The 42,313-nt window shown below is 70.9% G+C and carries 45 protein-coding genes and 2 tRNA genes; 17 read left to right on the top strand and 30 right to left on the bottom strand.

Features of this window, described 5'->3' with window-relative positions:
- From E1J50_RS12785 to eno, 4 genes are all read right to left on the bottom strand, one after another.
- Positions 1–1,424 (bottom strand): pyruvate dehydrogenase complex E1 component subunit beta (locus E1J50_RS12785; RefSeq protein ID WP_132254195.1); only part of this gene is annotated, 1,424 nt, incomplete at its 3' end.
- 63 nt (positions 1,425–1,487) lie between these two features.
- A complete protein-coding gene (gene pdhA / locus E1J50_RS12790; protein ID WP_132254197.1) occupies positions 1,488–2,573 on the bottom strand; it encodes a pyruvate dehydrogenase (acetyl-transferring) E1 component subunit alpha in 1,086 nt (361 codons plus the stop codon).
- A 182-nt stretch (positions 2,574–2,755) separates the two neighbouring features.
- Entirely contained in the window at positions 2,756–3,067 is a 312-nt protein-coding gene (locus E1J50_RS12795) for an FtsB family cell division protein (protein WP_132254199.1), read from the bottom strand.
- Between the two features lie 73 nt (positions 3,068–3,140).
- Positions 3,141–4,430 carry a phosphopyruvate hydratase gene (gene eno, locus E1J50_RS12800; RefSeq protein WP_132254201.1) on the bottom strand — a complete coding sequence of 430 codons (1,290 nt, stop codon included), beginning with the start codon at positions 4,428–4,430 and terminating at the stop codon, positions 3,141–3,143.
- Between the two features lie 251 nt (positions 4,431–4,681).
- Between eno and queF the strand changes: the two genes are divergently transcribed.
- Complete coding sequence (gene queF, locus E1J50_RS12805; RefSeq protein ID WP_132254203.1) at positions 4,682–5,152, top strand: preQ(1) synthase; 471 nt, start codon at positions 4,682–4,684, stop codon at positions 5,150–5,152.
- 70 nt (positions 5,153–5,222) lie between these two features.
- Here queF and E1J50_RS12810 read toward each other — a convergent pair whose 3' ends face one another.
- From E1J50_RS12810 to E1J50_RS12835, 6 genes are all read right to left on the bottom strand, one after another.
- Positions 5,223–5,513: a hypothetical protein gene (locus tag E1J50_RS12810; RefSeq protein ID WP_132254205.1), complete on the bottom strand. Its 291-nt coding sequence runs from the start codon at positions 5,511–5,513 to the stop codon at positions 5,223–5,225.
- 162 nt (positions 5,514–5,675) lie between these two features.
- Complete coding sequence (kdsA, locus tag E1J50_RS12815; RefSeq protein WP_132254207.1) at positions 5,676–6,545, bottom strand: 3-deoxy-8-phosphooctulonate synthase; 870 nt, start codon at positions 6,543–6,545, stop codon at positions 5,676–5,678.
- 10 nt (positions 6,546–6,555) lie between these two features.
- A complete protein-coding gene (locus tag E1J50_RS12820; RefSeq protein WP_132254209.1) occupies positions 6,556–7,056 on the bottom strand; it encodes a hypothetical protein in 501 nt (166 codons plus the stop codon).
- Between the two features lie 9 nt (positions 7,057–7,065).
- Positions 7,066–7,557: a hypothetical protein gene (locus E1J50_RS12825; RefSeq protein ID WP_207919200.1), complete on the bottom strand. Its 492-nt coding sequence runs from the start codon at positions 7,555–7,557 to the stop codon at positions 7,066–7,068.
- Positions 7,558–7,603: 46 nt separating this feature from the next.
- Complete coding sequence (locus tag E1J50_RS12830) at positions 7,604–8,515, bottom strand: aldo/keto reductase (protein WP_132254211.1); 912 nt, start codon at positions 8,513–8,515, stop codon at positions 7,604–7,606.
- A gap of 329 nt (positions 8,516–8,844) precedes the next feature.
- The gene (locus tag E1J50_RS12835; protein ID WP_132254213.1) at positions 8,845–10,392 is read right to left on the bottom strand and encodes a Do family serine endopeptidase; all 1,548 of its coding nucleotides are present in this window, start codon (positions 10,390–10,392) and stop codon (positions 8,845–8,847) included.
- A 350-nt stretch (positions 10,393–10,742) separates the two neighbouring features.
- Between E1J50_RS12835 and E1J50_RS12840 the strand changes: the two genes are divergently transcribed.
- The gene (locus E1J50_RS12840; RefSeq protein ID WP_132254215.1) at positions 10,743–13,169 is read left to right on the top strand and encodes a putative bifunctional diguanylate cyclase/phosphodiesterase; all 2,427 of its coding nucleotides are present in this window, start codon (positions 10,743–10,745) and stop codon (positions 13,167–13,169) included.
- A gap of 170 nt (positions 13,170–13,339) precedes the next feature.
- Positions 13,340–13,654 (top strand): quaternary ammonium compound efflux SMR transporter SugE, encoded by a 315-nt coding sequence (gene sugE, locus E1J50_RS12845; RefSeq protein ID WP_132254217.1) that lies wholly within the window; start codon positions 13,340–13,342, stop codon positions 13,652–13,654.
- A 7-nt stretch (positions 13,655–13,661) separates the two neighbouring features.
- Here the strand turns inward: sugE and E1J50_RS12850 are convergent, their stop codons facing one another.
- From E1J50_RS12850 to E1J50_RS12870, 5 genes are all read right to left on the bottom strand, one after another.
- A complete protein-coding gene (locus E1J50_RS12850; protein ID WP_132254219.1) occupies positions 13,662–16,382 on the bottom strand; it encodes a valine--tRNA ligase in 2,721 nt (906 codons plus the stop codon).
- Positions 16,383–16,475: 93 nt separating this feature from the next.
- Positions 16,476–17,090, bottom strand: coding sequence for a PopZ family protein (locus E1J50_RS12855; RefSeq protein ID WP_207919201.1), 615 nt, complete (start codon positions 17,088–17,090; stop codon positions 16,476–16,478).
- Positions 17,091–17,307: 217 nt separating this feature from the next.
- Positions 17,308–18,708: a TolC family outer membrane protein gene (locus tag E1J50_RS12860; protein WP_310353160.1), complete on the bottom strand. Its 1,401-nt coding sequence runs from the start codon at positions 18,706–18,708 to the stop codon at positions 17,308–17,310.
- Between the two features lie 398 nt (positions 18,709–19,106).
- Positions 19,107–19,760 carry a protein-L-isoaspartate O-methyltransferase family protein gene (locus tag E1J50_RS12865; protein ID WP_132254223.1) on the bottom strand — a complete coding sequence of 218 codons (654 nt, stop codon included), beginning with the start codon at positions 19,758–19,760 and terminating at the stop codon, positions 19,107–19,109.
- A gap of 176 nt (positions 19,761–19,936) precedes the next feature.
- Positions 19,937–20,010, bottom strand: a tRNA-Cys gene (locus E1J50_RS12870).
- A 216-nt stretch (positions 20,011–20,226) separates the two neighbouring features.
- On the opposite strand from E1J50_RS12870, the gene E1J50_RS12875 reads away from it, so the two are divergent.
- Positions 20,227–20,302 (top strand) — tRNA-Asn (locus E1J50_RS12875).
- 138 nt (positions 20,303–20,440) lie between these two features.
- Here the strand turns inward: E1J50_RS12875 and egtD are convergent.
- The 4 genes from egtD to E1J50_RS12895 all read right to left on the bottom strand — a co-directional run bounded on the left by egtD (position 20,441) and on the right by E1J50_RS12895 (position 23,985).
- Complete coding sequence (gene egtD / locus E1J50_RS12880; protein ID WP_132254226.1) at positions 20,441–21,376, bottom strand: L-histidine N(alpha)-methyltransferase; 936 nt, start codon at positions 21,374–21,376, stop codon at positions 20,441–20,443.
- Positions 21,373–22,344: a methyltransferase gene (locus E1J50_RS12885; RefSeq protein ID WP_207919202.1), complete on the bottom strand. Its 972-nt coding sequence runs from the start codon at positions 22,342–22,344 to the stop codon at positions 21,373–21,375. Before E1J50_RS12885 ends, egtD begins: the two co-directional genes overlap by 4 nt.
- 1 nt (position 22,345) lies before the next feature.
- Positions 22,346–23,101: a guanitoxin biosynthesis heme-dependent pre-guanitoxin N-hydroxylase GntA gene (gntA, locus tag E1J50_RS12890; RefSeq protein WP_132254228.1), complete on the bottom strand. Its 756-nt coding sequence runs from the start codon at positions 23,099–23,101 to the stop codon at positions 22,346–22,348.
- 248 nt (positions 23,102–23,349) lie between these two features.
- Positions 23,350–23,985: a DUF1989 domain-containing protein gene (locus E1J50_RS12895; protein ID WP_132254230.1), complete on the bottom strand. Its 636-nt coding sequence runs from the start codon at positions 23,983–23,985 to the stop codon at positions 23,350–23,352.
- Positions 23,986–24,171: 186 nt separating this feature from the next.
- Here E1J50_RS12895 and E1J50_RS12900 point away from each other — a divergent pair, with 186 nt between their 5' ends.
- The 6 genes from E1J50_RS12900 to E1J50_RS12930 all read left to right on the top strand — a co-directional run bounded on the left by E1J50_RS12900 (position 24,172) and on the right by E1J50_RS12930 (position 29,474).
- On the top strand, positions 24,172–26,148 hold the full coding sequence (locus E1J50_RS12900) for an OPT family oligopeptide transporter (RefSeq protein WP_132254232.1): 1,977 nt from the start codon (positions 24,172–24,174) through the stop codon (positions 26,146–26,148).
- A gap of 227 nt (positions 26,149–26,375) precedes the next feature.
- Positions 26,376–26,900 (top strand): YgjV family protein, encoded by a 525-nt coding sequence (locus E1J50_RS12905; RefSeq protein ID WP_245516562.1) that lies wholly within the window; start codon positions 26,376–26,378, stop codon positions 26,898–26,900.
- Positions 26,901–27,088: 188 nt separating this feature from the next.
- Complete coding sequence (locus tag E1J50_RS28085; RefSeq protein ID WP_245516563.1) at positions 27,089–27,991, top strand: hypothetical protein; 903 nt, start codon at positions 27,089–27,091, stop codon at positions 27,989–27,991.
- A 410-nt stretch (positions 27,992–28,401) separates the two neighbouring features.
- On the top strand, positions 28,402–28,665 hold the full coding sequence (locus E1J50_RS12920; RefSeq protein WP_132254238.1) for a hypothetical protein: 264 nt from the start codon (positions 28,402–28,404) through the stop codon (positions 28,663–28,665).
- Positions 28,666–28,812: 147 nt separating this feature from the next.
- Entirely contained in the window at positions 28,813–29,106 is a 294-nt protein-coding gene (locus E1J50_RS12925; protein WP_132254240.1) for a hypothetical protein, read from the top strand.
- A gap of 185 nt (positions 29,107–29,291) precedes the next feature.
- On the top strand, positions 29,292–29,474 hold the full coding sequence (locus E1J50_RS12930) for a hypothetical protein (RefSeq protein ID WP_132254242.1): 183 nt from the start codon (positions 29,292–29,294) through the stop codon (positions 29,472–29,474).
- 220 nt (positions 29,475–29,694) lie between these two features.
- Here the strand turns inward: E1J50_RS12930 and E1J50_RS12935 are convergent, their stop codons facing one another.
- Entirely contained in the window at positions 29,695–30,096 is a 402-nt protein-coding gene (locus E1J50_RS12935) for a septal ring lytic transglycosylase RlpA family protein (protein WP_132254244.1), read from the bottom strand.
- A gap of 329 nt (positions 30,097–30,425) precedes the next feature.
- Between E1J50_RS12935 and E1J50_RS12940 the strand changes: the two genes are divergently transcribed.
- Positions 30,426–30,809 (top strand): TonB family protein, encoded by a 384-nt coding sequence (locus E1J50_RS12940; protein WP_132254247.1) that lies wholly within the window; start codon positions 30,426–30,428, stop codon positions 30,807–30,809.
- 119 nt (positions 30,810–30,928) lie between these two features.
- On the opposite strand, the gene E1J50_RS12945 is transcribed toward E1J50_RS12940, so the two are convergent.
- Positions 30,929–31,234 (bottom strand): hypothetical protein, encoded by a 306-nt coding sequence (locus E1J50_RS12945; RefSeq protein ID WP_132254249.1) that lies wholly within the window; start codon positions 31,232–31,234, stop codon positions 30,929–30,931.
- A 48-nt stretch (positions 31,235–31,282) separates the two neighbouring features.
- Positions 31,283–31,876, bottom strand: coding sequence for a GDSL-type esterase/lipase family protein (locus E1J50_RS12950; RefSeq protein ID WP_132254252.1), 594 nt, complete (start codon positions 31,874–31,876; stop codon positions 31,283–31,285).
- A 382-nt stretch (positions 31,877–32,258) separates the two neighbouring features.
- Between E1J50_RS12950 and E1J50_RS12955 the strand changes: the two genes are divergently transcribed.
- From E1J50_RS12955 to E1J50_RS12965, 3 genes are all read left to right on the top strand, one after another.
- Positions 32,259–32,654: a DNA-binding transcriptional response regulator gene (locus E1J50_RS12955; RefSeq protein ID WP_132254254.1), complete on the top strand. Its 396-nt coding sequence runs from the start codon at positions 32,259–32,261 to the stop codon at positions 32,652–32,654.
- Positions 32,655–32,743: 89 nt separating this feature from the next.
- Positions 32,744–33,274, top strand: coding sequence for a hypothetical protein (locus E1J50_RS12960; RefSeq protein ID WP_245516564.1), 531 nt, complete (start codon positions 32,744–32,746; stop codon positions 33,272–33,274).
- A 10-nt stretch (positions 33,275–33,284) separates the two neighbouring features.
- A complete protein-coding gene (locus E1J50_RS12965) occupies positions 33,285–34,106 on the top strand; it encodes a cobalamin-binding protein (RefSeq protein WP_132254273.1) in 822 nt (273 codons plus the stop codon).
- Here the strand turns inward: E1J50_RS12965 and E1J50_RS12970 are convergent.
- Positions 34,090–34,464 (bottom strand): hypothetical protein, encoded by a 375-nt coding sequence (locus E1J50_RS12970; protein ID WP_132254257.1) that lies wholly within the window; start codon positions 34,462–34,464, stop codon positions 34,090–34,092. The genes E1J50_RS12965 and E1J50_RS12970 overlap by 17 nt on opposite strands.
- Before the next feature lie 212 nt (positions 34,465–34,676).
- Between E1J50_RS12970 and E1J50_RS12975 the strand changes: the two genes are divergently transcribed.
- Positions 34,677–34,895, top strand: a complete 219-nt coding sequence (locus tag E1J50_RS12975) for a DUF6894 family protein (protein WP_132254259.1) — start codon at positions 34,677–34,679, stop codon at positions 34,893–34,895.
- A gap of 406 nt (positions 34,896–35,301) precedes the next feature.
- Positions 35,302–36,606: a leucine-rich repeat-containing protein kinase family protein gene (locus tag E1J50_RS12980; RefSeq protein ID WP_132254261.1), complete on the top strand. Its 1,305-nt coding sequence runs from the start codon at positions 35,302–35,304 to the stop codon at positions 36,604–36,606.
- An 82-nt stretch (positions 36,607–36,688) separates the two neighbouring features.
- Here E1J50_RS12980 and E1J50_RS12985 read toward each other — a convergent pair whose 3' ends face one another.
- The 3 genes from E1J50_RS12985 to E1J50_RS12995 all read right to left on the bottom strand — a co-directional run bounded on the left by E1J50_RS12985 (position 36,689) and on the right by E1J50_RS12995 (position 37,616).
- Positions 36,689–36,895 (bottom strand): hypothetical protein, encoded by a 207-nt coding sequence (locus tag E1J50_RS12985; protein ID WP_132254262.1) that lies wholly within the window; start codon positions 36,893–36,895, stop codon positions 36,689–36,691.
- Between the two features lie 101 nt (positions 36,896–36,996).
- Positions 36,997–37,290, bottom strand: coding sequence for a hypothetical protein (locus E1J50_RS12990; RefSeq protein WP_132254263.1), 294 nt, complete (start codon positions 37,288–37,290; stop codon positions 36,997–36,999).
- Positions 37,291–37,364: 74 nt separating this feature from the next.
- Entirely contained in the window at positions 37,365–37,616 is a 252-nt protein-coding gene (locus tag E1J50_RS12995; protein WP_132254264.1) for a hypothetical protein, read from the bottom strand.
- Positions 37,617–37,765: 149 nt separating this feature from the next.
- On the opposite strand from E1J50_RS12995, the gene E1J50_RS13000 reads away from it, so the two are divergent.
- The gene (locus E1J50_RS13000) at positions 37,766–38,089 is read left to right on the top strand and encodes a hypothetical protein (protein ID WP_132254265.1); all 324 of its coding nucleotides are present in this window, start codon (positions 37,766–37,768) and stop codon (positions 38,087–38,089) included.
- Between the two features lie 6 nt (positions 38,090–38,095).
- Here the strand turns inward: E1J50_RS13000 and E1J50_RS13005 are convergent, their stop codons facing one another.
- The 4 genes from E1J50_RS13005 to E1J50_RS13020 form a co-directional block, all read right to left on the bottom strand.
- Positions 38,096–38,344 carry a hypothetical protein gene (locus tag E1J50_RS13005; protein ID WP_132254266.1) on the bottom strand — a complete coding sequence of 83 codons (249 nt, stop codon included), beginning with the start codon at positions 38,342–38,344 and terminating at the stop codon, positions 38,096–38,098.
- A 157-nt stretch (positions 38,345–38,501) separates the two neighbouring features.
- Positions 38,502–38,900, bottom strand: coding sequence for an exopolysaccharide production protein YjbE (locus E1J50_RS13010; RefSeq protein ID WP_132254267.1), 399 nt, complete (start codon positions 38,898–38,900; stop codon positions 38,502–38,504).
- Positions 38,901–39,041: 141 nt separating this feature from the next.
- Positions 39,042–41,093 (bottom strand): family 2A encapsulin nanocompartment cargo protein cysteine desulfurase, encoded by a 2,052-nt coding sequence (locus E1J50_RS13015; protein ID WP_132254268.1) that lies wholly within the window; start codon positions 41,091–41,093, stop codon positions 39,042–39,044.
- On the bottom strand, positions 41,080–42,313 hold a 1,234-nt coding region (locus E1J50_RS13020; RefSeq protein WP_132254269.1), incomplete at its 5' end, for a family 2B encapsulin nanocompartment shell protein. The genes E1J50_RS13020 and E1J50_RS13015, both read right to left, overlap by 14 nt.

Consider the following 42,313-nt stretch of genomic DNA (forward strand, 5'->3'; position numbering starts at 1 on the left):
TCGACCACCTCGGCCACGGTCGGCAGCGCGAGCTTCTCGAGATTCGCCGCGTAGGGCATCGGCACGTCCTTGCCGGTGATGCGCAGGACCGGCGCGTCGAGATAGTCGAAGGCGTCGACCATCAGGCGCGCCGCGATCTCGGCGCCGACGCCCGATTGCGGGAAGCCCTCCTCCACCGTGACGCAGCGGCCGGTCTTCTTGACGGATTCCACCACCGTGTCCGTGTCCATCGGCCGGATCGTGCGCAGGTCGATCACCTCGGCCTCGATGCCCTGCTCGGCCAGCGCCTGCGCGGCCTTGAGCGCGTAGGTCATGCCGATCGCGAAGGAGACGATGGTGACGTCCGAGCCCTGGCGGTGGATGCGCGCCTTGCCGATCGGCAGCACGAAGTCGTCGAGCTTCGGCACCGGGAAGGATTGGCCGTAGAGGATCTCGTTCTCGAGAAAGATCACCGGGTTCGGGTCGCGGATCGCGGCCTTGAGGAGCCCCTTGGCGTCGGAGGCCGTGTAGGGCGCGATGACCTTCAGTCCCGGCACGTTCGAGTACCAGGCCGCGTAATCGTGGCTGTGCTGGGCGCCGACACGCGCGGCGGCGCCGTTCGGCCCCCGGAACACGATCGGGCAGCCGAGCTGGCCGCCCGACATGTAGAGGGTCTTGGCGGCCGAGTTGATGATGTGGTCGATCGCCTGCATGGCGAAATTGAACGTCATGAACTCGACGATCGGCTTCAGGCCCGTATAGGCCGCGCCGACGCCGATGCCGGCAAAGCCGTGCTCGGTGATCGGTGTGTCGACCACGCGCCGCGCGCCGAATTCCTGCAGCAGCCCCTGCGTGATCTTGTAGGCGCCCTGATACTCGGCGACCTCCTCGCCCATCACGAAGACGTCCTCGTCCCGGCGCATCTCCTCGGCCATCGCGTCGCGGAGCGCCTCGCGCACCGTCGTCGTCACCATCTCGGTGCCGGCGGGGAATTCCTCCATCACCGGGGCCGGAGCCTTGTTGGTGATGGTGGCGGGGGCGGCGGGCGCGCGCGGCGCATCCTCGCCGCTCTTGGCCTCGGGGGCGGGCTTCTGCGCCTGCCCCTCCGCCTGCATGTCGGGTGCGGGCGCCGGCTGGCCGCCCGCATCGGCGCCGTTGCCCTTCGGCTTGCCCCCCGAGGAGGCGGCCGCCGAGACGTCCTCGCCCTCCTCCGCGATGATCGCGATCGGCGTGTTGACGGCGACGCCCTCGGTCCCTTCCTGGATCAGGATCTTGGCGAGCACGCCCTCGTCGATGGCCTCGACCTCCATCGTGGCCTTGTCGGTCTCAATCTCGGCCAGCACGTCGCCGGACTTGATCGCGTCGCCCTCCTTCTTGAGCCACTTGGCAAGCTTTCCCTCCTCCATGGTCGGGGAGAGCGCGGGCATGAGGATGTCGGTCGCCATGGAAGGACTCTGTCGGAGGGGCGTCTGGCGGGGCGGCCTGAGGGCGAAGGAGGCGACGTGCCGTCAGGCGCGCGCTTCGAGCAGGATGTCGGTCCAGAGCTCGGAGGGATCGGGCTCGGGATCGTGGGTCGCGAATTCGGCGGAATCGTTGACGATCTCGCGCACCTTGGCGTCGGTCGCCTTCAGGTCGCCGTCGGGTACGCCGTGCAACTCGATCAGGCGCTTGCGCACCATCTCGATCGGATCGTGCTCCTCGCGCATCTTCGAAACCTCGTCCTTCGAGCGGTATTTCGCCGGGTCGGACATGGAATGGCCGCGGTAGCGGTAGGTCTGCATCTCCAGGATGTAGGGGCCCTCGCCCGTGCGGGCGTGCTGGATGGCGCGCGCCGCCGCTTCGCGCACGGTGCGCACGTCCATCCCGTCCACCTGCTCACCGGGGATGCCGAAGGAGAGGCCGCGCTTCGAGAAATCCGTCTGGGCGGAGGCGCGGACGACCGAGGTGCCCATCGCGTAGCGGTTGTTCTCGATCACGTAGACGACGGGCAGCTTCCAGAGGGCCGCCATGTTGAAGCTCTCGTAGACCTGGCCCTGGTTGGCGGCGCCGTCGCCCATGTAGGTGAGGCTGACCTTGCCGTTCTTCCGGTAGGCGTCCGCGAAGCCGAGGCCGGTGCCGAGCGAGACCTGCGCGCCGACGATGCCGTGGCCGCCGAAGAACTGCTTCTCGCGGGAGAACATGTGCATCGAGCCGCCCTTGCCGCGGGAATACCCGCCGCGGCGCCCGGTCAGCTCGGCCATCACGCCCCTCGGCTCCATGCCGCAAGCGAGCATGTGGCCGTGATCCCGGTATCCGGTGATCACCTGATCGCCCTCCTCCGCGGCCATCTGCATGCCGATGACCACGGCTTCCTGGCCGATGTAGAGGTGGCAGAAACCGCCGATCAGGCCCATGCCGTAGAGCTGGCCCGCCTTCTCCTCGAAGCGGCGGATCAGCAGCATCTCGTGATAGGCGTGGAGGTCCTCGTCGCGGGTGAATTGCGGCGCGTTCGGTGCGGGCCGGTGGGCGGCTTCCGGAGAGCCCTTCGCCTCGGGCTGCGCCTGCGACTGAGCTTCATCGGGCTTCGGCTGCCCCGCTTCCTTCGCGGCATCCATCGGCGACCTCCCGTGATCTGTCTCTCAGCCACGGTGTAGTGCACGGTCTGCCGGAAAGCGAGGGCCGCCCCTCTGACACCGCCGCGCTCTTGTCAGAGGTGCGGGGCGCCATTTCGATCGTGGGTTGAGTGGCTGCTCGCACCTGCGGCGGCACGTTGCCGAATGCGCGGGAGGTCGGCCGATCAGGGATCGATGATCACGACATCGTTGGCGTGAACGCGGCCGAGCACGACCCGGGCGCGCTCCTCCAGAAGGTCGCGGTCGATCTGCTCGCTGCGCAGGAGCGCGACCCGGTGCTCCCAGACCGCCCGGTCGGCCTTGACGGCGGCAAGCTCCCGGATCAGCCCGAAGGCCTGCTCCTTGACCGCGCGCTTGGCCTCCAGGCCGCGGCTGCCGTTCTCCGCCTGATGGACGAAGTAGCTGACGACGAGGGCCGACACGGTCCAGAGACCGAGCGGCATGAGGACGGATCTGACGCGGCGGCGGACGACCATGGGCCGACCATCGCCGCGCAAGGTTAACAAAGGCTTCAGGGCGCCAAGCGCGCTGCCCGGTCGAGGCTGTCCGTCAGCGCCCGGCGAGCTGCCTGATCGCGGCGCGGCCGGCGTAACGACCCTGGGGTCCGAGGCCCTCCTCGATGCGGATCAGCTGGTTGTACTTCGCCAGCCGGTCCGAGCGGGCGAGCGAGCCCGTCTTGATCTGCCCGCAATTCGTGGCCACCGCGAGGTCGGCGATGGTCGAGTCCTCGGTCTCGCCGGAGCGGTGGGACATCACCGCCGTGTAGCCGGCGCGCTGGGCCATATCGACGGCCGCGAGCGTCTCGGTGAGCGAGCCGATCTGGTTGACCTTCACGAGGATCGAATTCGCCGTGCCGGACGCGATGCCGCGGGACAGGCGCTCGACATTCGTGACGAAGAGGTCGTCACCGACGAGCTGGCAGCGATCGCCGACCTTTTCCGTCAGGAGCTTCCAGCCCTCCCAATCGTCCTCGGACATGCCGTCCTCGATCGAGACGATCGGGTACTTGGCCACGAGCTCGGCGAGGTAGTCGACCTGGGTGGCGATGTCGCGGGTCCTGCCCTCGCCCTCGTAATGGTAGGCGCCGTCCTTGAAGAACTCGGTCGCTGCGCAGTCGAGCGCCAGCACCATGTCGGTGCCGGGCTTGAAGCCGGCGGACGCGATCGACTCCATCACGAAGTCGAGGCCGGCCTCGGCCGAGGGGAGATTCGGGGCGAAGCCGCCCTCGTCGCCGACATTCGTGTTGTGGCCGGCCTTCTTGAGCGCGCTCTTCAGCGTGTGGAACACTTCCGAGCCCATGCGCACGGCCTCGGCGAGCGAGGTCGCGCCCACCGGCATGATCATGAATTCCTGGAAGTCGATCGGATTGTCCGCGTGCGCGCCGCCGTTGATGATGTTCATCATCGGCACCGGCAGCACCCGGCCCTGCACGCCGCCGATGTAGCGGTAGAGCGGGAGGCCGGACGCCTCGGCCGCGGCCTTGGCCACGGCGAGAGAGACGCCGAGAATCGCGTTCGCGCCCAGGCGGGCCTTGTTCGGCGTGCCGTCGAGCTCGATCATCGCCTCGTCGATCGCGACCTGATCCTCGGCGTCCATGCCGCCGATCGCGTCGAGGATCTCGGTCTGCACCGCGTTGACGGCCTTGCGCACGCCCTTGCCGGAGAACCGCGCCTTGTCCCCGTCGCGCAGCTCCACGGCCTCGTGGGCCCCCGTCGAGGCGCCAGAGGGCACCGCGGCGCGGCCGAAGGAGCCGTCCTCGAGGAGGACGTCGACCTCGACGGTGGGGTTGCCCCGGCTGTCCAGGATCTCGCGGGCAGCGAGGTTGGTGATCGCGGTCATCTTTGGTCCCCCTCTCGAGGCGGCGGGCTTACATCGTCCAGCCCGGGTTCGGTCCGACGCGGGCGCCACAGGCCGGCAGGCGCCGCGGGCCGAAACGCGGGAATCGGCGCTCGGGCTTATCCGTCAACGAGGGGCGGCGGGCAAGCGCCCGCGCGCGCCGGGGCTCGGCCGGTCCGGGAACCCCGGGCGCCAGGCATAGCTGGGGCTGTCGGGGATGCGCGCGGGCCGTCCGCAGCGTATAGGGCGGTGTCATGACGAATGAGACGACGAACACGGCTCCCGCCAACCTGCAGCTCGGCCAAGCGACGCTGCAACCGGGATCGCCCGAGGAGGCCCGCCTCGACCGGGTGCCGAACCCGCACGCCGACACGGACTATCTCGCGCGCTTCACCGCGCCCGAATTCACGTCCCTCTGCCCGGTGACCGGGCAGCCCGATTTCGCGATTCTCGTGATCGACTACGTGCCGGACCGCTGGCTCGTGGAGTCGAAATCCCTGAAGCTCTATCTCACGAGCTTCCGCAACCACGGCGCCTTTCACGAGGATTGCACGGTGGCGATCGCCAAGCGGCTGACGGCACTTCTGGAGCCGCGCTACCTGCGCATCGGCGGCTTCTGGTATCCGCGCGGCGGAATCCCGATCGATGTCTTCTGGCAGACGGGCGAGCCCCCGAAATCCGTCTGGCTGCCCGATCCCGGCGTGCCGCCCTACCGGGCGCGCTGAGACCCGCACGAACGAGAAGAGCGGCCGGTGATCACCGGCCGCCCTCCAAGACGTCTAGGGATGGCTCGGCTCAGTAGCCGTAGCCGTAATAGCCGTAGCCCGGACGGTCGTAGTAGCCGTCGCGGGAATAGGCGTCGCGCGCCGCACCCGCCGCGATGGCACCCGCCGCAAGGCCGGCGATGCCGAGGCCGACGGCTGCGCCCGTGCCGATGCCGCGGCGGCCGCGATAGCCGTGCCCGTAGCCGTAGGCGTGGTTGTGACCGTAGCCGTATCCGTGGCCGCGCGGACGGGCATCCGCGGAGGTGGCGGCCATGGTGCCGACGGAGAGAGCAACAGCGGAGATGAGGGCGAGCTTGCGCATGATATCCTTTCGTGAGCTATGACACGATTGGAGTGTCCAACGTCTCTCCTGCCAAGGCGTTCCCCGGAAAGTCGAATCGAATCCAGGCTGTTCCTTGGAAAGCCTCCGGCTTCATCCGGGAAGAACTGGCTCTCGGCTCCCTAGATCCGCGGCGATGCCGCCTCATCCCCTCCCCTTCGCCACCCGGTCGAAGGCCTGCAGGGTTTCGAGGAGCGCCGGCATGTCTCTCAGAGCCACCATGTTCGGGCCGTCGGAGGGGGCGCGGTCGGGGTCCGGATGCGTCTCGATGAACAGGCCCGCCACGCCGACTGCCACCGCCGCGCGGGCGAGAACGCCGACGAACTCCCGCTGCCCGCCCGAGGTCGCTCCCTGACCGCCCGGCTGCTGCACCGAGTGGGTCGCATCGAACACCACCGGCAGGCCGCCCGTCACCTGCGCCATGATGGGAAGGCTCCGCATGTCGGAGACCAGCGTGTTGTAGCCGAACGACGCCCCGCGCTCGGTGACCAGAACGTTGCCGTTGCCCGTCCCCGTCACCTTGGCGGCGACGTGCGCCATGTCCCAGGGGGCGAGGAACTGGCCCTTCTTCACGTTCACGATACGACCCGTCGCGGCGGCCGCCAGGAGCAGGTCCGTCTGTCGGCAGAGGAAGGCCGGGATCTGGAGGACGTCGACCACCTCGGCCGCCGCCGCGCACTGCTCGGCCTCGTGCACGTCGGTGAGCAGGGGCAGGCCGAATCGCTCCTTGATCTCGGCGAAGATCGGCAGGGCCCCGGACAGGCCGAGGCCGCGGGCCGAGCCCGCCGAGGTCCGGTTCGCCTTGTCGAAGGACGCCTTGAAGACGAGGCCGATGCCGAGGCGTCCCGTCATCTCCTTGAGCGCCGCCGCGATCTCGAGTGCGTGGGTGCGCCCCTCGAGCTGGCAGGGGCCGGCGATCAGCGCGAAGGGCCGGTCGTTGGCGAAGGTGACCTCGCCCGCGCGGACGGTGACCGGCGGGCAGGAGGCGGCTGAGGGGGCGTTCGGGCTCGACATGGAGCGCGGTCTATCCCGCGGATGCGGCCGGCGAAAGGCCGGCGCGGCTGCGCAGGATCGCGGGTTCGCGCGGCCGGAGCACGCAGACCGTGAGGTTCTGGCCGAGCCCGTCCCCGCGCGGCCCGGTCTCGCAGCGCAGGCTCGCCCGCCCGACGCTGCCCTCTTGCGGCGCGCCCGCGAGGAGCGAATCCTGGTGCAATCGGAGGGCGAGGACCGTGGCCTCGTCGCGCGGGGCGCCTGCGAGCCCTTCGGCAGCGAGCCCGACCAGGGTGAAGAAGCGGCGATCCGGTTCGCGCTCGTGCGAGCCGAGAACGAGCCGGGCGGGTTTGCGGCACTCGAGGCTCATCCTGTCGGCATCGGCGGCGCGAAAGACGGCGAGCGATCCCCGCCGCCCCGCCACCGAGGCGCCGGTGGCTCGGATCATCCGCGCGGCGAGCGCGTCGCAGGCGTCGGCCAGGGCCGGTCCGGTACAGGCGAGGAGCAGAGGCAGGGCGAGGAGAGAGGCGCGCATGGCCCAGGTCTAGCGCGGACGGGCCGCCTCGTCAGCGGGCGCGAGAGACCCGGTGATGTCGTCCGCGCCCGCCCCGAGGCAGGTGCGGTACGCGTTGCCCCGGAGCACGCGGGGCAGCCGCAACGGGCGAGCGCCGCTCGCGTCGCTCAGCGTGCCCGTCAGGGCTTCGGCCGAGACCGTGCCCTCGAAGGAGATGGGGCCGGTCACCGTCAGCGCCGTGAAGGCGACCGTCCGGGCATCGTCGTCGACGGCGGGTGCCGCCTGGACGGGCACGATCCCGCTCCCCTGCCCGACCTCGTAGAGGAGGCCGTTCCCGTTCGGCGAGCGCCGCAGGGTGATGCGGCGCCCGAAGAGGTCCCCGCTCGCGGGCCGCGTGCAGAGATCCGCGTAGACGTAGGTGCCCGAGAGCCAGCCCGGCCGCGCCGCGACACCCGCCGGCTCCAAGCCGGTCAGGACGGCCACAGGGAGGCCGAGGGCGGGGAGGAGGCTCGCGGCGCGCATGCGTACTCCGTCTCGTGTCGGCGTCGCACCGCATGCAGGATCTGGGCTAGGAGGCCCCTCCGGCCTGCCAGGCGGCGCGTCCCTGGCCGTCGAGGGCCTCGAATTCCGCGTCCGTGAGCGTGAGGGCGGCCCCCGCCATGTTGTCGGCGAGGTGCCCCGGATCGCCGGTGCCGGGGATCGGCAGCATCACGGGCGAGCGCTTGAGGAGCCAGGCGAGCGCCACCGCCCCGTCGCCGACCCCATGCCGCCCCGCGATCTCGGGGAGCACCGATCCCTCGCGGGCGAGCGCCCCGCGGGCGAGCGGCGCCCAGGGAATGAAGCCGATGCCCTGGGCGGTGCAATGGTCGAGGACGGCCTCGCTGGTGCGGTCGACGAGGTTGTACTGGTTCTGCACGGTGGCGACGGGGAAGAATGGCCGGGCCGCCTCGATGTCGTCGATCGACACCTCGCTAAGGCCCACATGGCGGATCAGGCCCTCCTCGCGCATCCGCGCGATCGCCTCGAACTGCATCTCCCGCGGGCAGTCGGGGCCGATCCGGTGCAATTGCCAGAGGTCGATGCGCTCCAGCCCGAGCCGACGCAGGCTCATCAGCACGCACTGGCGCAGGTAGTCCGGGTTGCCGACCGGGCGCCAGATGTCCGGCCCGTGCCGGGTAAGCCCGCCCTTCGTCGCAATGACGAGACCGGAATAGGGATGCAGCACCTCGCGGATCAGATCCTCGCTCACGAAGGGCCCGTAGCTGTCGGCGGTGTCGATCAGGTCGATGCCGAGTTGCGGAACACGGGCGAGCGTCGCCTTCGCCGCCTCGCGCGAGGCCGGGTCGCCCCAGATGCCGGGTCCGGTGATGCGCATGGCGCCGAAGCCGAGGCGGTGGACGGTGAGGTCTCCGCCGATGGCGAAGGTGCCGGAGGGGTTCTTGCCGGAGGGATTCTTGCCGGAGGGCGTCTCGCTGGGCATGGGACACTCCGTGAGAGGTTCAGGGGCCGGCATATGGCGCGCCCGGCCGGCGCGGCGAGCCGGCCCCGTCGCTCCGCGCGCGGCCTGTCCGGGCTCCCGTCCTGCAACCGGAGCGTGAAAAAGGCGCCGGCCCGCGAGGACCGACGCCAGTGGAAGGGACCGGAAGAGGGGCGCCGGTCCCGAGCCCGGATGAGGCGTGTGCGCGATCACGAATCGGATCCTCGCGCGTAGAGCGCGATCATCCGGACGGGAGGCCGGTCCGGCGGGAAAGCGCGAGACCGGACAAGGACTTGGAGCCATGCCCGACCGCGCCGCGACCGGGCCTCGCGCTAGCCCGCGTTCTTGGAGAGCGCGACCGCGACGAAGCGGGTCACGCCCTTCTGGTTCTTGACGCGCATCAGCACCGCCTTGCGCCCGCTCGATTCGGCCGACCGGATGCGCTCCGCGACCTCGGAGGGCTTCGAGACGCTCTGTCCGGCGACGTCCAGGATGACGTCGCCCTGCTCGATGCCCTTGGCGGCGGCCGGCCCGTCGGGATCGACCTCCACCACCACCACGCCCTCGTCCGAGAGGCCGACATCGGCGGCCGGAGCGAGGCTGAGGCCGAGGCGGGGCTGGCCGTCGGAGGTGTCGCCGCCGCGGCTCGCCACCTTGGTGTCGTTCGGCAGCGCCCCGAGCGTGATCGTCGCGGTGTCCTGCTTGCCGCCGCGGAGATACGCGATCTCCACCTTGGCGCCGGGCTTGAGGCCCGCGATCTTGCGGGACAGCTCCTTCGCGTCGTTGACCGCGTTGCCGTTGACCGACTCGATCACGTCGCCGGATTTCAGGCCGGCCTTGGCGGCCGGCGTGCCGTTCTCGGCGTGGTCGACGAGGGCGCCCTTCGGCTTGTCGAGGCCGAGCCCGTCGGCGATGTCCTTGGTCACGGGCTGCACCTGCACGCCGAGGTAGCCGCGGGCCACCTTGCCGTCGGTGCGGAGCTGCTCGACCACCGCCTGCACGGTCTCTGCGGGGATCGCGAAGGCGAGGCCCACGCTTCCGCCGGACGGCGAGGCGATCGCCGTGTTCACGCCCACGACCTCGCCGTTCACGTTGAAGGTCGGGCCGCCCGAATTGCCCTTGTTGATCGGCGCGTCGATCTGCAGGAAGTCGTCGTAGGGGCCGGCGCCGATGTCGCGGCCGCGGGCCGAGACGATGCCGGCCGTGACCGTGCCGCCGAGGCCGAACGGGTTGCCGATCGCCACCACCCAGTCGCCGACCCGCGGGGCCGCCTTCCCGAACTGGACGTAAGGGTAACTCCCCTCGTCCTTGATCTTCAGGAGGGCGAGGTCGGTCTTCGAATCCTTGCCGATCACCTTGGCGTCGAGGGTGCGGTTGTCGTCGAGCACGACCTGCACCGTCTTGGCATTGTCGACGACGTGGTTGTTCGTCACCACGTAGCCGTCGGCCGAGATGATGAAGCCCGAGCCGACCGCGCCGCGCTGGCCCTGGCGCTGGGGCATGCCCTGCATGCCGCCGCCCTGGCCGTTCTGCCCGAAGCGCTTGAAGAACTCGCGCAATTGCGGCGGCACGTTCTGGAGACCGCGGCCCTGGCCAGAACCTTGGCCAGGCCCGTCATCGTCGTCCGACGAGGCGCTCGCATCGAGCTTCACCTTCACCGAGACGACGCCGGGCTTCACCTTGTCGACGACGTTGGCGAACGAGCCCGGCGGGTGCTCGGGAGCCTCGATCGGGGTCTTGGGAAGCGCCTGGGCCAGGGCGGGCGTGCTCGGCTGCACGAAGCCGGCGCCGAGCGCGCCGCCCGCCACGAGGGCGGCGGCCGCCACCGAGGCGAGGGCACCGCGGCGGACGCGGGCGGGTCGGGTCTGGCAGTCGGTCATGAAGGTCGCTCCGGAGGTTTCGGAGGCCGCTCGGTCAGCGGGCCGTGGATCCGTCGTAGGGCAGACCCCCTGACCCGGGCGTGACGGCGGCATTACGGTTTCGTCAGGTCGGTGACGACGCGCCGATCCGGGACTGTGATCAGCACGTTCAGGCCGGATCCAACGACAACTTCAAATGGCATCTTCAAGTCTTATGCAGAACAGTGGCATGACGTTTCGTTAAATCGTCCATGACAGGATATGCTTGTCTCGATTGAGGTGGGCCGAGCGTATTGCTCGGCTCATCGACAGAGATCCTTGCGGCCCCGCGCGGCGGGCCGCCCGACGAGAGCTTCGAGGAACGCCCCGGCATGATCCCGACGTGGTGCCGTCTGCCGACGCGGAGCCCCCTCCCCGCGCCTCACGGCGCCCAGCCCGCGCACGGGGAAGCCCCGAGGCGCGACGGCCAGGGGCGCCGTGAGGCGCGGGCGGCTCTCCTCGCCGAATCCCTGCAGGTCGCGAAGCTGGTCGCCGTCGTCCAGGTCCTGATCGCGCTGGGCGTGGCCGTCGTCTTTCGCGATACCCCATCGCGGGCCTACGTCTTCGGGCTGGTCGTCGCCATCGGCTGCGTCGCGACGATGATGATCGTTGCGATGCGGCACGTCCGGACGGTTCTGGCGCGCGAGCCGTCGGACCGGACGGTCGTCGGCTGCATCCGGCTCCTGTCGTTCCTGCACTTCCTGCTCGGGCTGGCCTGGTCGACCATGCCGCCCACACTCATCGAGCGTTCCCTGAGCGACGGCTATTCCGCGATCGGGACGAGCGTGGGCGCAGGGCTGCTCTCGACCACGATCATGCTCGGTTCGATCTTCGCCCTCGGCGCCTGCTTCGCGGTTCCGCTCCTCGTGGGCCTGGTGATCGCCGCGGCGCGCCTGGACGCGCCGTTCGACATCTTCTTCGTGATGCTCCTCGCGATCTATGCCGGCTTCCTGCTCAACCACCATCACCATATGTGCACGCTCGCCCGCCGCCGCGTGCTCGACCGGATCACGGTCGGGCGACAGGGCGAGACGATCGGGCTCCTCCTCAACGATTTCGCCGAGGGCGCCAGCGACTGGCTGTGGGAGACGGATGCGGACGGGCGGCTGCGCCACGGCCCGACGCGGATGGCCGAGGCTCTGAATGGCCCGGCCGCCGACCTGTCCGGCGCGAGGCTCGACGAACTGCTGACGCGACACGGCACCGGGAGAGCCGCCGAGGACCCCTGCCCGAGCCTGGAGGCGGTTCTCGAAGCCATGCGGCGGCGCGTGCCGTTCCAGGGCGCGCCGATGCCTCTCGCCATCGGCGGTGCTGTGCGCTGGTGGCAGCTGAACGGCAAGCCGATCCACGATGCCGGCGGGGCGTTCGCCGGCTACCGCGGGGTCGGATCGGACGTCACGCAGGCGCACGAGGCGGAGGCGCGCATCGCCTATCTCGCCAGCCACGACGCGCTGACGGGGCTTGCGAACCGCGCGGCCTTCCAGGGCGCGATCGCGCGCGCCTGTGATCCGCGCAACGGTCCCGCTTCCGAAGCCGCGCTCCTCTACCTGGACCTCGACGGCTTCAAGGGGGTCAACGACCGCGCCGGCCACAGCGTTGGCGACCGCCTTCTGCAGAGGGTGGCCGAGCGGCTGCGTGCGCGTGCGCAGGCGGCGGACGGGATCTTCCGGCTCGGCGGCGACGAGTTCGCCATCCTGCTGCCGTGCCCCGCGACAATCGAGGGGCATTCCCCGGCCGCCGCCCTCGCCGGCGCCCTCGCCGGCGCCCTCGTGGCCGACATCGCCCGGCCGTTCCGCATCGAGGAGGCCCAGTTCGAGATCGGGGTGAGCATCGGGATCGCCCACACGCCGCGGGACGCCGCGGATCCGACGGCGCTCCTCGCGCGGGCGGACCTCGCCCTCTACGCGGCCAAGGCGGCCGGCAAGGGCAGCTGGCGCACCTTCGACCCCGCGCTCGAACACAGGTCCGCGCGCACCCGCCGCCTCGACGCCGACATGCGCCAGGCGTTGGCGCGCGACGAGCTGGACCTGCACTACCAGCCCCTGGTGCGCTTCGGCGACGGCGCGATTGTCGGCTTCGAGGCCTTGCTGCGCTGGCACAAGCCGGGGCAGGGCTGGATCTCGCCGGGCGAGATCATCCCGATCGCCGAGGAGACGGGCTTCATCGTCGAGATCGGCACCTGGGCCCTTCAGCGCGCCTGCCGGGATGCGCTGGCCTGGCCGGGCCAGCGGATCGCGGTCAACATCTCCTCGCTCCAGTTCCGGATGCCGGATTTCTACGATCGGGTGGCCGAGGCCCTCGACGCCACGGGCATCGCGCCGGAGCGCCTCGAGATCGAGATCACGGAATCGATCATCCTCGACCTCACAGGCGAGGTCGTGGAGACCCTGCGCCGCCTGCGCGAGCGGGGGGTGCGCATCGTGCTGGACGATTTCGGCACGGGCTACTCGAGCCTGAGCTACCTGACCCGCTTCCACTTCAACAAGATCAAGATCGATCGCACCTTCATCCGCGACCTTCAGAACCGGCCCGACACCGTGGCGGTGGTGGAGGCGATCACCGCGCTCGCCCGTGCCCTCGCCATGGACGTGACGGTGGAGGGGGTCGAGACGCCGGAGCAGGCGGAGATCCTGCGGGACCGGCGCTGCGGCACCGCCCAGGGCTTCCTGTACAGTCCCGCCCGTCCGGCGGCCGAGATCCCGGCCCTCATGCGCAGGTTCCAGGCGCATCCCGTGACCGTCCTGACCGACGCCGCGTGATGCATGCGCCCCGCGCCTGATCGACGCCGATCCGACGGCCCGCCCGAGCGGGCCGCCCCTGGCCAAGCCGGGCCGGCCGGGCCATAGCCGTGCCGCGGGGACGGCCCCGCCCGCGCCCGCGCGGGATCGAGTCGGCTGGGGACGACCCTGCCAGGGACAGGGAGCCCGTCATGGCCTGGGCCATCCTCTTCGTCGCCGGCCTTCTCGAGACCGGCTGGGCGATCGGGCTCAAATACACCGAGGGCTTCTCGAAGCTCGTGCCCTCGGTGCTGACGCTCGCCGCGATGGCAGCCAGCGTGGTGCTGCTGTCGCTTGCCCTGCGCAGCCTGCCGGTCGGGACCGGCTACGCGGTCTGGACCGGCATCGGCGCGGTCGGCACCGCTCTCCTCGGCATCGTCCTGTTCGGAGAGCCGGCGACCCCGGCCCGGCTTGCCTGCATCGGGCTCATCGTCGCCGGGATCGCGGGGTTGAAGTTCGCGGGTTGAGGCGCGGTCAGGCGCCGTCCTTCAGCCGCGCCAGGGCCTCGCGCAGCTTGGCGAGGCGGGCGACCTCGGCGTCCCGCCGCTCGCGGATCTCGTCCACCACCTCCTCCGGCGCGCGGGCGAGGAAGTCGGCGTTGCCGAGCTTGCCGTCGAGCTTGCCGATCTCGCCCTCGGCCTTCGCCGCCTCCTTCCCGAGGCGCGCCACCTCCGCATCGAGATCGACGATGCCCTCCAGCGGCAGGGCCGCCACGCTGCCGCGCACGAGGAGCTGCACGGAGTTCTTCGGGGCAACCTCGGCGAAGGTGATCTCGGAGAGCCGCGCGAGGCGCAGCAGCGTGTCGCGCCACGCCTCGACCCGGGCGCGCACGGCCGCATCGGCATTGACGAGGACGAGGGGCACCTGGGCACCGGCCGGCACGCTCGTCTCGGAGCGGGCCGAGCGCACTTCGGAGACGAGATCGACCACGAAGCCGATCTCGGCCTCGGCGGCGCTGTCCGCCAAGCCTTCGAGCTGCGGCCAGGGCGCGAGCGCGAGAAGCCCCCGACCTTCCAGCCCCTCGCCCTTGATGGCCCAGAGCTCCTCCGGGAGGAAGGGCATGAACGGGTGCAGGAGCTTGGCGATCTGGTCGATGAGGAAAGCGACCGTCGCCTGCGTCTCGGTCCGGGCGGCGGCATCGGCCCCCTCCCCCTGCAGCACGGGCTTGGCGAGTTCGAGGTACCAGTCGCAGAAGATGTTCCAGACGAAGCGGTAGGCGGCCGCGGCCGCGTCGTTGAAGCGGTAGGCTTCCAGCGCGCCGGTGACCTCGGCGACAGCGCGGGCCGCCTCACCGAGCGCCCAGCGGTTCAGGACCGATCGCGCGGCCTCCGGCCGGAAGCGCGGATCGAGCCGGCAGCCGTTGAGTTCCGCGAAGCGGGCGGCGTTCCAGAGCTTCGTCGCGAAATTGCGGTAGCCCTCGACCCGTTGCAGGCTCAGCTTGATGTCGCGCCCCTGCGCCGCCATCGCGGTCAGCGTGAAGCGCAGCGCGTCCGCCCCGTACTGGTCGATCAGGCCGAGGGGATCGACCACGTTCCCCTTCGACTTCGACATCTTGGCACCCTTCTCGTCGCGGACGAGGGTGTGCAGGTAGACCGTATCGAAGGGCACGCGGTCGGTGACGTGCAGGCCCATCATCATCATCCGGGCGACCCAGAAGAAGAGGATGTCCTTGCCGGTGATCAGCGTATTGGTCGGGTAGAAGCGGGCGAGCTCAGGGGTGCTCTCCGGCCAGCCGAGCGTCGAGAAGGGCCAGAGCGCGGAGGAGAACCACGTGTCGAGGACGTCCGGGTCGCGGGTCAGCCTCACCGGGCCGCCGCGCGCTTCCGCAGCCTTCGCGGCGGCGGCGGCCTCGCTCTCGGCGACGTAGATCCCGCCCTCGGCATCGTACCAGACCGGGATCTGGTGACCCCACCAGAGCTGACGTGAGATGCACCAGGGCTCGATGTTGGTGAGCCACTGGAAGAAGATCTTCTCGTAATTGTCGGGGACGAAGCGCGTCTGGCCGTCGCGCACGGCCTGGAGCGCCCGCTCGGCGAGCGGCTTCACGTTCACGTACCACTGGTCCGTGAGGTAGGGCTCGATCACGACGCCCGAGCGGTCGCCGTGGGGCACGGCGTGGGTGTTCGGCTCGATGGCGCGCAGGCGCCCGCGCGCCTCCATGAGGGCCACGACCGCCTTGCGCGCCGCGAACCGGTCGAGCCCGTGCAGCGCCAGCGTCTCCGGCTCCGGCTCGGCTTCGGCGAGGAAGTCGGCGTTGCCGTCGAGGAGGATGCGGGCCTCCGGATCGAGCACGTTGATCGGCCGGCAGCCGTGGCGGCGGCCCACCTCGAAGTCGTTGAAATCGTGCGCGGGCGTGATCTTGACCGCGCCCGTGCCCTTCTCCGGATCGGAATACGCGTCGGCGACGATCGGGATCAGGCGGTTCACGAGGGGCAGGCGCACCCGCTTGCCGACCAAGGCCGTGTAGCGCTCGTCCTCGGGATGGACCGCGACCGCCGTGTCGCCGAGCATGGTCTCGGGGCGGGTGGTGGCGACGGTGATGATCTGCCCGGTCTCGGCACCCGCCTCGTCGACGACGGGGTAGTCGAAGTGCCAGAGATGGCCCTTCACCTCGATCTGCTGCACCTCGAGGTCCGAGATCGCGGTCTGGAACGTCGGGTCCCAGTTCACGAGGCGCTTGTCGCGGTAGATCAGGCCCTGCGCGTGAAGATCGACGAAGACCTTGAGGACGGCCGCGGAGAGGCCCTCGTCCATGGTGAAGCGCTCCCGCGACCAGTCGCAGGAGGCGCCGAGGCGCTTCAGCTGGTTGACGATCGCGCCGCCCGATTCCGCCTTCCAGGCCCAGACCCGCTCGACGAACGCCTCCCGGCCCATCGTCCGGCGGTCCGGCGCGCCGGTCTCGGCGAGCTTGCGCTCGACGACCATCTGGGTCGCGATGCCGGCGTGATCCGTGCCCGGCTGCCAGAGCACATCGCGGCCCCGCATCCGCTCGAGGCGGACGAGGATGTCCTGGAGCGTGTTGTTGAGGGCATGCCCCATATGCAGCGTGCCCGTCACGTTCGGCGGGGGGATCACGATGCAGTAGGGGCTGGCTCCGGCCCGCTCGGGGCGCCCGGCGCGGAAGGCGCCTCCGGCCTCCCAGGCGGCGGCGATGCGCGCCTCGACGGCGGCGGGGTCGAAGGTCTTGTCCATCATCGGAGTTCGGGCCGGTTTGAGCGCGCAGCGTGAGCGCCCGCTTTCAACCCGTCCCGGCGCCCGCGTCAACACGGGCGCGCCCGACGGGGCCGGTCAGCGGCCCCGCGAGACCCGCTCGATCTCCGCGCGAACGAGCCGCTCGACCATCACGGGGAGGTTGTCGTCGAGCCATGCTTTCAGCATCGGGCGGAGCATGTCGCGGACGAGATCCTCCAGCGTCCGGCTGTTCTGGCTCAGGACGGTATGGGCCAGGAGGTTGAAGGCTTGGCTGACGTTCGCGTCCGTGGCCGCCGAGACCAGGGGTTCCTCCGCGTCGAGGAAGGCCTCGCGCGGCGGGCTCGCCCGCGGCGGCTCGGGCGGAGGCGCCTGCAGCCGCGCGGGCTCCGGGGCGGCGCGCACCGGCGGCGCGGGCTCCGGCTCCACCTCGATCGCGTCGAAGTCGAGGGGTTCGTCGGCGAAGTCGATCGGGTCGGGTTCGATCGGCGTCGGCTTGACCGCCTGGGGCTTGCGCACCGGCTCGGCGACCTCGGCGAGGTCGAGCACGTCGTCGTTCTCCGGGACCGGCGCGGGGCGAGGTGCCTCGTCGCCGGGTTTGGCCGCCTGATCGTCGGCGATGATGCGGCGGATGGAGGCGAGGATCTCCTCCATCGAGGGCTCGCCGGCCTTCTCCAACGCCTTGTCCTGCGGTTTGGGGCTCGCTGCACTCATGCGGACGGCGCTCGGGCGGGAGGTGAAACGGTCTGGCGGTTCGAGATCAGTATTTCACGCTTGTCCGCCGCAGCAAGCGCACCCGCGACACAGTCCCACGTAAATCCTGCCCCACGTAAATCCTGCCCCACGTAAATCCTGCCGGATCCGTGCCGGGCGGCGGGAGCGCGGCAGCGGGCGAGCCGCTGCCGCGATGGGACCGACCGAGACCGTCGTCTCAGCGGCCGTCGGGCGTCCGCACGCCGTACCAGAGATCCTTGACCTGATCGAAATGGGTCTTGGCGCTGTAGGCGGCGACCGGCAGCGAGACGAAGCGGGCCGTCAGGCGGCCCATCGCCTGGACGACGCCGTAGGAGAAGATCACGCGGTCGCGCTGGGCCAGGATCAGCTGCACGCGGGCGTTGAGCAGTTCCTGCTGCGCGTTCAGCACGTCGAGGGTGGTGCGCTGGCCGACGCGGGCCTCCTCGCGCACGCCGTTGAGCGCCACCTCGTTGGCCTGGACCTGCGCCTGCGAGGCGATCACGCGGGCCTTGGCCGCTTCCAGGTTGCCCCAGGCCGTGACGATGGCGGAGCGGATCTGGTCGCGCGTCTGCTCGACCTGGATGCGGACCTGCCCCACCGTCTCCTTGGCCTGGCGGATCGCCGCGTACTCGGCGCCGCCCTGGAAGATCGGGATCGTGACCCGGCCGACGATCGCGGCGGTGACGCCGTTCGAATTGGCGAGCTGCTGGTCGTAGCGCTGGTTGACCTGACCGGACAGGCCGACCGTGGGGTAGAGCTGGCCCTCGGCGACCCTCACCTGCGCCTCGGCAACGTCGACCGCATGCAGGGTCGACAGGATCGAGGGATGCTCCTTGAGGCCGATGTCGATCGCCGCGTTGAGGTTGCCCGGCACGAAGCGGTCGAGGGGGCGGCCGGGGGCGAGCTGGCGCGGCTCGACGCCGATGACCTGCCGGTAGATGCCGATGCTGGCGCGCAGCTGCGCCTCCGCAGCGCTCACGTCCGAGCGGGCACCCGCGAGACGGGCCTCGGCCTGCGCCACGTCGGTGCGCGTCACCTCACCGACGTTGAAGCGGTCGCGGGTCTGGCGGAGCTGCTCCTCGAGCACCTCGACGTTGTTGCGGCGCAATTCCAGGCTCGCGGTGTCGCTGAGCACGTTCATGTACGCCTGCACGGCGTTGAAGAGCGTCGTCAGCTCCGTGAAGCGCAGGGTCTCGCGCTCCTGCATGACGCGGGATTCCGCGCCGCGGGTGCGGTTGTCGGTCTGGAAGCCGTTGAACAGGGTCTGGTTGACGGTGAGGCCGGCACCGCCGGGCAGCGTCGTCTGGTCGATGTTCGCGCCGCTGAACCGGCCCTGGAACTTCGAGACGCCGATGTCGGCGTCGATGCTCACCGTGGGCCGATACCCGGATTGGGCCGCGGCCACGTCCTCGTCGCGGATGCGCACGCCGGCGCGGCCGGCATTCAGCACCGGGTTCCCGCCATAGGCCCGGGCAAGGGCGCTCTCCAGCGTCTCGGCGCCGCCCGGGCTTGTGGCCGCAAGCGTAGCCGCGACCGTCAGGCTGGCCAGCCGGAGCGCGGGGCGCGTCGCAGGTTTGCGTTCTCTCACGTCGGTCAGCCCTTGCGGTTTCTCGAAAGAACCGGATCTCCGTCGAGCGACGGAAGCGGCGCGGTGTTACGCGCGATCCGGTCAAGTCCGCCCTGATGCAACTTTAGCCGAGCTTGAGCAGTCGGGCACAGAGGTGTGAGCGCCTTCGGGGCGGAATCGCCGGCGGGTGGCGCATAAAAGCGACACTTTCGGAGGGCGCGAACGGCTGCAGAGGGGGCTTGTCCACGCTTTCCCCGAGGGGAAGCGGAACGCGCGCGGCGCGCCCGGGCGCAATGTCCGTGGGCGTACGAAGCCGGGACGGACTGGGCCGTTGGGGCGCCGCGGCCTGCAACGCGAGAGCGAATCGACTGGCGGCAGGATCGCGCCGACCTGGCATGACCCCGCACGGACGAACCGCTCGGGTGCCGTCAGAACGAGAAGGCGGCCTCTGCGGCGAAGGCGGACAGCCCCGGCAGGGAGGCGTCGAACAGGGGGCGCGCCCCGAAGGCGTCGCCCGCCCTCACGAACAGCGTTGCCTTGGCGGCGCGATCGCGGCCGAGCACGCAGGCGAGCCGGCCACCGTCCTTGAGCTGATCGAGGAGGGCCTGAGGGCGCACCTCGACGCGGCCGGCGATCAGGATCGCGTCGTAGGGACCCTTGTCCTTCAAGCCGGCCTGCAGCGGCCCCTCGACGACCTCCGCCGTCCCCGCGAGGCGCTCGCGTGCGCCCGCGGCGAGATCCGGCACCGTCTCCAGCGCCACCACGGCGGCGCCGAGCCGGCTCATCAGGGCGGCGGCGTAGCCATAGCCGGCACCGACGTCGAGGACGCGCGCGCCCGGCCGGATCGAGAGGGCCTGGATCAGGCGGGCGAGCACCATCGGGGCGGGCAGGAAGCGCGCGTCCCCCTCGGCTCCGCCGAGGCGCAGCGTCTGGTCGATATAGGCGAAATCCTCGCGGCCCTGCGGCACGAAACGCTCGCGCGGGATGGTGTCGAAGGCGTCGAGCACGGCGACGTCGTTCACGTCGAAGGTTCGCAGCTGACAATCGACCATGAGGCGTCGCGCCTGCGCGTAGTCGAGCATGATGGCCGTCTTCCCTCGCTGCGTGACCCGGCGCATTCCGCCGCCCGCCATCGGGCCGGAACCGGCGCAGCGCTCAAGGTCGGCGGCTTTTCCAAGATCGGCCGCCAAAACGCAAGTCGTCGATGTCCGTGGAGAAGGGCTGGGGCGGCGCGGAACGCCCGCGGCTCTGAAGATGATGGAGGCCTCGCCCGGAATCGAACCGGGGTGCAAGGATTTGCAGTCCTCTGCGTAACCACTCCGCCACGAGGCCGTCCTGCATCCTCCCCGAAGGCCGGATGCATCCCGGAGCAGGCGGCCGCCCCGGGGAGTGGGGGTCTCTAGCAGAGGGTCGGTGGCCTGGGCAACGGGATTTCTCAGTCCCGTCGCGCTTCGCCCCGCCCCCGCTTCGTTCCGGGCGGAATCGTCAAACAACCCGCAACCACGCCCTTGCGCCCGGCACTCGGGCTGTGTAGAGACACCGCCGCGGTCCCCGATAGCTCAGTTGGTAGAGCAAGCGACTGTTAATCGCTTTGTCGTAGGTTCGAGTCCTACTCGGGGAGCCAAACCTTTTCAGGCACTTGGCCAAGGTTCTTGATCGAACGCTCGAAGGGCGTTCGCGAGCCGCCGGCGCCTCAGCGCCCGGAGATGCCGGGGCACCTCACCACCATCGTCCTTCGCGCGTCCAAGCCGAGGCCGGGCCGTCACGCGCGGAGCAGGTGGAGGGTGTAGCGGCCGAGCGGGTCCTGCCAGAAGCCGGCCGCCTCCCAGCCCCCCGCCGCCGCGAGCCGCCGGAACGCGTCGGGCGTGTATTTGTGCGATGTGTCGGTGCGGATGCTCTCGCCCGCCGCGAAGGTGAGGGGGCGGTCGCCCAGGCGGTAGGTGGCGGCTGCCCGTGCCACGAGATGCGCCTCGACGCGCTCCGGATCGGGGCAGAGCCGAACCTCGTGGCGGAAGTTGCCGGGGTCGATGTCGGTATCGAGCTCGCGCCGGAGGCGCCCGAGCAGGTTCAGGTGGAATGCCGCCATCAGCCCGTCCGAGCCGGCATAGGCGCCCTGCAGGGCCTCGCGGTCCCAGGTCGCGTCCACCCCGACGAGGAAGAGGCTCGGCCCGAGCGTCGCCCGTGCCCGGTCCAGGAAGGCGGTCGCCTCCGCGGGTGTGAAGTTGCCGATGCTGGTGCCGGGATAGAAGCCGAGGACGCTGCGCCCCTCCAGCGTCACCGGGAGGCGCACCGGCTTCGTGTAATCGGCGCAACTCCAGAGCATCTCGACGTCGGGATAGTCGGGCGCGAGCCGCGCGACCGCGGCCGCGAGATAATCGCGCGAGATGTCGATCGCCACGTAGGCCGCGGGACGCGGCAGGGCATCGAGCAGCGTCCGGATCTTGCGGCTCGCGCCGCTGCCGAACTCGATCACCGTCGCGCCGGGGCCGAGCCGCGCCGCCACGTCGGCCGCGGCCCGCGGCAGGAGGGCGCTCTCCTCCCGCATGGGATAGTAGTCGGCGTGCCCGCAGATCCGGTCGAACAGGCCGGAGCCCGCCTCGTCCCACAGATACTTGCCGGGCAGCGATTTTTCCGGGGCCGTCAGCCCCGCCAAGGCGTCGCGCAGGAACTCGGCGCGCTCCCCCTCCGGACCGCTCACGAGCGGGTCGCGGTGAGGACGACGAGGGCGATGCGCTCCGCCTCCCCGTAGGCCGGATCGTCGAGTTCCTCGCCGTAGGCATCGGGGTCGTATTCCCGATAGGACCAGTCGAGGCCGGCGCGGGCGCAGGTCGCTCCGGCCGCGTCCCGGAACCCGTCCTCGCCCTCGACGATCGCGGCGCCCGTGAAAAGAACGAGGCTCCCGCCCGGCGCGAGGCGCTCGGTCGCGGCCTCGACCACCGAGAGCGACAGGCCGGCCCCGAGCGGGCCGCCGCCGTGCCGGTAGGCGCGCTCGGACGCATCGATCATGAAGGGCGGGTTGGAGACGATGAGGTCGAAAGAGCCCTCGACATCCTGCAGGAGGTCGCTCCGGCGGGTCTCGATGCCATCGACTCCCGCGAGCCGGGCATTCACGCGCGCGGCGCGCAGGGCTGCGGGATTGATGTCGACGAGGACGGTCTCGGCGCCGGGACTGCGCTTGGCGAGCGCGATCCCCGCCGCTCCGGAGCCGCAGCCGATATCGGCGATGCGGCGCGGCGAACGCTCAAGGCCGTCGAGATGCGCCAGCACCGCCGCCACGAAGCGCGTCGTATCGGGCCCGAAGAAGACCGCGTCGGCCGCGCTCGGCGGGTAGGCCGAGTGGGTGAACAGCTCCCCGTCGAGGCTCGACAGGCGGATCGTCGGACGCAGGAGCCCGCCGTCGCTCACGGCGGCTCCCGCCTCCTCCATCAGCCGCGCCAGCCCCTGGGGCAGACGATCCGGCCGGACGGGACGGCTCCAGCCGAACACGTCCCGGAGGCTGCGCGCCTCGGCGTTCCGGGGCCTCGCGTTGACGCGCGCATGGCTCGCGGGCGTCACGGTGGTGAAGCTGTAGCCCGTCTCGCGCACGGCCCGCGCCAGAGCGAGAAGCGCCTCCTCATTCTCCGGAAAGGGGCTCGGCTGGGTCGCCATCCCGACCTCGGCACCCATCTCAGCTCTCCATCTGCGGAGCGAGGAAGGCGCCCGTGCGCAGGTCCGCGGCGACCTGCTGCGCGTCCCAAAGGGGTGTCTCCTCTCGGCGCCGGAACGGGCAGGCCCAATCGTCCGCCACCGCGCGCCCGCTGAACTGCCGGGCGGCCGAGCGCTCGCCATGCTCGGCGAGCATCGGGTTCGCCGAGCCCGCGAAGGCCACGTCCCGCTCGACGATCGAGGTGCGCAGGCGCTCATAGCGCCCCTCCGCCCGCAGACGCTCGAACTGGTCGTGCAGGTTGAAGACGAGGACCGGGCTCTCGAAGCGGCGCGCAGGCCGGCTCGCCCCCGGATGCAACCCGACGATGAAGAAGCCCTCGCCGCCGAGGCTCACCGAGAAATGCGGGTCGTCCGGGTCCGCCGTGACGCGCGGATCGTAGCCTTGACCGAGGCACTGATCCTTGTCGGAGAGGGATTGGACGCGCGCCCACAGCGCCGCCTCGAACGCCTCTTCCGAGAGGGTGTCCGGCCCCTCGAACACGACCGCGAAGCTCTGGAACAGGTCCCGCTGCTCGCGGTAGCGGCAGATGAAGGCGAGCAGCGCCGGGTAGATGCGCAGGTCGTCCCACCCCGAAGCGATGTCGCGCGCGACCATGACCTTCATCTGCCCGCGCGACAGGGCGGATTTCGCACCCACGCAGGGAAAGGGTGCCTGTCGGATGAAGGTTCGGAAACGCTCGGCCAGGGGATGGGTGCTGTCGTCGGTGGGCAGGAACATTGCGCCTCGTGTCGTGGTGCCGAAGTCAGCCGCAGTGCCGCCCGACGGTCGTCGAACGCACAAGCGCGGCCGCCCAGCGGCTGATCGCAAGAAGATCGCGGTGGGAACCGTCGTGGCCGACCATGGTTCCGTGCAGTTGAGTCGCATCCACAGATATTAATCTGCGTTAATCTGCGTAATGGAGGCGCAATCCGCTTGAATTCTGAAACATATCTGTCAGTCCAGTGCAGAAAGTCCGGCGGCACTCATCATGCTTCATCCGAAATCTCGTAGAGAATCGGTTTGAAAGCGAAGTTGTTCGATTGCGGAGCCGAGCAGGCGGTGAGCCCGATGATCAGGTCGGTCTCCGCCCGGAGCACGATCCGGTCGCCCGCCCGGCTGAGCGGCGGTCGCACCGCCAGTTCCCCGGTCGTGCCGTCGACCGTGACGTTCATGAAGACGTTGAAGGCCACGGGGATGCGGTCGGGACCGATGCCGTAGGGGGCGAGCGCGTGGGCGAGATTGCCGAAGCAGCCGCGATGGGGCTCGGCCTCGTCGTAGAGGATCCGGAACGTGTCGGCCGAGCAGGGGGTCAGCAGGAAATCGTGGCGCCCGACCGTATCCTCGACGATGCGCAGCAGGACGTTGCTGCGGTTCGAGTAGAGCGCGTCGCCGGTCGTCAGGTAGATGCGGTTCGCGTAATCGAGGCTCCGCCCGGACGAGATCACCTCGTCGATGTCGTCGGCCGCGAAGGCGAGGAGATCGGCGACCTGCTCGCCCTCCGGGTCGATCACCGTGAGGTGCTGCCCGCGCGCGAGACGGAATGCGGCGCCCGACCGCGGCGGGATCGTACACCGCGTCCCGGGTCCCCTCTGCGGCGGCGTATCGGCTAGTGAATCTGGCATCGGAACGCGTCCCTCGCGGTCGCCGACAGGATGACGGGCCGCGGGCGTGAACGTGCGAGAAGCGGATTCGCTCACCCGTCGATGCCACTTATGCGTGCATTGCGGATCGCGACTCCCGAACCCGCGTTGTCGCGAGACCGCGGCGAGTCCGTTCCCGCGGCCGATCCTGCCGGCCTCGGGGAAGCGATGGAAACGAGTGTCGAGACGACGGCTCGGAAGAGGCCTGCGCGTGGCGGCGAGATCACGATCCGAGGTCTCGTGCTCGGAGCCGCCATCACCGTCGTGTTCATGGCGGCCAACGTCTATATGGGCCTGAAGACGGGGATGACCTTCTCCTCGTCGATTCCCGCCGCGATGATCTCGATGGGGTGCCTTCGGCTTCTCGGCGGCGCGGGCATCCTCGAGAACAACATCGTGCAGACCCAGGCCTCGGCCGCGGGGACGCTGTGCAACGTCATCCTCGTCCTGCCCGGCCTCGTGCTGATCGGCCATTGGCAGGGCTTTCCCTTCTGGCAGACGAGCGCGGTCTGCCTGCTCGGCGGCCTGCTCGGCGTCGCCTACTCGATCCCGCTGCGCCGGGCCCTGGTCGTCGGCGCCGGCCTCCCCTACCCCGAGGGAACCGCCGCGGCCGAGGTTCTGAAGGCCGGCGAGGGCGGGCGAAGCGACCTTCGCGCATTGATGGGAGCCGCCGCAATCGCCGCAACCCTGGGTCTCGCCACCAACGGGTTCCGCATTCTGGCGGAGGGCATCCACGGGACGGTCGCCGCGGGCTCGGCCGTCTTCCGCATCGGCACGGGCTTCTCCCTCGCCCTGCTCGGCGTCGGCTACCTCGTCGGGATCGGCGCCTGCCTCGCCCTCCTCACGGGCGTCGCCCTCGCCTGGGGGTTGGCCGTGCCCATGCTCACCGCCCTCGGACATGGTGGTCGGGAAGCGCCGGCCGTTGCCGCCGAGGCCGTGTGGTCGGGCGAGGTTCGGCTGATCGGCGCCGGCATCATCGCGGTGGGCGGTGTCTGGACGGTGGCGTCCCTCGTTCGGCCGATCCTCGACAGCATCCGCACCGCCCTTGAGACCGCGCGCGGGGGCGGCGGCGCCGAGGTGCCGCGGCAGGAGCGGGACCTGCCGATCACCTGGGTCGGCGCTGCCGCGCTCGGCCTCGCGGTGCCGCTCGCCGGCCTCTTCGGCTGGTTCTCCCTCGGCGCCGAACTCGGCCTCCTCCTCCCCGTGCTCGTCGCCGCGGCGAGCCTGTTCGCGATTCTCGCCGGCTTCCTGATGGCCGCGACCTGCGGCTATCTCGCGGGTCTCCTGGGCTCGTCCTCGAGCCCGATCTCCGGCATCGGCATCCTCACGACGATCCTCGCGGCGCTCCTCCTGCCGCTCGTCGTCGGACGGGCGGCGGGGCCGGAGGGCGACCGGTTCGTGATCGCCCTGGCCCTCCTCATCGCCTCCGTGATCGTGACCGTCGCCTCGATCGCCAACGACAACCTGCAGGATCTGAAGACCGGCCAACTCGTCGATGCCACGCCCTGGCGCCAGCAGGTCGCCCTGATCGCGGGCGTCGTCGTCGGCGCCGCCGTGATCGCGCCGCTGCTCGCCCTGCTCTACCAAGCCTACGGCTTCGTCGGAGCCCTGCCGCGGGAGGGCATGGACGCGGGCAACGCCCTGCCGGCGCCGCAGGCCGCGCTGATGACCCAGATCGCGAGCGGCATCGTGCGCGGGGAATTGCCCTGGGCCATGGTGCTCACCGGCGCCGGGATCGGAGCCGCGCTCGTCGCGCTGGAGGCGCGCCTGCGGCGGAGGGGATTGTCCTTCCCGGCCCTGACCGTCGGGATCGGCATGTACCTGCCGGTGACCGTGGTGATGACGATCGCGGCCGGTGGGCTCGTGGGATTCCTCGGCGAGCGTGCCCTGCGCGGCCGGACGAGCGATGGCGACGGAGTGGCCGTCGCCGTCCGTCGACGCGGAGTCCTTCTCGCTTCCGGCTTCCTCGTCGGGGAGAGCCTCGTCGGCGTGCTGATCGCCGCGGCCGACACGCTCATCGGCCGCAGCAACGGGCTCGCCCTCGTCGGACCCGGCTTCGGTTCGGCCGCGACCGGGCTCGGCGTCGCCGTCTTCCTCGCGGCCCTCGCCGTCTTCTACCGCTCCGTCTCGCGTCCGCCGGCCTGACCGCGCGCCGGGTGCGGCGCAGGTGCCACGCGCTGCGGCTCTCCGATCGCCCGTTAACGAACCAGTTACCATGGAGGAATAGCGCATTCGAGAAGACAGGCGCATCTCGGCGCCGACGAGTTCAGGTCATGGTCGCCGCAGACATCGTCCCGACTTTGTTGAGTGCCGTTGGATCTCACCTCGATATCTTCGGAGCTCTGGGGCTTGCCCTCGGGTTTGCTGCGGGGATGATGCCAAGGCGGAGCCTGATCCTGTGCGTCTCCGCGGCCTGTGCTGCCACCTTCGGTCTCCATTACTGGCATATCGGAGCGGTCACCGGCATGGCGATGTGCTCCATCTCGGTGGTGCAGAGCCTCGTCTCGGCCCGGTTCATCGGTCCGGGGAGCCGGCGAGCCTGGGTCGTCCCGGTCTTCGGGGCGAGCAGCCTCGTCGCAGCCTCGCTGACGCTGGCGACCTGGAGCGGCTGGGCTTCGGCCTGTGCGGGCGTCGGCGCATTGCTGGCGAGTGCGGCACGCCTGCAGGCCGATGCGCAGACGATGCGCCGCCTCTTCGTCGCAGCGTCCCTGTGCTGGGCCGCGCACAATCTCCTGGTCGGATCGGTCTTCGGCCTGACCTGCGATCTCCTCACGATCTCCGGCCTGGTCGTCGCGCTGCGGCGCCGTGCCGGGCGGACCGGCGCCGGTCCCCTCCGGGCAAAAGCCGCCGACACGGGCGGCCGGGAGGTCGCGGCCTCCTGTCCGGTCGCCGCCTGATCCCGCGCGCCCCGCCCGCTTCGCCTCGATGCCGCCCGCACAGGCCGCCATCGTTCGGGAAATAGTGGCACATCATCAGGGATGATTCGGCAATATAGAGCGGGCCGAATAGGCGCTTAACAGGGCGGTCCGGTCCCCCTACTCTCGCAACGATGACGGCCACGTGGCCGGCTCGCAGGAGGAACGTCGTGGCGAGAGTAGTGCAAGGGAGTAGTGCGACCGATTTCTTTGAGATCGGAGAGGACGATGATCCGATCATCATCTACGCCAATGGTGGGGACGACCTGTTCAACATCACGGGAGACGACGACAGTTTCAATCAGGTCGTGGTCATCGGCGGCAACGGCAACGAAGCCCTGAACGCAACCTTCACGAACGGCACCTTCGCCGGCGGCGCCGGCAACGACACGCTCGACTTGGTCGAGGGCAATTTCGTGTTCGATGGCGGGCCGGGCGTCGACATCCTCAACCTCGGGGCACCGATCACGGCCTTCACCATCGCGTCCCGGGGCGTCGCCGCCACGATCTCGACGGGCGACGATGACGACGACGACGACGACGACGATGATGATGACGACGTTGCCGTCCCGGCGCAGGCCGCGGCCCTCGATGACGACGACGATGATGACGACGATGACGGCGGCGGGGTCGGCACCGTCTCCGTCCAGACCGTCTCGGTCGAGACCTTCGTCTTCGGCAATCTCGTGGTGAAGCAGAACGACGGCAACGCGCTCGTCGACGACCTGCATTACCTGAGCCAGAATCCGGACGTGGCGGCGGCCGGACTCGATCCGGAGGATCATTACGCCGTCTACGGCTGGCGGGAGGGACGCGATCCCAACGCCTTCTTCGACACGGACGGCTACCTCGACGCCTACGCCGACGTGCGGGCCGCGGGGATCAATCCGCTCGACCATTATCGCACCTTCGGCTGGCGGGAGGGCCGCGATCCGTCGGACGATTTCGACACGAAGGCCTACCTCGCGGCCAATCCGGACGTGGCCGCGGCGGGCATCAACCCGCTCGAGCACTACCTCGCCTTCGGATCTGCCGAGGGCCGCGCGGTGGTCGACGACGGCGTCTTCGGCTGAGACCGGAGGGCGCCTAGTCCGTCTGCGCCGCGCCTGAGCCCCCTTTCGGGGGCGGTCGCGCCTCTTGCCGGCGGAGCGCGGGCGAGCGCATCATCCTCGGGCGAGACCAGGTCCCTGCGTCTCGTTCCGACAACTTCGCCCTGCGGTCTTCCGGACCGCGGGGCTTTTCGTATCGGGTGCTCGAAGCCGGATTCCGCGCCAAACCCGGGAGGCCGGCGCCGTGGTGGAACGGCCGCACCATCGCCGTGGGCCTCGAGACCGATCGGGAGGCGCGGACCTCCCGGCGGCCGAAGGTTTGGATGCGACAGAGCCCAGGCCTTGCCCCGGTCGGGGCTGCGAATGCTGCCTCCGGCGGACCCGAACCGGGTTTGCCCGCGTTCCGTCACGACCCTTCAACGAGGTGGACGCTGATGGCAACGAACACGCAGGGCCTCTCCGACAAGGCCCTCTCGATCTTCACCTTCGCCGCCTATCACCGTCTGCTGAGCGGCGAGCGCGTCGCCTCGGTGGTGCGCAAGGATGGCCACGGCCACGAGGCCGACCCGGACGGCGTGGCCGAACTCGAGCGGCGCGGATTGATCAGCGCCGACGACACGCGGATCTCCCTGAACGACGAGGCGGAAACGTTCGTCGACGGCTTGGTCTCCGCGATCCGCCGGGCGGGAGGCGCTTGAGGCGCCGGCAAGCCCCCGCGCGACCGTGCTCGGCGCGTTCCGGACGAGCCGCGGGATGACAACGCGCGACGCCGCTCCAGATCGGGAGGGAGATTCCCGCATCCGGAGGCGGGCGCGGTGTGTTTCGCGGAGACTGGGGAGACGACCTTGGCGGCGACCAATCGGCAGAACACGGAGTTTCTGTTTCGCCTCGCCGACGAGGCTTGGCGCGCGGAGATGGCCGGGCGCTACGGGGCGGCGGCGGCCGACCTGCGATACGCGCCGGAGGCCCGCGGCGAGGCGGGTTCCCGCTTGCGGCAGGCCTTCAACGCGCGTGAGCGCGCCTATCACCTCTGGCTGAAGGCTCGGGGGCTGGGCGATTTCCGTCACGCACCGCTGGTCCGGGCGCCGGAGCCCCTCGCGGTCGGGCGCAACGGATTTCCGGCGTCCCTGTCCTCCTGACACGGCCCTGGAACGGAATGGGCGGTGGGGCGGATGCGGCCCGAGAGAGGAGCGCAGATCGCCCGCTTCGGCGACCGGCATGCAACCGGACCGTGTCCTTATCACCGGCCGCGCTGAACTCTTGCCGGCGGACCGGCGTTCCTTCGTCCCTGATCGAGGCTCACTCGACGGATGGAGGAACGCTCATGCGTATGAAGATCCTGCTGCCGCTGGCCGCTCTGCTCGCACTCACCGCCTGCAAGGACGAGAAGAAGGCGGAGGCGCCCCCCAACCCGCCGGCCTCGACCACCACGGCTCCGACGAACCCGGCTCCGCCCCCGCCGGCCTCGCCGACGCCGGCTCCCGCCAACAAGCCGGCGGGACAGTGAACGGCTGACACTCCGATCGGAGCGACACCGACGTCGCCGATCCAGGGCAGCGCGTTGCGGAAGCCGCGCGCTGCTCACGGCGCCCGTCCCATCCGCGTGATGGGCGCCCGCCGGCTCACCCTGACATCGCCGAAAGATCGACCAAGAGATCGACCAAGAGATCGGGAGAGGTGTGGCGGGGATGCCGCCGTGTTCCTGGTGCCTGGAAGCGGAACCGGAGTCAGAGACGGGCGAGGCTGACGCGGGCTGTTCCCGCGACGCCGATGGCGCGGGCCGAGGCGTTCGACAGATCGATCACCCGGCCGCCGACGAACGGGCCACGATCGTTGATGCGGACCACGACGGAGCGGCCGTTCAGCCGGTTCGTCACGCGAACTTTGGTGCCGAAGGGCAGCGTCCGGTGCGCCGCGGTCAGAGCATGCGTGTTGAAGCGCTCGCCATTGGCCGTGCGCCGACCCTGGAAGCCGGGCCCGTACCAGGATGCGACACCGGACTGGCCCTGATGGTGGCCTGCGTGAACACCGTGCGTCCGTGCGCCCCGGGCCTGGGCCTCCGGAGTGGCAAACCCGCCCAGGACGATGACGGTCAGGGCGACGAGTGCGCGGCGGATGGTCGAGACCATCGTACATTCCCACTGTTGTTTTCGACGAGGCGCAAGATGTCTGGGAATGCGGCGAGACTATGTTGCGGTGCAATATGACCATGTTCGGGCGAGATTGCCGTATTTGTGGCAGTTTTTCATGAGAATATCGACGTAAGATCTCGATGATAATTGCAAGTAGACCGAAATTGATCATCGAATAGCGCGAACGCTCCGAATGATATCGCAGGACGCACGAATGTGCGCGCCGTCGGCAAAAGGTCACTCTTTGGCCCTCGGGCGGCTGCCATTTCGTGGCAGGAGGACCCGATCGGCAGCGATTGCCGGCCCCTCCCGCGCTCGAGATCCCGATGGTCCTGCGTCCGCCGTTGTTCCGGCTCAGCCTGTATCTCCTGCTCTGTCTGTCGCTGCCGGATGCCGCCCACGCGGAGCGCGCGGTGGGCGCCTCGGTGCGCACCTGGCTGTCGGCCGTCGTGACGAAGATCGGCGCGGCCGACCGCTCGGCCGCGCCGCGCTCACCGGGCGGCACCGTCACGATCCGGGTTCGCATCGCCGCCGACGGCAGCCTGAAGGATGCGTCGGTGGAGGCGGGTTCGGGTTCTGCCGCCCTCGACGACCGTGCCCTGGCCGCCGCGCGCGCCGCGGGACCCTTCGCCCCGCCCCCGCGGGAACTTCTCACGGAGGATGGGACGACGGAGTTGAGCTTCCCGCTCGATCTCGCCCGCCGCCGCTGAGCGGGGCCGACGCGCCGCGGGCCGCTCCTGCGGACGGAACGTGCCGGCTCGACCCGAGGCCCTGCGCCGCGGCAGGACGCTCGCGCAGCTTTCATGATCGATGAAGGCTGGGCGGCGTCCTAGTAGCTCGTGTCGCTGTTGCGCTGGCGGCAGCGGTAGCCGGCGAAGCACGCCGGATCGTCCCGCGCCGGCACGAAGGCGGGCGCGGCCGTGGTGTCGCCGGTGCAGGCGCCGCCCGTCCGCGAGACCTGCTCGTAGGCGTTGGGGCTCGTCGCCAGCGTCACGGATCCGGCCCGCGTGACGAGGAGGCGCACGTCTTCGCAGGCGAGGGCCGGGGTGTAGGGGCGTTCCCCCGCCCGGGCGGGACCCAGCGCGAGGGTTCCCGCGAGCGCCAGGTATGCGGTGCGAAGCCGAAACCCGTCCATGTTGCGGATTGCCTCCCTGCCCCGCCGTGATCGGCCGGCAGGCCCGATTTATCGATCCCGCCCCGCCGGCGGGCAAGAGGCTCCGGATGCGGCGCCGCGCGCGCCGAGGGCAGCCAGCAGGATCGCTTCCATGGCCCGGTAGCCCTCCGGGGTCAGGTGAACGCCGTCGCTGCCGAAGCCGGGCCGCAACGCGCCTTCCTCCGTGGCGAGAACCGCGTGGTAATTGATGAAGCGCGCCCCGGCGCCGGCCGACTGCTCGCGAAGCCAGCGGTTCAGGGCGGCGATGGACGGCCTGGGGGAAACCTCCGGGTTCCAGGCGATGGCGGTCGCCGGCGTGATCGAGCCGAGCCAGACGGGCAGGCCGAGCCTCCGCCCCTCGGCCACCATGGCGGCGATGTTCTCCTGGATCCGCGGAAGCGGCACCGGCCCCTCGACCTCGGCGATGTCGTTGATCCCGCACATCAGGTGCACGCCGCGGGCGCCCGCCGCGAGGATCTCGTCGCGGAAGCGCGCACGGATCCGGCCGGAGGTCTCGCCGCCGATCCCGCGATTGACGAAACCGTGCCGCGCGAAGAGGCCGGGCTGCGCCTCGCCCCAACCCTCGGTGATGGAATCGCCGACGAAGACGATCGGCCGCGACATCGCCCCGGAAATCATAGCCGCTGCCTCATCGGCGTCGGGCGATCTCCGGCTCGGCATTGTGCCGGGTCGCCGAGGGCTGAAACGGCCGCGCTGAAACCTTCTGCTGTCCGCGTCATTAATTCCTCGAACCTGTCACAAGTTAATCCACGACCCCGGTCGGCGGACGAGGCGCCTCGCCGGAAGGAGGTGCCATGCGCGACTGTAACGGACGCCGCCCGTTCTGCACCGGAGTGACCGCGGATCCGCGCCTGCACGGGATCGCGCGGGGGCTTGCGGAACTCTACGAGCCGCAGCTTCGCGAGACGACGCCCGAGTCGTTGGCGAAGCTTGCCACCGTTATCGATCGCCGCCTCCGGTTTCAGCCCCCGAAGGGAAGGACCTGATGCGCACGATCACGCACTCGCCGCCCCTGGCCCTCGTGGTCGAGACCGTCCCGGCCGAGCGCGAGCGGGCGGTGGCCCTGCTCGAGGAGACGGCGCTCGACGTCCTGACCTGCGCGAGCGGCGAGGCCGCGATCGAGGTGCTGCAGAGATGTGGGCACGACGTCGCCCTGATGGTCACGCGCGCGTCCCTGGACTGCGAGCGCGACGGCATCCGCCTTGCCAGGGCGGTGGGAAAGCTCTGGCCGCGGATCCGCCTCGTCGTCACCGCCGGAGAGCCCGAGGCCGGGGCCGCCGATCTCCCGGGCGCTGCGACCTGCCTGAGACGCCCGTGGCTGCCCCTCGACCTCCTCGTCGAGGCGCACCGGGCCGTGGACCGGCCGGCCCCGGTCGTGTGAGGCCTTAAGCGCATCGCACGGGCCCGGCTGCGAAAGCGACCGATCCGCTGTAGGGTGATCCCCCGGCCGTCCGGCCCGACGAGGCGAGCATGATCGACACGACGCCCAGCGCCCTCTTCGTCGCGGCCTTCTGTGCCGCAGCGATCGTCCTCAGCGGCCACTTCGCCTGCGCCACGCCCTTTGCCGCCCTCGCGACGCTCGCCGCCCTCACCCGTCCCGGCCGCGCGGCGCTCCTCTGCGTCGGTGCGGCGTGGCTGCTCAACCAAGTGATCGGCTTCGGGCTCCTCGGCTACCCGGCCGACGGGGCGACGATCGGTTGGGGTTTCGCGCTCGGGGCCTCGGCGCTCCTCGCCGTGCCGGCCGCCCGGGGTGCGGGACGATTCGCCCCGATTCCCGCCGCGCGCGCTGCGACCGGTCTCCTCGCCGCCTTCGCCGCCTACGAGGCCGGCCTCTGCGTCGCGGCCCTCGTCCTGCCCGGGAGCGTGGGGGCCTATGCGCCCGCCGTCGTCGCGCGGCTCTTCCTGATCAATCTCGGCACGCTCGCAGGCGCGATGCTCCTTCGTGCCTCTGTCGCTGCCCTCGCCCGCCCTCGCCTCGCCCGCCCTCGCCTCGCCGCCTGAGCCGGCCGCCATGCGCCGCTTCCCGCCCGAACGGATCGTCTGCCTGACGGAGGAGACGGTCGAGACCCTGTACCTGCTCGGCGAGGAGGACCGCATCGTCGGCGTCTCGGGCTACGCCGTGCGCCCAGTCCGGGTGCGCCGGGAAAAGCCCCGCGTCTCGGCCTTCACCAGCGCGGACCTTCCCAAGATCCTGGCGCTCCGCCCCGATCTCGTCCTCGCCTTCTCCGACCTGCAGGCCGGGATCGCGGCCGACCTCGCCCGTGCGGGCATCGCCGTCCACCTCTTCAACCAGCGCGACGTTGCCGGCATCCTCGCGATGATCCGAACCCTCGGGGCGCTCGTCGGCTGCCCGGATCGCGCCGAGGCGCTGGCCACCGCCTACGCGGCCCGACTGGCCGAGATCGCCGCGGGGGCGGAGAACGACCGCCGGCCACGGGTGTATTTCGAGGAGTGGGACGAGCCGCTGATCTCGGGGATCGGCTGGGTCTCGGAGTTGATCGGGATCGCGGGCGGCAGGGATGTCTTCGCCGACCGCGCCCGCGAGCCGGCGGCCCGGGACCGGGTCGTGACGCCCGAAGCGGTGATCGCGGCGGCGCCCGAGGTGATCCTCGCCTCCTGGTGCGGCCGGAAGGTGGTGCCGGCGCGCATCGCCGCCCGCCCGGGCTGGGGCGCGATCCCCGCCGTGGAAGCGGGGCAGATCGTGGAGATCAAGTCGGCCCTGATCCTGCAGCCGGGCCCCGCCGCCCTCGGCGACGGGCTCGACGCGATCCGGGCCGCGCTGCGGCCGGCAGCCGCCGGTCGCGTCCAGCCGCCGGTCATCCGGACGGCGTGAGGCGCTCGCCCGGCGTGCCGCCGCCCGCCCGTGCGCCCCGTGCGCTGACGATGCCGTGGCGCAGGGTCACCTGCTCCAGATCGTCGATCACGGCGAGCAACCCCGCGCGGGCGCTCGCGAAAGCGTCCGGCTCGTCGTCGGGCGGCGTCTCCGCGAGCTTGACGGCGGCGATCAGGACCCGGTCCCGCTCGTCCTCGATGCGGGGATCGCGCTCGACCTGCCCGCGGATCCGGGCGTCGAAGGCCGCGATCACGGCGAAAGGCAGGTCGTCCCGGCCGCTGCCGCCCGAGAAGGCCCGCGCGCGAGCCCGGCCCTCGGCCGCCGCCTGCCTCATCGCATCCGCGAGTCTGTCCGCCACTGGCCGCTCCATGTCCGGGGTCGTCCTCGGACAACGCCAAGGCCGCGCGGTCGCTCCCGGGGCGCCGTAAGCCCTTTGCGCCGGCGCTGGGATGCCGGATCCTCCAGAAAGAGGCTTTACAACGTCGCCGCCCCTGGCGACTGATGGGCTCCAAGGCCGCTCGTTCTCCCCGGCTGCTGCCTGTCCCGAACCATCGATTCCGACGGCGGCCGATGCCCCAGCGATACTTCTTCCGATTGGTGCAGGCACAGGCCGTGATCGAGGATCCGACCGGTGTCGTGGCCGACGATCTGGATCAGGCGATCACGGAGGCCCGGGCCGCCGTGGAGGAACTGCGGTTGGTGGGGGAACTTCCGGACGATGCCGGCGCCTGGCGCATGGAGATCCGGGACGAGGCGGGAAGCCTCCTACACGTGCTCAGCCTCGACTGAGGCGACGGGGAGCCGGGGGATCTTCAGCAGGATCGCCCGCACATGAGCGCGAACCAGGGCGGCGGTCGATCCGGACGGGGCGGGTGCGGAGATACCCAACGCATCAACCTGAAGGAGCATCTCCGTCGAAACGCCACCGCCGGACAACATGACGCGACTCCCGTACGAACGCCCTCATCCGTCATCGCAGCGCGAATCGGTGGACGCAGACTGTATCGGGTCGGGGGATGAGGAAATACCAAATGTTACTTTTGAAGCCTTGGCTATAAACGGCCCGACCCGCTAGGCTGCCATCATCCGGCCGTTCCGTCGGAGCGCCACTCTTGAGCGTTCCCACGCCTCCTGACCGTTGACGGCCGCGCTGCCCGGCTTCCCCTTCACACCGACACGGCTCGCGTCATCCCGGATGCCCCCGATCTCCCCGACCCTGCGCGCGCTCCGCCGCGGCGATCTCGCCGGCGTGCGGGAACTCCGAATTTCAGAGGGGCTGACCGAATTCCCGGCCGAGATCCTCGGCCTCGCGGACACGCTGGAGGTCCTCGACCTGAGCGGCAATGCGCTCGCGGACCTGCCCGCGGAGATCGCGCGCCTCGGCCGCCTGCGGGTCCTGTTCTGCTCCGGCAACCGCTTCGAGCGCCTGCCCCCCGCCCTCGGCGGCTGCCCGATGCTGAGCCAGATCGGCTTCCGCGCCGCCGGCCTGCGCGAGATTCCGGGCGAGGCCCTGCCCGCGACCCTCCGCTGGCTGACGCTGACCGACAACGCGATCGCGCACCTGCCGGATGCGCTCGGCCGGCGGCCGCTTCTGCAGAAGCTGATGCTCGCCGGAAACCGCCTGCGCTCCCTGCCGCCCACCCTCGCGGGGGCGGAGCGGCTGGAATTGCTGCGGATCTCCGCCAACGGGATCGAAACCCTTCCCGCCTGGCTCGGCGGCCTGCCGCGCCTCGCCTGGATCTCCTGGGCCGGAAACCCCTGCGAGCCCGCCGCGGGACAGGCGCGCGCCGCGGAGATCCCCTGGTCAGAAATCGTTCCCGGCGACCTGCTGGGCGAGGGCGCCTCCGGCCGGGTGCACCGCGCGCTCTGGCATGCGGAAGGGGGAGCCGGAGGGCCCGTCGCCCTCAAGCTGTTCAAGGGCGCCATGACGAGCGACGGGCTGCCCGAGCGGGAGATGGCCGCCTGCCTCGCCGCGGGCGCGCACCCGAACCTGACCGGGGCTCTCGGGCGCCTCACCGGCCACCCGGACGGCGCGCAGGGGCTCGTGATGCCTCTCCTGCCGCCGCATTGGCGCCCGCTCGCCGGGCCGCCGAGCCTCGCGAGCTGCAGCCGGGACGTCTACGCTCCCGAGCTTCAGGTCGGATGGGCGAGCGCAACCCGGATCGCGCGCGAGACGGCGCGGGCCGCCGCCCATCTCCATGGGCGCGGGTTCCTCCACGGCGATCTGTACGGGCACAACATCCTGTGGGACGGCAGCGCCGGGGCGGCTGTGCTGAGCGATTTCGGGGCGGCCTCGGTTCTTCCGCCCGGTGACCTCGCCGCGGCCCTGCTGCGGACGGAGGTCCTGGCCTGGGGCCTCCTCCTCGGCGAGTTGCTCGACCTGTGCCCGTCCGACGCGTCCGCGACGAGCGTCCTGCGGACGCTGGAGGCCGCCTGCCTTCAGGCCGATGTCGCGGCCCGTCCGGACATGACCGAGATCCTGCACGCGCTTCCGGCCTGAGGCCGCGCGTCGGCCCTCGGGGCGGGAGGGGGCGACCATCGCGGGCGGCCCGGTCCCCGCGAGCGCACAGGCCCGCGCCGCCTCAGAGCCGGTCGGCGAGCCCGACGAGGGCTGCGGGCACGCTCGGGTTGGAGGCACCGGCCGACGGCTCCTCGGCCGCCGAGCGGAGCAGCCTCAGAAGCTTGCCGCGGTCGAGGGAGTCACGGTCGGACAGGCAGTTGACGATGACCTGCAGGCTGTACTCGATCGCGACGATGCGAGCTTCGAGCTCGCGCTGCTTCGTTTCCATCCCTGCCACTCCTCGTTTTTCTGCCGAGGATGGTAGCCGGCGCGGCGCCGGGCAGAACCCACAGTTTCGCCGACCCTGACCCGCTTCCGGCAGCGCGCGGCTCAGGTGCGGAAGGCCGCGCCGCAGACGATGGGCGCCGGTGCCCCGCAGCGGGGACAGGGACCCGACAGGGCGACGAAGCCGCTCTCGCCACGGCGGCCGCAGGACGCGGCGCTCGGCCCCTTCGGCCGGACGCGGACGCGGTAGATCAGCCGGCAGGTGCCCTGATAGAGCATCGGCGTCTCCGCCAGGCGCCGGCCGAGGCGCGCCTGCGCCTCCCGGAAGACCGTGACGCCGTCCGAGCGCCGAAAGGCGTTGATCCAGTACGCGGCTTGGTCGTGTGCGGCCTCGGGCATGTCGGCGCTCCCTGTCGGCGGCCGGTCGCTGTCTCCCGCGAAGGCCGGGCGTGACGCGGGGACCGGCCCGAGCCTCAGGCGGCCTCCCGGTCCGGAGGCCAGGGTACGAAGCCCGCCTGTGCTCCGGTCCCCACGAGGCCCTTCGAGCGAAGATAGGCCGCGAGCCGCGGATATCGCTCGAGGTCCGGGCCGTCCGGATTCTCGGCGCGGCAGGGGTGGCAGACGGCGACGTTCCAGGCGGCGATGTGCCGTCCCTCCCCGAAGGATGGCCCCAGCCGCATCGAGCGGCGGCAGAGGATGCACGCGGTGCGGAATGCCTGTTCCATCGCGGATCGATGTCCTTGCGCCCCCGGCGCGTCTCTGGCCGGAAAGCTCTTGTGGATCGGTTAAGGCCGTTGGGCAGAGGGTGGAGAACCCCACCCGCGCGACGCTTTTTCCCCGTGATGTCCGTGCGCGCCGCGCTATGCTGGCGGGGATGAGCAACGTCATCCGCCCCGATTTCGGCAGAGCCCGGCGCCCCGAGCCGGATCCGGACACGCGTCGTGCCGCGGAGGCGATCTGCCTCTACGGTGAGGAGGCGGGCTACCGGGTCGGCTTGGTGGCGGACGAATCCGAGACGCAGGGACCCGTTCTGACCGTCTTCGTCGGGGCGCTCGACAGCGAGGAGGTCGAGGCGGTCGCGATCACGCCCGCGACGCCCGAGGGCCGCGCCGACGCCGACGCGATCGGTCTCGCGATCCTGCGTGCGCTGGAGATCGTCGGCCGCGGCCGGGACCCCGAACCCGGCGAGCCGGCCTGAGGGCGGTCAGCCCCGCTTCTGACCTTTGGTGTAGGCCGAGATGGCGGACTGGCAGTTCGGCGACAGCTTGGCCTTGTTCTGCCGGAAGCAGGCCTGAACCTCCGGGCTGTCCGGCTCCAGGTCGCCGCAATAGGTGAAGTAATCGCCCGTGCAGGACCTCTTCAGCTCGCTGCGGTCGGCGGACGTGGCGCCGCCTGGGGCCGCCACCGCGGCGGCGGTGGTCAGAAGGAGGGCGGAAACGGTGCGTACCAGCAAGGACTCTACTCCAGACAGCCCGGTCCTGCCGGGCGGAGGCCGTAGACCAAGGGATCGCGACGAGAATGGGTTAGCGTGGCCGTAGCGGCCCCTGGATGCGATGAAGCCCGCCGCGGCGCGAGCCGGGCGGGCTTCACCGGATGGATCGTCCGATCGCTCAGCAATCGTCGTCCTTCTTGCCGACCTTCTGATCCGCGCCCGCATTGTTCATGGCACCGACGGTGCCGGGCGAGGCGGGCTGCTCGCCGCCGGCGAGGTTCTTGGCGGCCGGGTCGGTCCGGTCGCCCTTGCTGGCCTGATTGCCCGTCCCCTGGTTCGGACCGGTCGCTTGGTTCGCGCCGACGTTGTTCATCGCGCCGACGGTGCCGGGCGAGGCGGGCTGCTGACCACCCGCGAGGTTCTTGCTGGAATTGTCGACGTCCGAGCTCTTCGTGTTCGTCGCCTGCTGCTCGGGATTCTTGTCCTTGGTCGAGCCGGTGTTGCACGGCGCGGCGAGAACCGACCCCGCCGTGAGGGCGAGAATGGCGGCGCTGCTGATTAGAGTTGTGACTTTCATGGCGATTTCCTCCTCTAGTTGCTGCGGGGAAGGAAATCGTTCGGCTTACCGGAGGTTCCGCGCGGACGTCCCCGAGTTTCGGGAACGTCCGCGGTCGGATCGGGCGGCCGATGATCGCGATGCCGGCCGCGCGGCCCCGGCTCAGTGGCGCGGCAGCGTGTGCAGGGCCTTCAGGAAGACGTCGACGTCCTCCCGCGTGTTGTAGAAGGCGAGCGAGGCGCGCACCGACTGGTCGACGCCGAAGCGGCGCAGGGCCGGCAGGGCGCAGTGATGGCCGGAGCGCACCGCGATCCCGTGCGCGTCGAGGTGGTGGGCCACCGCCTCGTTCTCGTGCCCCTCGATGACGAAGGACATCACGCTGGCCTTCTCCCGCGCCGTGCCGATCAGCCGCAGGCCCTTCACCTCGGCGAGGCCGGCCTGCGCGTATTCGAGGAGATCGTGCTCGTAGGCCGCGATGCCCGGCAGGCCGACGCCCTCGAGATAGTCGAGGGCGGCGCCGAGGCCCACGGCGCCGGCGATGTCGGGCGTGCCCGCCTCGAACTTCTCGGGCGCGCCCTTGTAGACGGTCTTCGAGAAGGTGACGTCCTCGATCATGTGGCCGCCGCCCTGCCAGGGCGGCATCGCCTCGAGGAGGTGCGTCTTGCCGTAGAGCGCGCCGATCCCGGTCGGCCCGAACACCTTGTGCCCGGAGAAGACGAGGAAGTCCGCGTCGAGCGCCTGCACGTCGAGGGGGATGTGCGGCGAGGATTGCGCCGCATCGACCAGCACCGGAACGCCGTAGGCGTGCGAGAGCTGGATGATCTCCGCGACCGGGTTGATGGTGCCGAGCGCGTTGGCGACATGCGTCACCGAGACGATCTTCGTGCGGCCGGACAGGAGGGCGGCGAATTGCTCGAAGATGATCTCGCCCCGGTCGTTGACCGGGATCACGCGCAGCGTCGCGCCGGTGGCCTGGGTGAGGAGCTGCCAGGGCACGATGTTGGCGTGGTGCTCGATCGTCGAGACGATGATCTCGTCGCCCGGGCCGATATGGGCGCGGCCGTAGGAGTTCGCGACGAGGTTGATCGCCTCCGTGGTGCCGCGCAGGAAGACGATGTCGTCCTTCGTCGGCGCGTTGAGGAAGCGGCGCACCTTCTCGCGGCCGCCCTCGAACAGGTCCGTGGACCGGGCGGCGAGCGTGTGCGCGGCCCGGTGAATGTTCGAGTTGTGCCGGCCGTAGAACTCGCTCGTCGCGTCGATCACGCTCTGCGGCTTGTGGGTCGTCGCCGCGTTGTCGAGCCAGACGAGCGGGTGGCCGTTGACGCTCTGGTGGAGGGCCGGGAAATCCCGGCGCACGCTCTCCACGTCGAAGGGCGCGGCGACCGGGCTCGACCCGTGCGAGGTGACGCGCGGCGCGGGGCCGGGATGGCGCGAGGGCTCGACGCGGGGCCGGGCGTGGGTCTTCGGAGGCCGCGCGGCGGCGGGCGCCAGGAAGTAGTAGTCGGAGGCCGGCGCCGCGGGCTCCGGCGCCCGCGAGAGACGGCCCGTCCGCCGGAAGCTCTCCTGCGCCTCGTCGACGCCGTGGCGCGACGGGTCGGCCGGCACGAGCCCCGGCGCCAGCGCATGGGCGAAGGCGTTCGCCCGCGGATGGTCGGCCGCGATCCGGCGGTGCAGGTCGCGCCCGCCCGGCAGCGCTGCGGCCACCTCGGGCAGGCTCGGCACGAAGAACTCGGGCAGGGCCCGGCGCGAGGCGAACGGGTCGGAGAGGGGATGGACCGAGGGGATCGCCGCCGCGTCGAACGAGACGGGGCCGGCGGGCGCTGGGTTCGGCACGGAGGCTCCCGTCACCCCCGGCAGGCCGACGGGCGGCGCGCCGAAGGAGCGGGCGGCGAGCGCCGAGGCGTCCGGCTGCAGGCCCTGGGGCAACCCGCCCGCGGGCGCCGAGGGGACACCCAGGCCGGCGCTCGGCAGGGGCGCGCCGCCGGGCCCCTGCGGCAGGCTCTCGAAGCCCTGCGGCACCTGCGGGCTCGCCGGGAGTTCCGGCGCGAAGGGCTGGCTTGCCGCCTGCCCCTGCCCGTAGATCTCGCGGGCGAGGCGCCCGACGAGATCCGCATGCGCCAGCTCGCCGGGGTTGCCCGCCGGCAGGCCCAGGCTGGCCGCCGGCAGGCCCAAGCTGGCCGCCGGCAGGAAGGCCGGCGCCTTAGGCGTAGTCATGGTAGTTGCCCAGGAGCACGTTATCGAGACGGGCGATCGCGTCCTCGACCAGCACGGCGGCCGAGAAGTAGCGGGTCACGAGATGCGAGGCGATGGAGTGGTCGTTGGTGCCCATGTAGCGCACCGACAGGCCGGGCTCGATCTCGCCCGTGACGCCCGACTTCTGGAGGGCGACGACGCCCTGCTCGCCCTCGCCGACGCGCAGCAGCAGGATCGAGGTGGTCTGCGCCCCCGTGACCGGGTCGGTGTCGATCGGCAGCTTGTCGCTCGGCACCAGCGGCACGCCGCGCCAGGTGATGAAGGGCGCGCCGAACAGGTGCACCACCACCGGCGGCACGCCGCGGCGGGTCGCCTCCCGGCCGAAGGCCGCGATGGCGCGCGGATGCGCCACGAAGAAGGCGGGCTTCTTCCAGACGAGCGTCAGGAGCTCGTCGAGATCGTCCGGGGTCGGCGGGCCGCCGCGGGTCGGGATGCGCTGGCGCGAGCCGACCTCGTGGAGGAGGCCGAATTGCGAGTTGTTGAGGAGCTCCCACTCCTCGCGCTCCTTCACGGCATCGACCGTGAGGCGGATCTGCTCGCGGAGCTGGTCGATCTCGTTCGAGTAGAGATCGGTGACGCGGGTATGGGTGTTGAGGATCGTCTGGATCGTGGAGAGGTGGTACTCGCGCGGATCCACCTCGTAGTCGACGAAGGTGGTCGGCAGGCGCGGCTCGCCCGCATGCACCGCCAGGAGCTCTATACCCTGCTCGCCGTAGGAATTGGTGTGGCCCTTGAGCCGGTCACGCTCCTCGATGTGCTGGGTGATGCGCGAACGGATCGCCTCGTCCTCGATCGCGGCCCGGTCGAGGGTGAGGAGCGTCACGGCCGAGAGCGCCTTCACGGCCGGGGCCGGCCCGGCCTCGCCGACGAGGGTGTCGTCCCCGAAATAGTCGCCCCGGGTGGCGAGGCCCTGGCGCAGCCGGCCCTTGTAGGGGCCCGACAGGCTCAGCTCGACCGTGCCGTCGGCGACGATCGTCAGGCTGCGTTCGGCCGAACCCTCCTCGCTGATGACCTCGCCGGCCTGATGGCGGCTCTCGGTGAACTTGCCGGCCAGCGTCGCCAGTTCGGCATCGCCGAGCCGGCTGAACAGCGGCACGGCCCGCAGGGAGCCGGGGCGGATGACCCGGCCCTTGTCGTCCGTGGCGAGATCGATGCGGCCGGGCTTGGCCAGCACCACGGCG

Source organism: Methylobacterium segetis (assembly GCF_004348265.1).
Classification (GTDB): domain Bacteria; phylum Pseudomonadota; class Alphaproteobacteria; order Rhizobiales; family Beijerinckiaceae; genus Methylobacterium; species Methylobacterium segetis.

Excerpts from the sequence above, each read along its gene's own strand:
- E1J50_RS13015 (WP_132254268.1), bottom strand. The coding sequence starts at position 41,093 with ATGACTACGCCTAAGGCGCCGGCCTTCCTGCCGGCGGCCAGCTTGGGC.
- E1J50_RS12985 (WP_132254262.1), bottom strand. The coding sequence starts at position 36,895 with ATGGAAACGAAGCAGCGCGAGCTCGAAGCTCGCATCGTCGCGATCGAG.
- E1J50_RS13000 (WP_132254265.1), top strand. The coding sequence starts at position 37,766 with ATGAGCAACGTCATCCGCCCCGATTTCGGCAGAGCCCGGCGCCCCGAG.
- E1J50_RS12930 (WP_132254242.1), top strand. The coding sequence starts at position 29,292 with ATGCGTATGAAGATCCTGCTGCCGCTGGCCGCTCTGCTCGCACTCACC.
- E1J50_RS12855 (WP_207919201.1), bottom strand. The coding sequence starts at position 17,090 with ATGAGTGCAGCGAGCCCCAAACCGCAGGACAAGGCGTTGGAGAAGGCC.
- E1J50_RS12835 (WP_132254213.1), bottom strand. The coding sequence starts at position 10,392 with ATGACCGACTGCCAGACCCGACCCGCCCGCGTCCGCCGCGGTGCCCTC.
- E1J50_RS12885 (WP_207919202.1), bottom strand. The coding sequence starts at position 22,344 with ATGGGTGCCGAGGTCGGGATGGCGACCCAGCCGAGCCCCTTTCCGGAG.
- E1J50_RS12955 (WP_132254254.1), top strand. The coding sequence starts at position 32,259 with ATGCGCACGATCACGCACTCGCCGCCCCTGGCCCTCGTGGTCGAGACC.
- E1J50_RS12840 (WP_132254215.1), top strand. The coding sequence starts at position 10,743 with ATGATCCCGACGTGGTGCCGTCTGCCGACGCGGAGCCCCCTCCCCGCG.
- E1J50_RS12935 (WP_132254244.1), bottom strand. The coding sequence starts at position 30,096 with ATGGTCTCGACCATCCGCCGCGCACTCGTCGCCCTGACCGTCATCGTC.
- E1J50_RS12920 (WP_132254238.1), top strand. The coding sequence starts at position 28,402 with ATGGCAACGAACACGCAGGGCCTCTCCGACAAGGCCCTCTCGATCTTC.
- E1J50_RS12865 (WP_132254223.1), bottom strand. The coding sequence starts at position 19,760 with ATGCTCGACTACGCGCAGGCGCGACGCCTCATGGTCGATTGTCAGCTG.
- pdhA (WP_132254197.1), bottom strand. The coding sequence starts at position 2,573 with ATGGATGCCGCGAAGGAAGCGGGGCAGCCGAAGCCCGATGAAGCTCAG.
- gntA (WP_132254228.1), bottom strand. The coding sequence starts at position 23,101 with ATGTTCCTGCCCACCGACGACAGCACCCATCCCCTGGCCGAGCGTTTC.
- E1J50_RS12810 (WP_132254205.1), bottom strand. The coding sequence starts at position 5,513 with ATGCGCAAGCTCGCCCTCATCTCCGCTGTTGCTCTCTCCGTCGGCACC.
- E1J50_RS12960 (WP_245516564.1), top strand. The coding sequence starts at position 32,744 with ATGATCGACACGACGCCCAGCGCCCTCTTCGTCGCGGCCTTCTGTGCC.
- E1J50_RS12850 (WP_132254219.1), bottom strand. The coding sequence starts at position 16,382 with ATGATGGACAAGACCTTCGACCCCGCCGCCGTCGAGGCGCGCATCGCC.
- queF (WP_132254203.1), top strand. The coding sequence starts at position 4,682 with ATGACGAATGAGACGACGAACACGGCTCCCGCCAACCTGCAGCTCGGC.
- E1J50_RS12830 (WP_132254211.1), bottom strand. The coding sequence starts at position 8,515 with ATGCCCAGCGAGACGCCCTCCGGCAAGAATCCCTCCGGCAAGAACCCC.
- E1J50_RS12825 (WP_207919200.1), bottom strand. The coding sequence starts at position 7,557 with ATGCGCGCCGCGAGCCTCCTCCCCGCCCTCGGCCTCCCTGTGGCCGTC.
- E1J50_RS12975 (WP_132254259.1), top strand. The coding sequence starts at position 34,677 with ATGCCCCAGCGATACTTCTTCCGATTGGTGCAGGCACAGGCCGTGATC.
- E1J50_RS12965 (WP_132254273.1), top strand. The coding sequence starts at position 33,285 with ATGCGCCGCTTCCCGCCCGAACGGATCGTCTGCCTGACGGAGGAGACG.
- sugE (WP_132254217.1), top strand. The coding sequence starts at position 13,340 with ATGGCCTGGGCCATCCTCTTCGTCGCCGGCCTTCTCGAGACCGGCTGG.
- E1J50_RS12995 (WP_132254264.1), bottom strand. The coding sequence starts at position 37,616 with ATGGAACAGGCATTCCGCACCGCGTGCATCCTCTGCCGCCGCTCGATG.
- E1J50_RS12980 (WP_132254261.1), top strand. The coding sequence starts at position 35,302 with ATGCCCCCGATCTCCCCGACCCTGCGCGCGCTCCGCCGCGGCGATCTC.
- E1J50_RS13010 (WP_132254267.1), bottom strand. The coding sequence starts at position 38,900 with ATGAAAGTCACAACTCTAATCAGCAGCGCCGCCATTCTCGCCCTCACG.
- E1J50_RS12945 (WP_132254249.1), bottom strand. The coding sequence starts at position 31,234 with ATGGACGGGTTTCGGCTTCGCACCGCATACCTGGCGCTCGCGGGAACC.
- E1J50_RS12820 (WP_132254209.1), bottom strand. The coding sequence starts at position 7,056 with ATGCGCGCCTCTCTCCTCGCCCTGCCTCTGCTCCTCGCCTGTACCGGA.
- E1J50_RS12900 (WP_132254232.1), top strand. The coding sequence starts at position 24,172 with ATGGAAACGAGTGTCGAGACGACGGCTCGGAAGAGGCCTGCGCGTGGC.
- eno (WP_132254201.1), bottom strand. The coding sequence starts at position 4,430 with ATGACCGCGATCACCAACCTCGCTGCCCGCGAGATCCTGGACAGCCGG.
- E1J50_RS12905 (WP_245516562.1), top strand. The coding sequence starts at position 26,376 with ATGATGCCAAGGCGGAGCCTGATCCTGTGCGTCTCCGCGGCCTGTGCT.
- E1J50_RS12940 (WP_132254247.1), top strand. The coding sequence starts at position 30,426 with ATGGTCCTGCGTCCGCCGTTGTTCCGGCTCAGCCTGTATCTCCTGCTC.
- E1J50_RS12950 (WP_132254252.1), bottom strand. The coding sequence starts at position 31,876 with ATGTCGCGGCCGATCGTCTTCGTCGGCGATTCCATCACCGAGGGTTGG.
- kdsA (WP_132254207.1), bottom strand. The coding sequence starts at position 6,545 with ATGTCGAGCCCGAACGCCCCCTCAGCCGCCTCCTGCCCGCCGGTCACC.
- E1J50_RS12795 (WP_132254199.1), bottom strand. The coding sequence starts at position 3,067 with ATGGTCGTCCGCCGCCGCGTCAGATCCGTCCTCATGCCGCTCGGTCTC.
- E1J50_RS12895 (WP_132254230.1), bottom strand. The coding sequence starts at position 23,985 with ATGCCAGATTCACTAGCCGATACGCCGCCGCAGAGGGGACCCGGGACG.
- E1J50_RS12990 (WP_132254263.1), bottom strand. The coding sequence starts at position 37,290 with ATGCCCGAGGCCGCACACGACCAAGCCGCGTACTGGATCAACGCCTTT.